The 57,671-nt window shown below is 37.6% G+C and carries 44 protein-coding genes (1 of these 44 only partly in view); 29 read left to right on the top strand and 15 right to left on the bottom strand.

The features are described from left to right. Window positions 1–4 precede the first annotated feature (4 nt). The 3 genes from ACWA1F_RS05040 to mobC are packed head-to-tail and all read left to right on the top strand — an operon-like array spanning window position 5 to window position 3,695. Entirely contained in the window at window positions 5–394 is a 390-nt protein-coding gene (locus ACWA1F_RS05040) for a plasmid mobilization protein (RefSeq protein WP_456892095.1), read from the top strand. After that, complete coding sequence (locus ACWA1F_RS05045) at window positions 382–1,692, top strand: relaxase/mobilization nuclease domain-containing protein (RefSeq protein WP_456892097.1); 1,311 nt, start codon at window positions 382–384, stop codon at window positions 1,690–1,692. The genes ACWA1F_RS05040 and ACWA1F_RS05045 overlap by 13 nt, the downstream gene beginning before the upstream one ends. Before the next feature lie 17 nt (window positions 1,693–1,709). Then, window positions 1,710–3,695, top strand: coding sequence for a conjugal transfer protein MobC (gene mobC, locus ACWA1F_RS05050; protein ID WP_456892099.1), 1,986 nt, complete (start codon window positions 1,710–1,712; stop codon window positions 3,693–3,695). A gap of 2 nt (window positions 3,696–3,697) precedes the next feature. On the opposite strand, the gene ACWA1F_RS05055 is transcribed toward mobC, so the two are convergent. The 4 genes from ACWA1F_RS05055 to ACWA1F_RS05070 all read right to left on the bottom strand — a co-directional run bounded on the left by ACWA1F_RS05055 (window position 3,698) and on the right by ACWA1F_RS05070 (window position 10,850). Then, on the bottom strand, window positions 3,698–4,327 hold the full coding sequence (locus ACWA1F_RS05055; protein ID WP_456892101.1) for a hypothetical protein: 630 nt from the start codon (window positions 4,325–4,327) through the stop codon (window positions 3,698–3,700). A gap of 11 nt (window positions 4,328–4,338) precedes the next feature. Then, window positions 4,339–6,624: a ThiF family adenylyltransferase gene (locus tag ACWA1F_RS05060; RefSeq protein ID WP_456892103.1), complete on the bottom strand. Its 2,286-nt coding sequence runs from the start codon at window positions 6,622–6,624 to the stop codon at window positions 4,339–4,341. Beyond that, window positions 6,605–7,768, bottom strand: a complete 1,164-nt coding sequence (locus ACWA1F_RS05065) for a ComEC/Rec2 family competence protein (RefSeq protein WP_456892105.1) — start codon at window positions 7,766–7,768, stop codon at window positions 6,605–6,607. The genes ACWA1F_RS05060 and ACWA1F_RS05065 overlap by 20 nt, the downstream gene beginning before the upstream one ends. A 322-nt stretch (window positions 7,769–8,090) precedes the next feature. Further along, entirely contained in the window at window positions 8,091–10,850 is a 2,760-nt protein-coding gene (locus tag ACWA1F_RS05070; protein WP_456892107.1) for a hypothetical protein, read from the bottom strand. A gap of 484 nt (window positions 10,851–11,334) precedes the next feature. Here ACWA1F_RS05070 and ACWA1F_RS05075 point away from each other — a divergent pair, with 484 nt between their 5' ends. From ACWA1F_RS05075 to ACWA1F_RS05175, 21 genes are all read left to right on the top strand, one after another. Next, window positions 11,335–11,724 carry a single-stranded DNA-binding protein gene (locus ACWA1F_RS05075; protein ID WP_456892109.1) on the top strand — a complete coding sequence of 130 codons (390 nt, stop codon included), beginning with the start codon at window positions 11,335–11,337 and terminating at the stop codon, window positions 11,722–11,724. 35 nt (window positions 11,725–11,759) lie between these two features. After that, window positions 11,760–12,119 carry a DUF7222 domain-containing protein gene (locus ACWA1F_RS05080; protein WP_456892111.1) on the top strand — a complete coding sequence of 120 codons (360 nt, stop codon included), beginning with the start codon at window positions 11,760–11,762 and terminating at the stop codon, window positions 12,117–12,119. A 30-nt stretch (window positions 12,120–12,149) separates the two neighbouring features. Continuing rightward, window positions 12,150–12,530 carry a Cas9 inhibitor AcrIIA9 family protein gene (locus ACWA1F_RS05085; RefSeq protein ID WP_456892113.1) on the top strand — a complete coding sequence of 127 codons (381 nt, stop codon included), beginning with the start codon at window positions 12,150–12,152 and terminating at the stop codon, window positions 12,528–12,530. Beyond that, window positions 12,527–13,843 (top strand): PcfJ domain-containing protein, encoded by a 1,317-nt coding sequence (locus ACWA1F_RS05090; protein WP_456892115.1) that lies wholly within the window; start codon window positions 12,527–12,529, stop codon window positions 13,841–13,843. The genes ACWA1F_RS05085 and ACWA1F_RS05090 overlap by 4 nt, the downstream gene beginning before the upstream one ends. A gap of 239 nt (window positions 13,844–14,082) precedes the next feature. Then, complete coding sequence (locus tag ACWA1F_RS05095; protein WP_456892117.1) at window positions 14,083–14,871, top strand: DUF5677 domain-containing protein; 789 nt, start codon at window positions 14,083–14,085, stop codon at window positions 14,869–14,871. Window positions 14,872–14,912: 41 nt separating this feature from the next. Further along, on the top strand, window positions 14,913–16,670 hold the full coding sequence (locus ACWA1F_RS05100; protein WP_456892119.1) for an ATP-dependent nuclease: 1,758 nt from the start codon (window positions 14,913–14,915) through the stop codon (window positions 16,668–16,670). Beyond that, complete coding sequence (locus ACWA1F_RS05105) at window positions 16,667–18,319, top strand: UvrD-helicase domain-containing protein (RefSeq protein WP_456892121.1); 1,653 nt, start codon at window positions 16,667–16,669, stop codon at window positions 18,317–18,319. Before ACWA1F_RS05100 ends, ACWA1F_RS05105 begins: the two co-directional genes overlap by 4 nt. Window positions 18,320–18,722: 403 nt before the next feature. Next, complete coding sequence (locus ACWA1F_RS05110) at window positions 18,723–19,058, top strand: JAB domain-containing protein (RefSeq protein ID WP_456892123.1); 336 nt, start codon at window positions 18,723–18,725, stop codon at window positions 19,056–19,058. Window positions 19,059–19,536: 478 nt separating this feature from the next. Further along, complete coding sequence (locus tag ACWA1F_RS05115) at window positions 19,537–20,796, top strand: tyrosine-type recombinase/integrase (RefSeq protein WP_456892125.1); 1,260 nt, start codon at window positions 19,537–19,539, stop codon at window positions 20,794–20,796. A 544-nt stretch (window positions 20,797–21,340) separates the two neighbouring features. Beyond that, window positions 21,341–22,600, top strand: coding sequence for a glycoside hydrolase family 88/105 protein (locus ACWA1F_RS05120; RefSeq protein WP_456892127.1), 1,260 nt, complete (start codon window positions 21,341–21,343; stop codon window positions 22,598–22,600). Between the two features lie 421 nt (window positions 22,601–23,021). After that, window positions 23,022–25,553, top strand: a complete 2,532-nt coding sequence (locus ACWA1F_RS05125; protein ID WP_456892129.1) for a glycoside hydrolase family 95 protein — start codon at window positions 23,022–23,024, stop codon at window positions 25,551–25,553. A 137-nt stretch (window positions 25,554–25,690) separates the two neighbouring features. After that, entirely contained in the window at window positions 25,691–29,023 is a 3,333-nt protein-coding gene (locus ACWA1F_RS05130; RefSeq protein ID WP_456892131.1) for a SusC/RagA family TonB-linked outer membrane protein, read from the top strand. An 11-nt stretch (window positions 29,024–29,034) separates the two neighbouring features. Then, window positions 29,035–31,056 carry a RagB/SusD family nutrient uptake outer membrane protein gene (locus tag ACWA1F_RS05135; protein ID WP_456892133.1) on the top strand — a complete coding sequence of 674 codons (2,022 nt, stop codon included), beginning with the start codon at window positions 29,035–29,037 and terminating at the stop codon, window positions 31,054–31,056. Window positions 31,057–31,085: 29 nt separating this feature from the next. Continuing rightward, complete coding sequence (locus tag ACWA1F_RS05140) at window positions 31,086–32,675, top strand: DUF4957 domain-containing protein (RefSeq protein WP_456892135.1); 1,590 nt, start codon at window positions 31,086–31,088, stop codon at window positions 32,673–32,675. 169 nt (window positions 32,676–32,844) lie between these two features. Next, window positions 32,845–34,314: a pectate lyase family protein gene (locus tag ACWA1F_RS05145; protein ID WP_456892137.1), complete on the top strand. Its 1,470-nt coding sequence runs from the start codon at window positions 32,845–32,847 to the stop codon at window positions 34,312–34,314. Window positions 34,315–34,326: 12 nt separating this feature from the next. After that, entirely contained in the window at window positions 34,327–35,361 is a 1,035-nt protein-coding gene (locus tag ACWA1F_RS05150; protein WP_456892139.1) for a pectinesterase family protein, read from the top strand. Window positions 35,362–35,438: 77 nt separating this feature from the next. Next, on the top strand, window positions 35,439–37,079 hold the full coding sequence (locus ACWA1F_RS05155; protein ID WP_456892141.1) for a glycoside hydrolase family 43 protein: 1,641 nt from the start codon (window positions 35,439–35,441) through the stop codon (window positions 37,077–37,079). Between the two features lie 63 nt (window positions 37,080–37,142). Beyond that, window positions 37,143–39,611, top strand: a complete 2,469-nt coding sequence (locus tag ACWA1F_RS05160; protein ID WP_456892143.1) for a glycoside hydrolase family 95 protein — start codon at window positions 37,143–37,145, stop codon at window positions 39,609–39,611. Window positions 39,612–39,624: 13 nt separating this feature from the next. Next, entirely contained in the window at window positions 39,625–40,626 is a 1,002-nt protein-coding gene (locus ACWA1F_RS05165; RefSeq protein WP_456892145.1) for an alpha/beta hydrolase fold domain-containing protein, read from the top strand. An 18-nt stretch (window positions 40,627–40,644) separates the two neighbouring features. Beyond that, window positions 40,645–41,436, top strand: coding sequence for a rhamnogalacturonan acetylesterase (locus tag ACWA1F_RS05170; protein WP_456892147.1), 792 nt, complete (start codon window positions 40,645–40,647; stop codon window positions 41,434–41,436). Between the two features lie 19 nt (window positions 41,437–41,455). Beyond that, complete coding sequence (locus tag ACWA1F_RS05175; RefSeq protein WP_456892149.1) at window positions 41,456–43,141, top strand: glycoside hydrolase family 28 protein; 1,686 nt, start codon at window positions 41,456–41,458, stop codon at window positions 43,139–43,141. Between the two features lie 25 nt (window positions 43,142–43,166). On the opposite strand, the gene ACWA1F_RS05180 is transcribed toward ACWA1F_RS05175, so the two are convergent. The 11 genes from ACWA1F_RS05180 to ACWA1F_RS05230 all read right to left on the bottom strand — a co-directional run bounded on the left by ACWA1F_RS05180 (window position 43,167) and on the right by ACWA1F_RS05230 (window position 54,237). Continuing rightward, on the bottom strand, window positions 43,167–47,519 hold the full coding sequence (locus tag ACWA1F_RS05180) for a hybrid sensor histidine kinase/response regulator transcription factor (protein WP_456892151.1): 4,353 nt from the start codon (window positions 47,517–47,519) through the stop codon (window positions 43,167–43,169). 126 nt (window positions 47,520–47,645) lie between these two features. Beyond that, the gene (locus tag ACWA1F_RS05185) at window positions 47,646–48,272 is read right to left on the bottom strand and encodes an NAD(P)-dependent oxidoreductase (protein ID WP_456892153.1); all 627 of its coding nucleotides are present in this window, start codon (window positions 48,270–48,272) and stop codon (window positions 47,646–47,648) included. A 1-nt stretch (window position 48,273) separates the two neighbouring features. Continuing rightward, window positions 48,274–49,080, bottom strand: a complete 807-nt coding sequence (locus ACWA1F_RS05190; RefSeq protein ID WP_456892155.1) for an inositol monophosphatase family protein — start codon at window positions 49,078–49,080, stop codon at window positions 48,274–48,276. 79 nt (window positions 49,081–49,159) lie between these two features. Further along, window positions 49,160–50,020 carry an AraC family transcriptional regulator gene (locus ACWA1F_RS05195; protein WP_456892157.1) on the bottom strand — a complete coding sequence of 287 codons (861 nt, stop codon included), beginning with the start codon at window positions 50,018–50,020 and terminating at the stop codon, window positions 49,160–49,162. 120 nt (window positions 50,021–50,140) lie between these two features. Continuing rightward, window positions 50,141–50,341: a hypothetical protein gene (locus tag ACWA1F_RS05200; RefSeq protein WP_456892159.1), complete on the bottom strand. Its 201-nt coding sequence runs from the start codon at window positions 50,339–50,341 to the stop codon at window positions 50,141–50,143. A gap of 30 nt (window positions 50,342–50,371) precedes the next feature. Next, window positions 50,372–50,497 (bottom strand): hypothetical protein, encoded by a 126-nt coding sequence (locus tag ACWA1F_RS05205; RefSeq protein ID WP_456892161.1) that lies wholly within the window; start codon window positions 50,495–50,497, stop codon window positions 50,372–50,374. Beyond that, window positions 50,494–50,913, bottom strand: coding sequence for a cupin domain-containing protein (locus ACWA1F_RS05210; RefSeq protein WP_456892163.1), 420 nt, complete (start codon window positions 50,911–50,913; stop codon window positions 50,494–50,496). Before ACWA1F_RS05210 ends, ACWA1F_RS05205 begins: the two co-directional genes overlap by 4 nt. A 212-nt stretch (window positions 50,914–51,125) precedes the next feature. Then, the gene (locus ACWA1F_RS05215) at window positions 51,126–51,794 is read right to left on the bottom strand and encodes an alpha/beta hydrolase (protein WP_456892165.1); all 669 of its coding nucleotides are present in this window, start codon (window positions 51,792–51,794) and stop codon (window positions 51,126–51,128) included. 68 nt (window positions 51,795–51,862) lie between these two features. Next, a complete protein-coding gene (gene ygiD, locus ACWA1F_RS05220) occupies window positions 51,863–52,696 on the bottom strand; it encodes a 4,5-DOPA-extradiol-dioxygenase (RefSeq protein WP_456892603.1) in 834 nt (277 codons plus the stop codon). Between the two features lie 69 nt (window positions 52,697–52,765). Beyond that, the gene (locus ACWA1F_RS05225) at window positions 52,766–53,326 is read right to left on the bottom strand and encodes an ester cyclase (RefSeq protein WP_456892167.1); all 561 of its coding nucleotides are present in this window, start codon (window positions 53,324–53,326) and stop codon (window positions 52,766–52,768) included. An 80-nt stretch (window positions 53,327–53,406) separates the two neighbouring features. Further along, window positions 53,407–54,237 carry a helix-turn-helix transcriptional regulator gene (locus ACWA1F_RS05230; RefSeq protein WP_456892169.1) on the bottom strand — a complete coding sequence of 277 codons (831 nt, stop codon included), beginning with the start codon at window positions 54,235–54,237 and terminating at the stop codon, window positions 53,407–53,409. Window positions 54,238–54,518: 281 nt separating this feature from the next. Here ACWA1F_RS05230 and pptA point away from each other — a divergent pair, with 281 nt between their 5' ends. From pptA to ACWA1F_RS05255, 5 genes are all read left to right on the top strand, one after another. After that, window positions 54,519–54,740, top strand: a complete 222-nt coding sequence (gene pptA, locus ACWA1F_RS05235) for a tautomerase PptA (protein ID WP_456892171.1) — start codon at window positions 54,519–54,521, stop codon at window positions 54,738–54,740. Between the two features lie 23 nt (window positions 54,741–54,763). Next, window positions 54,764–55,183 (top strand): nuclear transport factor 2 family protein, encoded by a 420-nt coding sequence (locus ACWA1F_RS05240; RefSeq protein ID WP_456892173.1) that lies wholly within the window; start codon window positions 54,764–54,766, stop codon window positions 55,181–55,183. Window positions 55,184–55,193: 10 nt separating this feature from the next. Next, window positions 55,194–56,162, top strand: coding sequence for a zinc-binding alcohol dehydrogenase family protein (locus ACWA1F_RS05245; RefSeq protein ID WP_456892175.1), 969 nt, complete (start codon window positions 55,194–55,196; stop codon window positions 56,160–56,162). A gap of 75 nt (window positions 56,163–56,237) precedes the next feature. After that, window positions 56,238–57,032 (top strand): SDR family NAD(P)-dependent oxidoreductase, encoded by a 795-nt coding sequence (locus tag ACWA1F_RS05250; protein WP_456892177.1) that lies wholly within the window; start codon window positions 56,238–56,240, stop codon window positions 57,030–57,032. 101 nt (window positions 57,033–57,133) lie between these two features. Next, window positions 57,134–57,671 carry the 5' portion of an L-histidine N(alpha)-methyltransferase gene (locus tag ACWA1F_RS05255; protein WP_456892179.1) on the top strand. It continues 455 nt past the right edge of the window, so 538 of the gene's 993 nt are visible here — the first part of the coding sequence; it begins with the start codon at window positions 57,134–57,136; its stop codon lies off the right edge, out of view.

Genomic DNA, 57,671 nt, shown 5'->3' on the forward strand with positions numbered 1-57,671 from the left:
GATGATGGAAAAGGAAACTTCAAACAGAACACGCATTGTAGGGCTTCGTTTTACCCCTGCAGAGTATCAGAAAATAGAACGGAAATGGAAAGCGAGCACCTGCAAAAAACTCAGCGATTACATCCGGATGCATTTATTTAATAAGCCCATTACAGTGAAGTATAGAAGCGAGTCTCTTGATGAATTTATGGCTGAGGTTATAAAGCTGAAAAGCGAACTTAATTCCCTTGGAAATAACTTTAATCAGTCTGTAAAAAAACTGCATACTCTGCGGCAGATTCCGGAGTTTAAATCATGGGTTTTAAACTCTCAATTCGAGCGGAAAATGCTTTTGGAGAAAGTGGAGGAAATTAAAATCCATTTCCAGAAAATTACTGAAAAATGGTTGCAGTAATTAAGACAGGCAATTCTGTGCATAACATTTTTAACTACAATGAAAATAAAGTCAAAGAAGGAATTGCAGAGTGTATCGGGGAAGGAAATTATCCTCTGGAAGCTTCAAAGTTATCCGGTGCAATGAAGCTTAACAGGCTTCTGAAACAGAATGAACTTAATGAAAATGTAAAGAGGAACAGCGTACATATTTCACTGAATTTTGATCCTTCCGAATCTGCATTATCGAATGAAAAGATGCTTGAAATAGCATCGCAGTATATGCAGAAAATAGGTTTTGGAAGTCAGCCGTATCTAATCTACAGGCATTATGATTCAGGACATCCGCATCTGCATCTGGTTTCTATAAAAGTTAGGGAAGACGGCAGCAGGATTGATATGCAGAATATAGGAAGAAACCAGTCTGAAGCAGCGCGAAAGGAGATTGAAAAAATGTTCGGTCTGGTTCAGGCTCAGGAAAAGAAAAACACTAGGCATGAGCTTATCAAACCTGTTGTGCTTTCAAAGATTAAATATGGCAGAACAGAATCAAAAAGCGCTGTACAGTCGGTTCTTGATCATGTGCTTCCGGCATATAAATACAAAAGCCTCTCCGAGCTGAATGCAGTGCTGGGCTTGTATAATGTAAAGGCGGACAGGGGAGAGGAAAATTCAAGAATATTCAAAACAAAAGGTCTGGTGTACAGAACGCTGGACGAGAATGGAAAACCTGTGGGTGTCCCTTTGAAATCAAGCGGATTTTATAGTAAACCGACTTTAAAATTTCTGCAGATGAAGTTTCTGCAGAATACTAAGTCAGCATCTCAGAAGAAGAGAATTGCCAATGCAGTTGACCTTATACTTTTAGACAGAAGCGTTTCGCTTTCTGATTTGGAATTGAAGCTGAGAAAGGAAGGAATAAACATGGTTTTCAGAAAAAGTGCACAGGGACAGCTTTATGGGATTACTTATGTGGACCACACTTCAAAATGCGTATTTAACGGAAGCGATTTAGGAAAGCCCTACAGTGCTAAATTGATAGAGCAGCGATGCCGTTTATCTTTTGAAAAGGAAAAAGAAAAGTCAATTTCAGTTCAGTCTCAGACATCTAAATCTAATAAGACTATTGGTCGAAAAAAAAATAAGGTAGACTTTTTCAAAGACCTTCAGCAGGATTTGAAATCCCTTGATTTCAAATCTGCTGTTGAAAAGATGATAGAAGTAATAACCAAGGTCGAAAATGATGCTTTTTATGTTCCAAATCAGCTTAAGAAAGCAACAAAAAAGAAAAGAGTAAAAAGACGTTCTAATAATTTATAAATCTAAAGAAAATGGCTATGCAGACAGGAGAAAATGAACAGGCGTTGAGAAAAATACTGGATATGACAAGACTGATCAGTGTCATTATACTGGTGTTGCATTTTTATTTTTACTGCTATGAAGCTTTTGTACGCTGGCATCTTGCAGGTGAAATCATGGAGAAGATAGTAGGCAGGATTTTCAGAACTGGACTTTTTGATGATTTCCATAAATCAAAACTTTTTTCACTGCTGTTATTGGCAGTTTCTCTCATAGGAGCGAGAGGGAAAAAAGACCAGAAGATGAATTACAGAACAGCTTTGGTCTATATTTTCAACGGTCTGTTGGTTTACTTTGCCACAGCGGTTGTTTTTTATCTTCCGATTAATGGATTTTACAAAGCAGGAATTTATATTAGCGTAACATCTCTGGGGTTCCTGTTGATGCTTTCAGGAGGAACTTTATTATCCAGAATAATAAGAACAAAATTTCAGAATGGAGATGTTTTTAATAAAGAGAATGAGACTTTTCCTCAGGAAGAAAGGCTTTTGGAAAATGAATATTCCATTAACCTTCCTGCCCGCTATTATTTGAAAAATAAGATCCGAAAAAGCTGGATAAATATTATAAATCCATTTCGGGGACTGCTGGTTTTAGGTAGTCCGGGTTCCGGAAAATCCTATTTTGTCATCAGGCATGTTATAACCCAGCATATACAGAAAGGATTCAGCATGTTTGTGTATGATTTCAAATATGATGATCTATCCAAAATTGTCTACAATACTTTTGAGAAAAATAAAGGAGCTTATAAAATAATTCCCAAATGCTACTTTATAAATTTTGATAAAATTATGCACAGATGCAATCCTTTAGATCCAAAAGGAATGGAAGACATCACTGATGCGTCGGAATCGGCCCGAACTATATTGATGGGGCTTAACAGGGAATGGATTAAAAAGCAGGGCGACTTTTTTGTCGAGTCGCCCATTAATTTTCTTTCCGCTGTTATCTGGTATCTAAGAAAATACAATGATGGGGAATTCTGTACCCTGCCACATGTCATTGAACTTATGCAGGCAGATTACGATAATCTATTTACTTTACTGAGGACAGAAAAGGAAATTGAGGTGCTGATTAATCCTTTTATCAGTGCCTACCTAAATGAGGCAAATGAACAGCTGGAGGGCCAGGTAGGCACCGCTAAAATTGCCATGGCGCGTTTGTCTTCTCCCCAGTTGTATTACGTGCTGTCAGGTAATGATTTTACTTTAGACATCAATAATCCGGAGGAACCGAAGATTGTCTGCATGGGAAACAATCCCCAGAAGATACAGATTTATGGAGCAGTTTTATCCCTGTATGTCAACAGGCTGGTAAAGCTGGTAAATAAAAAAGGCAGACTCAAATCCAGCCTGATTTTCGATGAATTTCCTACCATCTATCTCAACAATATGGACAGCCTTATCGCAACGGCAAGAAGCAATAAAGTGGCCACGTGTTTAGGTATTCAGGATTTCAGCCAGCTTCGAAAGGACTATGGAAGAGAGCAGGCAGATGTCATCATGAATATCACCGGAAATATAATTTCTGGGCAGGTAACAGGTGATACCTCCAAGCAGTTATCGGAGCGTTTTGGCAAAATTCTGCAGGACCGGGAAAGCCTTTCAATCAACAGCGGGGATACTTCAATAAGTAGGTCTAAGCAGCTGGAATCGGCAGTGCCGCCATCTAAAATATCTGCGCTCAGTTCGGGTGAATTTGTTGGTATGGTGGCCGACAATCCGGATTGCAGGATCGAACTTAAATCGTTTCACTGCGAAATCATAAACGATCATGAAGCACTGAAAAAAGAAGAGGAAAACTATAATGAAATCCCACCTGTCCGTAAAATTGATGAAATGATGATTCATCGGAATTATTTACAGATCAAGCAGGATATTCAGGATATAATTAATTCTGAGTTGGACAGGATGTTTAATGATCCCGCTATGGCTTATCTGATACTTAAAAAAGAGAACAGGTGAATTTAATTGTTTGATTCGATAGCCAGAACATTAGCAACAAATCTTCGCCCTCGATTTCTAGCTCCAACACGTACGAGAAGATATTGTGCAATAAGTATTAGAAAGTAAATAAAGCTTAAAGGCCACTTTTCACTCCATAAAATTGGCAGCCCTATAAAGATCAAAAACAGAAAGCTTAATGAAGTCAGATCTCTTGCCAGCAGAAAAGCTCTATGGCTTTCAGATACGATTAAATCAGCACTGTTTTTCTTATATATTTTGTACCAGAGCTTGTTTTGATCTGCAGCTTTTTTGGGAAGAGAGCCGTGAGCAGTTTTTAGCTTTTCGCGATCTATTCTTGTATCAGCTCTGCTGATTTTAGAAAAGGCTTCCGAACCTGGAAGGGGATTGCTCATTTTCCAAAAGACCAATACTGCTTTCTGATGGCTAGATAAAAGTCCGTTCAGGAGAAAAAGAATTAAAGGAGCAATGAACATGCCTAGTGTTTTTATGACAAACATCATATCAAACTCTTTAACTAATTTTTCGAAATGAGCAGGAAAAAACATGCTGCATAAAAAGAATATGTTACCGGATAAGAACACCCACAATTGAGGGGTGTTCTTTGTTTTAAGATTAATTTGAGTTTCCATACAAAAGCTTTTTAAAATATATAGGGAAATAAACCATTAGGTGTCACAAGACAGATAAAAACTGGCAGGGGAGGTATCAGCTGGCTTAGTTCTTGTTTATGCTTTGAAATGCTGCGCATATCCTGATAGCTTAAGCCGTCAGGACCTTCCGGATGGGTATGCCACTCGCCGATATAGCCGATCTGGCCGCCTGATTTTCTTTCAATTTCTGCTATTTCTTCTGCAAGTCCCTCTCGTCCTCTTATAAATTCAGCACGATTTGATTCGCTGTCAGCAGGAGCATTGATTATCCCAGTAACATGAATTGTTTTCGTTTTATAATTACATATGCCTAAAAAGACTCCGCCTGTTTCAAATGTTCCCGCTGCTGTAAATGAATTTCTCATTTGTTCAGTCACATTATCTCTGAAACGCACAGTCCATTTGGGCCTGTTTGTCATGGGATAGATTTCAAATGGATTTACAAACAGTACTGTTGATTCTATTTTATACTCACGGTCATCATATATCTTATTGAGATAAATTTTTCCAATTTCAGACTTATTGCTCATCTCTTTTTTTATGGCTCCTGAAAAATAAGATGCATGAGAGGAAATTTTGTCGTCCGATAAAATGGTGGTTTCTGAATTGCAGCCTATACCGACAGGAACCATGAGGTTGCTGGAATTTTCCGCATCTTTTTCGCCGTTTAGCCATGTTTCAATTTCTGAGTCACTTTCTGAAAGGCTGTAGAGATAAACCTGAAGATCGTCCATTCTTGGATTTCTCAGGTTACCTTCCTTGTAAAGGATGCCTAAATTTCCAAAATCTGATATTGATGCGCTTAAAACCCCGCAGTTTTTAATGCTTTCTAAAGCCGACAGTTTATTGAAAAATGAATTGGATGCCGTAAAATCCATGATCCAGCCAAAGTTTTTGAGGAACTCTTCTTTTTCAAGATAGCCTTCCTTAAAAGAGGGGCCTGCAATGATATTGGTTTTTTCGTAAGGAAAAATGGCCTTGATTTTATCTGCCAGCGCCTTTGATTTGCTTTCGCCGATATCGTCCGCAAATAAGGAATGGCGAACGAGGTTATGAGGTGATAAGTGGTCTGGATCGATAAGGGTCAGGTTTGTGTTTCCTGACCTGGCCAGATGAAGCACCGCCTTTGAACCTAATGCTCCGCATCCAAAAACTGCGCTGTTTTCCGTACTGGGGCTTTCAATTCCCGATATTTTTGAGGCCAGCTGCTGCGTAAGCGGCTGGTTATGATCCAGCATTTTTATAGGCGGATCTGAAATAATCCTGCCTTCTGCCGTGTCTTCTGGTGCCAGTTTAATACGCAGGTTTATGAATTCAACATTGGAAGAATATCCGATCAGCGTGCGTGGCCTTCGGATTCCTATAATCAGCGGAAAAAAATCATTTTCATTTATATGGGCGATTCCTGATGCAAACTTTTCAAATACATCATAATTGATCTTATAAAAACTGCAGAACGATTTAAATTCTTCCCATGAAGAAGGGATGTTTACTTCATAATCCTCATTGATTTCGGATCGATCATTCCATAAGAAAACGGAAAAAAAATACCGTTTTCCTTTATTATTTTCTTTGAATTTTTCTCGCTCCTCGTTAACCATTTTTAAAATAGTATCCGCATTTTCATTGCCGATAAATTTAGAGAAGTGATAAGTGTAATCATCATCTTTATGGCTGCTGGTAAATAAGGCGCATGCTGTTCTTTCTCCAACCTGGATATCCTGATTGGTGCTTAGTTCATTAAGGATACTGTCATAATCATAAATAATGCTTCCGGAATATCCTTCCAGTCGTAGCGGCTCATACTGCTCGCCGTTTGTCGTTAATTCACCGGTGGCGGCATCACGGAGCCAGTTGCTTATGCGAGCTGCAAGATCTTCTATCCTTTTATTGGCGTACCACTCATCAGCATTGCCGCGCACAAAGCAAAATGCAGGCGGGCGATTATTTGATGCAATGTAAAGATGCGCAAGATTGTTTTTTGGAAAATCCAGTCTGTCAGTGAAAACCTTGGGAGCCGTTACAGGATAATTTTTCAGATCAAAAACTATGATGACAGGTTCGGTTTCCCTAATATCTAAATCTTCAAAATTTCCAAGGCTGGGAAGGTCAATTTTAAGTTCCAGTGGAACTGCAATCCTGTCAAAACCCCAATCAAGGATCTTGATTTTTTTGCCGGATAATTTTTTTAATGAAAGTAGAGAATCCTGAAGATCAGGATTCTCAATTTCAAGTGTATATGCAGGAAGGCCAGTGCTAAATCTTTCCATTTCCATATTTTGAAGGATTGCTTATAATTCCTAAGCCCGCACTTCCGGCAGCTTTTGCTGAACCTTCGGTCTGCTTCGGTTTTACCACGCCCTGCGATGTTACTTCAAAAATGATTGGCTGGGGAATCTTATTGACCACGTTGTAGGTTGTGGTGTTAAGAAAATTGTCCTGCGTTACTTTTTTAACGTATTCTCGCTTAGCTTCATAATGAGGAGGATTGTCTTTGTCATTTAGGATTGTTTTGCTTGATGCAATTACCTTGGCATTGTTTCTTTTGTAATCCAGGACTTTTAATGAAGTGTCTTTAGGTTCTGGATTTTCCTCCTGAGGCCTGTCATTGAAAAAAGACCATGAACAGTGGTGGGGCGAAAGAAACAAATCAAACTTCAAAGCATGTTCGTTTTGATACTTTTTTGTTTTCTCCAGAATTATGCACCATGAGGTATGATCAGAATCGCCGCCGAACATTGCAAGTGTCGAGAAATCTGTCTGATATTGGCTGTTTTTAAAGCGGGCCTGAAATACAATGCTGGTCGAATTTTTTTTATCATCTCCCAAAGCTTCCAGATGCTCCTTAAATGGTGCATGGATGAATGTGGAGAATAAAGTCTGGTCTTTATCATTAAAACGCGTAATGATATCGCCTGGAACAGCTCTTAAATGATCCAGATCCGTATAGTCTTCGTTGCCGTCATAACCTATTATTTTGATTCGGTTGCCTGCATTATTCCTTTTAGGGTCTTTGTTTCTGTGAAGTGTCAGACGGCGTTCAGCTTCCTTTTGGTGTGCATCTTCGTCATCGTTTGTGTTCTGCTCCGCAATCATGGGAGAAAACCACATGGTATCGATACGTATCAGTCCTTCTTTTTTATGAGTTTCAGAATAATTTTCAGGAGCACCTAAATAAAAATGCTTTTTAAATCCTCTGCAGTGGTCCTGATCGCCATGCGTCAGTATAAATACATCTACAAAAGGAATTCCGTTAGCTTTCTGTAAGCAGTTTAGTAAATCTTTTTTTACGTCAAAAGTGACATCATCATCGCAGTTTCGGATGTTGCAGTCAACTAGTATTGTAGTGTTGTCCTCTAAAGTTATTAGGGAAGTGTCGCCATTACCCACAGGGTAATATTTTATTCTTGCATTTGCCATTTTAAATCTTTTCTTTAAAAATTAATTTTCGTATTCAAAGCAATAGTCTGGCCCTTAATGTAGGGGTCTGATTCAGCATAAATATTAGTAAAGCTGATAATTGCTGTTAAATATGGACTTCTTAAGAAAAGATTATGACAACAAGGCTTGCACAAAATAAATGTTTTTTTACTTTTGTGAATGTATATTGATTCTGGTTATCATTTGTCAGATCTAAATAAGCTCATAAATTTTGAGAAATATAAAGGCATGGTTTAAGAATTCGAGCTCTTTTACTATGCTTTTTTTATTTCACCTAACATTTTGGTTATGGGTTTTTAGTTTACTTTTTTCTTAAATTTTGCACCTCCTTTTTTAAATCGTTAATTGTTTCGGTTAGCTCTTTTCCGGCTTTCAGATGTTCCATTGGATATTCATTTTTCAGTTCGCCCATTAATAAATAGTAAACTGGTTTTAAAACTGTTTTTAAGTCATATTCATTTGATTCATCGAAAAGTCCCAGCGTAGTTTTAAATTCTTTTTTGGCTATCAATAGCACAAAAAAGTCTATAAGAAGATTGAAAGCTGTATTGCTGTGTTTCATATCCTCATTCTCATCATAATAAATGCTTATAATATTTGGAATTTCTTCGTTTATGATTTCAACAGCATTTCTAAGATTATCGTTCCATAAAAGTATTTTGGCGTATAGCAGATTGAATCTGAGCGAATGGCCGTTTATTTTGATATGGTTTTCCAGTAAATCTAAAGCATACTTCTTTTTATCATTGCGCTTGTCGTCAAAAAGACATTCTATCCAGCAGCCGAGAACCGAGTTGTCTCCCAGATCAATTGCTTTTTGGAACATTTCATCAGATTTTTGAAATTCACCATCTTTGTTTAATAAATGCGCAAGACGGTGCGCACATTCGCTGCTGCCGTTTCTGATGCCCTCTAGGTATGCTTTTACCGCTTTTTCCTTGTTGCCGGTTCTTAAATATAGTCTGGCCAGCATTTCAAAACCTTCTGTGTCACCTTTTTTAATAGCTTCTGAAAATTGGTGCTCCGCTTTTTTAATGCTCGGTTTTTTTGTTACTAGATATGACATGCCGAGAAGTATGTTGCTCTTTTCTTCGTTGGCATTTACTGCTTTTTCCAATTCAAGCACTGCTTCTGCATGTCGATTGGTGTGATGCAGAACCTTGGCAAGTGCTGTATGGGAACCTTCAACATTATGTTTAACGGCATCCCTGAAATAATGCTCTGCCTTCTCCATTTCTCCAAGTTCGTGGTAAATCTTTCCCAGTGAAAGCAGAGGCTGCTTGAAATTTTTCGAAATAGCCTTGTTATGGTATTCAATAGCCGTTTTAAAGTCTTTCCTTTTACTGTATATGTTTCCTAATAGGTTGGCTGCGTAAGGATGTTCCGGAGGAAGGCTTAAACATTTATTGTAATAGTCAATTGCACTATCTTGATCATTAAGATGCAGGTCGTAAATTAGGCCGACCGTTAAATAGGCTAGCGGCTCTTTTTTATCCAGTTCAATTGCGGCCATAGCAGCATCGAGTGCCTCCTGAACGGCGCCTTTATTTAAATAAGCAGAAGTGGCTAAAGAATAATAATAAACGTTTTTGTCTTCAACTTCTTTTAATTTTTCAAGTGCTTCGTCATATTTTTCCTCAAATACCAAATTCTTGATATGCTGAAGCGCTTCTTCAGAAGAAGTGTTGCTTTTCTTAAGAAGCCTGTTAGGAAGGATCGAATTGGTCGTATGTATTAATTCCTCCTTTAAGGCTTCCGGCAGGTTTTCGCACGACAGGAATGTGTTTCCCATGTCGATTGCCGCCGTAGGATCGTATTTTCCATTTTTAATATTTCGGATGTGTTTTTCCAGCCTTTTAGTCAGTTCGCTTTCGTCGCACCAGGCATCAAAGAACCGAACCAGCCAGACAACATTATCTTTGTCATGCTTTCTTCCAAATCTCATTAAATACCATATATTCATGAATCTTTCCTTGATCCGGTAAAGATGATTTTTGGTGGTTGTAGGCACCTTTTCTATAAGCTGGTTTTTTTCCAGATAAGAAAGGATTGAGGATATGTTTTTGCTTTCCAGTCTTGTTTTTTTAGCTATTTCCTTCACTGAAATTGCATCCCATCTTCTGGCGATTACATCAATTACCTTCTGCTGCTGGCTCGACAGCTGATCCAGTTCTGATTTATACAGCATCGATAGATTATCGATTAAGATATATAAATCCTTAATCGCTTTGCCGTTTTCATTGTCCAGAAAGATTTGGAATAGATACGATATGGTTCTTGGAATGCCTCCGGTTAGTCTTCTAAGCGCTTCCACTCTGCCAGGATAATTGCGGATTATATTTTTTATCTGTTCCTCCTCGTTATACTGCTGACCGATTTTTATAAGCAGCTTTTCACACTCTTCCTGATTCAGTCCGTCCAGAGTTACGATGTTCAGAAAATTGTAAAACGGATCTGCAAAATCAGTATGTCCGTCTGCAAATGAACTTGACGACCCCACTATTCTTATTGGTGCCTTGGAAGTAAGTATCGCTTTTAGCCTTTGTTTTTCAGTATTGCTGAGTTTTTTAAAGAGAAAGTTTATGTTTTCAATGAAAAGCAGTGCTGTTTTGTTTTTCGACAGTAAAAAATTTTGAAGAAAGTCAAATGATTTTTTTTCAAAATCTTTTTCCTGTTCGATAATGTGTTCCAGTTTTTTTGATAGATTCTCCAGATATAGATCGCTGTCATCTATATAAATAGCGATAGCTTCCCATAGATTCGTGAGATCGGAAAGGTTGTACTGTTCTTCAGAAAACAATATAGGCAGATATTTTTCTTTGAGATTGTCATCGTCTAAAATGGAGTAGTTTAACCGATGCATCAAGGTCGTTTTTCCAGCGCCTCTCTGTCCTATAATAAGCGTGTTTTTAAACGGTTTTTGAATGCTGGATTCAAGCAGATCATCCTTAATATTTTTAAATTCATTCGTGCGCACTACAAAACCTTCTATAATAGATGATTTTGATTTTCCTCCGGTATTATTTCTTAAAAATAAATCTTGATTTTCTGTTTTAGACATGACGATAAAATTTTCGTCAAAGGTAATGACGATTTTTTATGTGACAAAATATTTGACGATTTTTTTATCGTGTTTATTTGCTTTTTATCGACTAACCTTTTGTAAAGCAGGTCATGCCATGTCTTTTAGGATTATGATCTCCTCTTTTTTAAAGTTCATCCCGTGAAATAATTTAGTCTTTTAAAAATAAGAAAAATTTCTGGATAAGCTAGTATCGGACTAGAATTATGCTATAGTCTTATAGTAAGTTTAATCTTTGAGCTGTTTTCATTCGAAACGGATAAAAAGGCAGCCAAGTTAGCGTGCACCGGATCCTGCAGGCGCATAACGGCACAGCCGCCCTTCGGGACTTATAGCCCTCCGTATCCTTGATGCCCGCTTTATTGCCGCTTTCTTTTTTTCCGTTTTTTCTTTTGAAAACAATTTTTGGGAAGGGCAGGGGAAAAGAATTTTTAAAAGAGTAATCACTTAAAATTTAGAAATCATGGAAATCACAGGACGTTTGACAAGGGATGCGGTTGTTGCCAAAACAGCAAAAGACAGGGAGGTGGTAAACTTCTCCATAGCAGTTAACGACACTTACAAAGCCAAAGGAAGTACGGAAACAACAAAAATAGTCACCTATATCGACTGCTCGTATTGGCTCAGCGCAGGTGTTGCGCAATGGCTTAAAAAAGGCGCTATGGTGGAACTCTACGGAAGAGTAGGAGTGAACGCCTATCTCAATTCGGAAGGCAAGGCTGTGGCAAGCCTCACTTTTCACACAAGCAATATCAAAATACTGGTGTTTGTCTCAGATGCTCAGCCCTTGCAGGAGCAGTCAGCTCCTGCAAAAAAGGACAAAAAGCAACAGCCTGACGACCTGCCTTTTTAATCCGAATCAAATGTACAAGCCTAAAGAAATGAGTTATGAAAGCCTTAGAAAAATCAGTATACGCCGAGTATGGCGTGCACGAAGCATTCCAAAAGATTATTCTTTCGGAAATGCAGTCTTATGACGGAAAAAAGAAAGAACAGCTCAAAGCATTCCTTGAAGATATGCAGAGAAGCGGATGCATCAGCGGTATGATTTCAGAATTTATCTATCATGCCGACTGTAAAAAGTTCTATATCGAATATTTGGACGATTTGGAGGATATCAGAAAAGAAATGGAAGATTCCATTGGGGAAGCGGTTAAAGACCGCTACGGTCTGCCTCACTACACCTTTATGTGCTGGCTCTGCTTTGAGGAATACTGTTATGACATCTACAGAACCTCTTTTGAATAGCACTATTTGTACAATATTAAATCTTCCCTTATGAAAGCTTCTGATAAATTTAAGACCGTTATAGAAGAGTTCCTGAATAATGCGGCGCAGGGCGATACCGTCTTTGCGCAGCATTATGCTAAAGCTTCCAAAAATTTGGAGAGTTGCTTCAATTACATTGGCGCTGAGGTCAAAAAGACAGGTCTGTGCGCCTTTGACGATCAGGAAATATTTGACATGGCGCTCAGATACTACACTGATGACAGCATCAGACAGCCTCAGCCCGTTAACTGCAAAGTTGTTGTGAAAGAGCCTGCTGTGGCTGACTTGTTTACTTCCGCTCCCGAAGTTCCCCAGAATACCGTTGTTGCAAAAACGGCAGTCATTGCTCCCAAAGCCGAATCAAAAACCTTGACACTCTTTGACCTATGATACCGAAGACCACTATCGAAAAGCAGATTACGGCTCTGAGCGAAACACTTGCACCCGTGACCCAAAAGATGCAGGTTTGGGCAGAGAAAAATATTTTTCTTAAATGGGGCGTGCTTTCAAGGGGGAAATTCCACTGCCTTGACTGCGCACACTCCTGGAAGCCTGATGCGCTGAAAGCATCGTGCCAAAAGTACATCAACTGCAATGCGTGTAATGGAAAGCTTAAAATGCACCAGTACAATCAGGTGCATTTTAAGGAAATTGAGTATTTCGCCGTGTTGGATGTATGCGGTGGATTTCAGGTTGTACGCATCATCTGTTCGCACAAGGATATGAAAAAGAACTGCATGCCGGCATACTTCCATAAGGAAGTAATGCAGCATTGGATTGATGGAAAAGGGGAGGTGCGCACGCTCTCGCTCGGCACCAACGTTTTTTCGCAAGCCTATGATTCTTGGAAATATTATACTTCCCTTGAAATCCGCCCGAAAAGTTTTGAGAGTTCCCCAAAATTCCGCATCAATCCTTATAAGGTTTACTCATCCTCAAAAGCGATTTCTATACTGAAAAGAAACGGATTCAAAGGCACTTTCTATGGCATCGCTCCGCAGATTCTCTTTAACGCCCTTTTAAAAGATTCCCATGCGGAAACGCTTCTCAAAACAGGGCAGACCGATTTTCTTTTTCATTATCTGACCTCTTACTCACAGCACATCAGGGAGAACTGGCAGGCAGTCAAAACCTGCGCCAAGAACAATTACAAGGTAAAGGACTTTTCACTTTGGGAAGATTACATTAGCCTTCTCAGATGGTTCAAAAAGGATTTGAATAATGCCGATTTGGTATGCCCTGAGAATTTGGAAGAGGTGCACGACAGGCTTGTGGAGAAAAAGCGCAGAATCCAAAGGCGTCTGCATATAAAGGAACTAAGAGCCCAAATACAGCAGGCGCAGATTGGCTATGAAGAGCAGAAAAAACAGTTTTTCGGATTGGAGTTCACTCGTGAGAATCTTTCCATCTGCGTGATGGAAAGCGTGCATGATTTTCTTGAACAGGGCGATATGCTCCGCCACTGCGTATTTACCAACCAATACTACAAGAAGAAAAATTCCCTTATCCTGTCGGCCAAATTTGAGAACAAACCTGTGGAGACCATAGAGGTGGCGCTTCCCTCGCTTGAAGTCCTGCAGTGCAGGGGAAATAAAAACAGGGTTTCCCCGCATCATAAGCAGATTTTAAAGCTTCTGCATCAGAACCTGTATCAGATTAAAAAGCGTATGAAAAACAATAAAGAAGAAAGAGCCGAAATTTAGTTTTCGGCTTTTTTGTGGAATTTCGCGACGCAGATACTTGAAGGGGATATTGTTTCGGAGGCAAGCACGGATTTCTGCTGCCAGTCCGAAGGTCATTTAATTTAGAAGCGGCATTGATAATTAGGTGTTTTTACTGATGTGTAAAATCGCAGATTACAATAGATTTGCATTGTGCGGCATATCGTTTTTTAAAACAGCCGCTTAGTTTTTTGTAAACGAACCATAAACCAAATCGAATTATGCATTTTAAGAAAGAACATATCATTACGCTGCTCGAAAGGATAATACGTTTTTCAGAGCACAGCCTCAATGGAATCAAGGAAGCAGACATCGATACCGATGACGAGCTCGATAATTTTTTTTCGGGTATGATCGTGCGCCAGTATGCCATTCTGAGTGATATCAAAATTCTTCTTGAATTCAAAAAAGGAGGATACCTGACCTCGGAGTTTGTTTTATTCAGATGCATTGCCGATGATTTTATCCACGTAAGATTTCTTGTCAATCAAGATAATCCGGAAGAGGAAATAACTAAGTTTAATGCCGATGCCATAAACAAGAATGTTAGTAAACTTGCCGATCTGGCAAAATTTAATGAAGAAAAACTTGGAGGGAATTATCCCGAATATCCCACATACGCTTTCATGGAAGATTTAAAGGAAAAAATAAAGCAGTCACCAAAGAGAGGCGAGTATTTTATTGACAGGGATAGTTTCAGATTAAAAACCTTCAAGTCGACAGGAAATCTGATAAGGGACCTGCAGGACAGCGGCTATGAGCATTCTTTAAAAAGAGCGTATTTTATCTGGCGCAAATTATCAGACCATGTGCATGCTTCCAGCTTTTCCCACGAGGAGGTTCAGGCCATTGATCCCGAGAGGGACCATACCTACTCTGAATTTGCAGAAATAATCTATTATGCTTATTCAGTCATTATGCACTGCCTGAAGCATTTTCAGAATAAATATGGCCTGCAAGTAGCCGATGACGATAATCTGGCTGAGTATTATAATGGTGCTGGACATTAATAAAACGCGGCAGCAGCAGCTGTCCAAAAACTATAATTTGTATGGAACTTTCAAAAGTTAAAATAAAGGGTTTCCGCAACTTTAAGGATGCGGTGATAAGGCTCAACCAGAAGTCATTGATTATCGGATCAAATGACATCGGAAAGACTAATTTTTTTCATGCCTTAAGAATTCTTCTGGACAGGGGCTTTTCCGATTACGATCTGGAACCGAAAGATTCCGATTTTTATGTCTATGAGGATGTGAATCAGTACACCATAACGCTCTATTTTAAGAACGTTACCGAAGACTGCGTGGTATCAAAGCTCAAAGGCAGGATTAGTGGCGATGATAAATTTATCCTTCGCTATGAAGCCTTCAGGGATCCCGACACAAAATCCAAACATTATCAGCTCTCGGCAGGACCGTCGCTGGGCAAGCTCGAAGAAATAGAGGACAGGTTTTACAGAAAAGTATTGAATGTAAAGTATATCAGCAGCAGAAGGGATTTTCATACCTACATCAACCGTGAGAAAAATTATCTGCTGGAGACTGCTAAAGCAAACAGGGATGAAGAGCAGACAGCTAAAGATGACCTGCTCTATGAGACCATAAGGGGAGACCTGCAGCAGATTGACCAAAAAATTCCAAACCTTCATTTTATATCCTCAGCAACGGCTACCATTAATGAAGAGCTGCAGAAACTGTCCCTGCATCATGGAAAGCAGCAGGTCAATTTTGACGCCTCTACCTCCAATGTTGACGCTTTTATCAATAATGTTTCGATATCGTCCCAGACAGATGGCAAAAGCCTATTGATCGGCGGAGACGGGAGGCTTAATCAGATTTATCTGGCGCTATGGGCATCCAGAAACCAGCTGACCGAGGAAAACTTAAGGGAAGTGACCATTTTCTGCATTGAAGAACCTGAGGCGCACCTGCATCCGCACCAGCAGCGAAAACTGGCCGATTACCTGAATGTGTCGCTCACCGGACAGGTGCTCATATCATCCCATTCGCCTCAGATAGCCTCCGAGTTCAGTCCCAATTCCATTGTAAGACTGCATAAATCGGATGATTCCACGGAAGCGGCTTCCGATGGATGTTCCGAGGTCATCGGAGAGGCTTTTGAAGATTTTGGATACCGCATGAGCATCATACCCGCCGAGGCATTTTTTGCCGATGTCGTATTTCTGGTGGAAGGGCCCTCTGAACAGCTTTTTTATAAGACACTCGCCAGCCAGCTCGGAATAGACCTGGATCATCATAATATCAGCATCCTAATGGTCGACGGGATCGGCTTTAATGTTTTCGTAAAAATTTTGGATGCGCTGTCCATAGCATGGGTCATGCGTACCGATAATGATATTTTTAAAGTCCCGAAAAAGGAGTGCTTTACTTTTTCCGGAGTTAAAAGGGGCATTAATGCTTACCGAAAATACTGCCAGTCAGATCCTGCCATGGAAAAAATCCTGACGAAGCATGAGAGCAGCATAAGGGAGTTTCCCGATAGAATCCCGGGCGCCGCCAATATAGAATCGGCAGCGAAAATAAGAGAAGCGCTGGAAGGCTTCGATATCTTTTTGTCTGAAATCGATCTGGAAAACGATATCTATGATTCAGTGCTTAAGAAAGATCTTGAAACCTTTTTCGGTTTGGAGGAAAGGGATGAAATTCTCAAGGCAATGACAAAAAACAAGGCGATTTTTATGTATAGGTTTATCAAGAAAACTAAAGCATCCCTTCCAAAACTGAGGGGCAGCGCCCTGGCTCAGCCCCTTGATGCAGCGGTTAATTTAGCAAAGGAAATCAATAAATGAAACCAACCAGACAACAGGAAGCAATTATCAAATATGATGATTCATGCGTAGTGATTGCCGCTCCTGGCAGCGGGAAAACCTTTGTTATTTCCCAGAAAATAAAGAACAATTTAAAAGAGCTTTATGATCATCAGGGGGTAATTGCGATTTCTTATACCAATAAAGCCAGCAACGAGCTCAAAAGAAGAAGTCTCTCAAACGGGGAAAACCCTAAGAGCTCTTTTTTCGGAACCATTGATAAGTTCAATCTTTCAGAAATAATTGTCCCATTTGGGAAACAGCTTTTCGGTCTTCCTTCGGCAGCCATAGCCATTCGGAAAAAAAGTTTCATTGACAACAGTGAGGGAAATCCTCTGGACTGGTTCACCCGCTATACAACTTTGGAAGATCTGGATACTGCAGCGGTGCAGCAGATTGCTGCTTATTTTCTGCAGGGAATAATATTTATCGAGACCATTGGGGTTTTTGCTAATTATATTTTTACCAAAAGTCTGGCCTGCCGCAAATACATCACCGCCAGATATAATTATATTTATATTGACGAGTATCAGGATTCGGGCCTGCAGCAACATGATATTTTTTTGAAAATAAGATCTTTGGGGATAAAAGCAGTTGCGGTGGGAGATTTAAATCAGTCCATATACGGCTTTTCGGGCAAGGACTCTAAATTTCTGGATGAACTCACCCAGAGCAGGGATTTTAAGAATTTCAAGCTGAACAAAAACCACCGCTGTGACCCTTCCATAATCAACTACAGCAATTATATGCTGGACCCGGGCACGGATCTGCTGCCGGTTGAGGAGGGCAAAAATTTTGTTTTTTATAAAAGGGTGGAGGGCAGCGAAACGCAAATTGCGGCATGGATAGATAAGGTCCTGCCCGCGCTGATGAAAAATTTTGATGTCGAATCGGCCAATAAAATTGCCGTGCTCACAAGGGGAAACAGAACTGGGAGTATAGTGTCCTCCGCCCTGAAGGCACCGCACAAGCTCTCAATGAGTACCGATCTGGATACCAATCTTAATATCTGGTCCTCGATTTTTACAGGGCTTTTGTATTTTTTATTTGACCCTTCTCAGACATTTGTGGAAGTAGTGGAAATTTTTACGAGTTATGACCGCCTTAAGAATTCAGATCTGAAAAAATTAAGTGCATTAAAACAGGATCTGAGAACTTTGGCCGCAGATAGAAATAATTTGAGTGCTCCCGCACTGGAAAAGATATTTATACAAATTGCGGGTATTATTGCTCCGGAGTTATACAGCGCAGAGTCTATTCAACTCTTAAGGGAAGTTCTTGGCGATGCTGCATATTTAAAATCCTATGAACCGGCAGTCGATGACGAGATCAATATCCTCACCCTGCATAAATCTAAAGGGCTTGAATACGATGTGGTCATACATCTCGATCTGTACAAATGGGTTTTTCCGGCAATGGGCCCCAAAGACGGAAAAGACTGGGAAAACCCTGAATATCTCAGCTATCAGCAGGATCTGAATCTCCATTATGTGGGGGTCACCCGGGCAAGAAAAGCCTGCGTGCTGATGTCAAGCACCCAGAGGACCAATGACAAGGGACAGATAAAAGGGGGGGAGGATTCCGCTTTTATGTGGCTGAATGATATAAAGGATCTCAGGTATAAATTTTGATTTTCTTTCTTTTATGCAAAGTGTGAAGCAGTACTCTGATGCTGTAAGCTTTAAACATTATGCACCTACCCCGGCTGCTGTAATTTATGGAGGATACAGAAATGATTAAGAAAAAAGCCCAAAAAGCCGGAAATTAGTTTTCGGCCTTTTTTATGTCCTGAAATTTCAACACGAAGATACTTCAAACAGTAATTGTTAGAGAAGTTGAGGCTCAATTCCGCAACAAAGTTCGGGAAGGAAAGACGGTTCGCCGAAAAAAAATCCCCATAAATGCAGGCGGAAAAACCTGCTTTATTGCGTTGCTTTTTTCGCTCGCTTTCTCATTGCTGGTGCAGGTTCCATTATTAATCTTTACACTTAAGAAAAGATGGAAACTTCAAAAACATTTCAGAACTGAAATCAGGTGGCAGAAATACAGTTGGTCTACAAAACAAAAGTGAAAGCATCAGATAGACCTTATATCAGTTCCTCCAAAACAGTTTATCAGCTGGCGCTCCAGTTCTGGAATCCAGATACAATCGAATTTTTTGAGGAGTTTAAGATCCTGCTTTTGAACCAGTCCAATAAGGTATTGGGCATGTATGAAGTATCCTCAGGCGGAATTGCTGGCACTTCAGTTGACCTTAGAATGGTATTTGCAGCAGCAATTAAATCTAATGCAATGTGGCTGATTATGATTCATAACCATCCCTCAGGACAGGTAAGGCCTTCTGAGGCGGATAAGCAGATAACCAATTAATGTAGTTTTGTGAAATAAAATAAGTGTTTTGTTCCATATTTGTACCATTTATGTGTAAGTTATTGATTTTCAGTGTACGTTATTTTTGAAGAAGTTCGCTAGTATTGATTAACATCAATTAATAATAAGTGCTAAACCGCTGTAAACTTAATGTTTACAGCGGTTTTTCTTTTTTCTTTATATTGTTTCTGCTCGTTTTTAATCGTTTCTGATCATATATTTGTACCACATTTGCACCGGCACTTAAAAGGGTATAAAGTGGCACTTATGTACCCTTATGGTACCTTAATGAGGAGACAGAAGCGATGAAAAGATTGAAGAAAGAATGTCTTATCTGCGGGGTATAATTACTGTTTAAAAACGTGGCTTCTGTTTATAGCCATATGAGGAAATATGTAATCCCGACCAGACAGAGCGAAAAGTATATATATGCTCCAAAAATGGAAATTGACAACTTTGTATAGCGGAATGATTTTATATGAAGCAATTAGCGAAAACCAAGGCAACTGTGCGTCTTCGAAAAGCAGAAGACAAAAATGAATGGTATGTTTACATAGAAAGCTATCCTGTTGAGGTTTTCGGAAAGAAAACTCCCCAGAGAATCCGTGAATATATTAACAGGTCCGTAACAACAGTTGAGTGGGACAAAAAAAGAACCGCCCGGACAGATGCAGCGGGAACAAAGACCTATAAACCAAAGCGCAGCGATAAAGGAATAATAATGTGCAGGAGCGAGAGCGACCGTGAAATAATGCTGTATGCTGACGGAATACGTAAAATTCGGCAGAAGGAATATGATAATAGAGATCTATACAGTGACGCTGACAACCTATTGGCTGAACAGAAAGAAAAAAGGCAGGAGAATTTTATTGAATACATTGCTGCTGTAGCGGCTAAAAGACATGCTAGAAGTTCAAAATCTATTCAGATCAATTGGAAGCGGGTCATGGAATTTTTAAAAAGCTATTCAGGAGACAGCCTGATATTTTCTCAGATTGACTACAGAATGGCACAGGATTTTAAACTGTTTTTATTAGCTGCGCCACTAGAAGGAAATAGAAAAGGAACCATTTCCAGCAACAGTGCGGGAACCTATTTTTCCATATTTAAAGCGGCTTTGAAACAGGCCTTTATCGATGGATATTTAACGGTTGATTTATCTTCAAAAATAAAAGGAATCCCGGAGCAGGAATCAAGACGTGAATATCTGACCATTGGAGAATTGAATGTACTGGCATCAACAGCATGCGAAAAGGATGTCCTTAAAAGAGCCGCAATTTTCTCAGCGCTTACAGGACTGAGGCATTCCGACATTCAGAAGCTCCGTTGGAAAGAGATTAGTCTGGAAGATGGTATAGTGAAACTGCATTTTACGCAGAAAAAGACAAAGACAGTGGAATATATGCCTATTTCCCACCAGGCTTTCCAGCTCTGCGGAGAACCGAGGCGCCCCCAGCAGCTTGTTTTTGAGGATTTAACAGACATAACGTGGATTTCGCGCCCCCTGAAAAAATGGGTTGAATTGGCAGGAATTAAAAAAAATATTACCTTCCACTGCTTCCGCCATACATTTGCAACACTGCAGCTAGCGAGCGGTACAGACATTTATACGGTCAGTAAAATGCTGGGGCATACCAACGTAAAAACTACTGAAATCTATGCAAAAGTGATAGATGAGAAGAAAATCAAGGCATCAGAAGCTATACAATTGGAATCTTTAAAGAAAAAAGAATTGTAAAATATATCAAGTCCAAAAGCAACGAGTCGCAATTCTGATATATAACCTAAAATAATATTCTAACTAGTAATAATTAAAGTCCATTCATTTGAAAACTTCGAAGTTAAATATCTTTAAAAACCGCCTTAATTTTTTGTTGTAAAAAAGGTATTACCTCCAGGTCTTAAAAGTTTTGAATCTGCAAAGAGAACTCTATGCGGTATTACGGTTTTGAATATGCTTAGAAAGAATCTGGTGATGAACCAGGGGATATCTATATTTAAATCATTCTGTAAATTGGCGGGCCAACTTATAAATCACTTAAATTCTTATATTTGATTCTGACAGATGCGACAAAACCAATTGTTGAGGCAGATAAAAACATTTAGTAATTCTCGTAATTGTTGTTCCACTTAAATTTAAAACAGGTTTATTCTCTATATTTCCTTTTGAATAGATTGGTAAAAAGAAACCATTTTTTAAATACAAATGACTAAAATTTAAAAGTCATTATCCATTTATTAAAATACTTTTGGAAACACTAACATTTTTAAAAATTATAACTATGAATCTCATTCACCCGAAAATAAAAATACTAGGTTTGACTGTCTTTCTTGTTGGAACTTCTTTGGCTTTTGCCCAAAATGGAACGGTTACTGTTTCAAAATCTCCAAAAGAAAATTATAAATCTTCAAAGCCAATTCCTGATAATTTAAAATGGTCTGAAAGAATGATGCTTTCAGAAATGCAGAGGTTTCCCCAATCATGGATGCTGGATTTTAACAGCAGTCCTAAATGGTCTTACCCTTCGGCGATTGTGCTTGATGGAGCTGAAAAATTATATGCTCAAACAGGAAAGAAAGACTATTACAATTACATCAGCAATTTTGGAGAAAGTCTGATTAATGAAGATGGCAGCATTGTTTCTTACGAATTGGATAAGTACAATATCGATATGCTGAATTGTGGAAATGTCCTTCTTTATCTTTATGAAAAAGAAAAAAAAGAGAAATATTTAAAGGCGCTTCAGACACTTCGCTTACAGATTGACGGACATCCAAGAACCAGCGAAGGCTCTTTTTGGCATAAAAAAGTGTATCCGCACCAAGTTTGGCTCGATGGTTTGTATATGGGAATGCCTTTCTACGCACACTATACCCATGATTTTATAAAGGGTGCTGATGCAAAAAAGGCATATGATGATATTGTTTCTCAGTTTACGCTGGTTCAGAAAAATCTATTAGATAAAAAAACGGGTTTATTGTATCACGCCTGGGATGAAAAAAAAGAACAAGCTTGGGCAGACAAAACCACTGGACACTCGCCAAATTTTTGGGGCAGAGCGATGGGCTGGTACGGAATGGCTATGGTAGATGTTCTAGATTATCTGCCAAAAGATCATCCTGGGAGAGCTACAATGATATCATACATAAAATCGTATGCCGATGCTGTAATTAAATTTCAGGATAAAGATAATGGGCTTTGGTATCAGGTATTGGATAAAGCTGGAGAGAAAGGAAACTATACAGAAGCTACAGCTTCGACGATGTTTGTTTATACCATGATAAGATCTGTTAACGAAGGTTATCTGCCAAAATCTTATAAAAAGGCGGCGAAAAAAGGCTACGATGGCATTATCAAAAATCTTATTACTGTAGATCAAAAAGGTCTCGTTAGTTTAAACAAATGCTGTGCTGTTGCGGGATTAGGCGGTAAACCGTATCGAGATGGTTCTTATGATTATTACATTAACGAACCAATTCGTGCTAACGATCCAAAAGGAACAGGACCATTTATCCTTGCAAGTATGGAATTTGAAAAATAAATCTAAGATACAATTGTCAGCATTGATTTTCTAATTGACATTTAAACCGAAAGCAAAAGAATCACTAAATAGGTTCTTTTGCTTTTTTTTATTTAATGTTTTCGCTTAATCGTTTTTCTGTAAAATAAAAACATTCTCCATTCTTTTATTTCGATCAATATTCTGTTCTCTTATTTAAAATAAAACTCGTAAACCTTTGTAAATTCTCGATTTGACCAAAATTTAAAAGTAAATGACCAAAATTTAAAAGTCGTTATGATGCTAATAAAATACTTTTGAACTGTATCATTTATTGATTGCGTATTTTTTTAATACTAAAAATAAATTATCAATAAAAATTAAGAATAAAAACAAACGATTTGTCTTTTGATCGAGATTGTTGTTTGTACTTCTACAGACTTGTATCAAAATTATTTTACTTATGAAAAAGCTGCTGTTGTCGTTACTATTTATTGTATCATTTTGGAACACCTTTTCGCAGAAAAAGTTAACATTATGGTATAATAAACCTTCAGCTGCGTGGACCGACGCAATGCCTTTGGGAAATGGAAGATTAGGAGCAATGTTTTATGGCATTCCTCAGTCTGATACGATTCAAATAAACGAGGATACGTTTTGGTCAGGCAGTCCGTATCAAAATATAAATCCAAAAGCAAAACAAAATTTAAAAGCAATCCAGAACTTTATTTCTGAAAGAAATTATGTCGATGCACAAAAACTGTCATTAGAAAATATTATTGCTGATAGAAAAACCACTTCACACGGGCAGGTTTATCAGTCTATAGGAAATCTTATTCTGACAATACCAGAACATCAAAACTATTCAGAATATTACAGAGAGTTGGATTTAAATACTGCTATTGCAACGACTAAATATAAAGTTGATGGTGTTACCTACACGAGGGAAGTATTTACGTCTTTTCCAGATCAGCTAATCATTATACGGCTAACTGCCGATAAAAAGCAAAAAGTAAATTTTAAAACTTCTTTTGCAGGGCCTTTAAAAACCAATATGGTTACAGTGTCGTCGGCAGTAGTTGAAGCTCAGAATAATCTGCTTGTAGTTACGGGACGTTGCACAAAAGAAAAAGAAGAAAACATTCCTAATCTCTTAAACTTCAATGCCCAAATAAGAGTAAGCGCAAAAGGAGGAACTCAAAAAGCAAATAAAGATCATATCGAAGTTAAAAAAGCCGATGAAGCTTTCATTTATGTTTCTGTTGCGACAAATTTTATTAATTACAAGGATATTTCAGGAAATGCAGAAGAACGTGCAGCAGATATTCTATCGAAATTTTCAAAGCCATACGAGAAAGCCAAACAAGATCATATTGCCTTTTACCAGAAACAGTTTAATAGAGTGCATCTGGATCTGGGAGAATCATCGCAGATCAATAAACCAACAGATCAGAGAATAGCAGAATTTTCAAAATTTGAAGATCCTGATCTGACAGCATCGTATTTTCAATTTGGCCGCTATTTATTGATTTCTTCCTCTCAGCCGAACACGCAGCCAGCTAATTTGCAAGGAATTTGGAATCCCAATTCAGGGCAGTATCCAGCTTGGGACAGCAAATATACCACCAATATTAATGTGGAAATGAATTACTGGCCAGCTGAAGTCACAAACTTGAGCGAGTGCCACGATCCGTTTATTCAATTGATTAAAGATGTCAGCGTTACAGGTCGACAGACAGCATCTGAAATGTATAACAGCAGAGGCTGGACATTGCATCATAATACAGATTTGTGGCGCATGACAGGAGCGGTTGATAATACGGCGGGAATCTGGCCGACCTGTAATGCTTGGTTCAGCGCACACCTTTGGGAGAAATTTCTTTTTTCTGCCGATAAAAATTACCTGAAAGAAGTTTATCCGATTTTAAAAAGTGCATCCGAATTTTATCAGGATTTCTTGATTAAGGATAAAAAGACGGGATATCTTGTAGTTTCGCCTTCGATTTCACCAGAGCATTCGCCGGGTCTTCATTATTATGATATTGTAAAACCTGATGGGACTCCTGCCAAAGAAAGATGCAATGTTTTTGCTGGTGTCACTATGGACAATCAGATGGTTTTTGATTTACTCTCCAATACAATTGATGGAGCCGAAATTTTAGGAATAGATGCAGCATTTGCTGCCCAATTAAAGAATATTCGCAGCCAGTTGCCCCCTATGCAAATTGGAAAGCACAGTCAGCTGCAAGAATGGATAGAAGACTGGGACCGTAAAAATGATGCTCATCGTCATATTTCGCATCTATGGGGCGCTTTTCCAGGAAGAGAAATTTCACCATTTAAGACTCCAGAACTTTTTGAAGCATCTAGAAATTCGCTTGAAGGAAAAGGCGATGCCAGCCGCGGCTGGTCAATGGGGTGGAAAGTATGTCTGTGGGCGCGATATCTGGATGGAAACCACGCTTATCTTCTGATTAAGAATCAGCTCAACTTGAAGCCCGCATCAGCAACAATAAAAGAACCAGACGGCGGTACTTATGCCAATATGTTTGATGCGCATCCGCCATTTCAAATAGACGGGAATTTTGGGTGTACTGCAGGAATAGCAGAAATGCTTTTGCAAAGTCACGATGGTGCGGTCGCTTTACTTCCAGCATTGCCAGATGCTTGGGCAGAGGGTTCTGTTTCGGGTTTAAGGGCGCGCGGCGGATTTATAATAGAGAATATGAAGTGGAAGAATGGAACGATTGCTTCAATAGAAATCCGATCAGAAGCAGGAGGAAATCTTAGGTTGAGAAGTTATTCTAAACTAAAAGGAAATTTTATAACCGAAGCAAAAGGAGAAAATTCAAATGTTCTTTTTAAACATCAGCCCGTTGCTCAGCCTGTCATATCTGCGGAAGCGGTGCTAAAAGGAATCGAGATTCCGAAGATTTCAGAATATGATATTCATACAGAAAAAGGAAAGCTATATACTTTCAGTTTAGCAGAATAATTTTCAATTCATAAAAATAAAATCAAAAGAAATAATTAAAAATATAAACATGAATAACAATTAAGAAATGATAAAGAAGGCTGTAACTGCACAGCTTGAATATCATAAACACTATCTAACCAAACCAACCAAAATGTATGAGAAAAAAAGTAGCCAAAGAAAAAATTGACTTCTTTAGAAGAGGTAAAAAGAAAGCCAAAATAGCTCTTTTGCTTTACGTAATGCTTTCATTTTCACTTTATGCTAAAGAAACTAAAAAACTGAAAAACACTGAAAAAGATGTTATAGCCACCAGAGGATTTTTTCAGGAAAAAGAAATAATAGTAACCGGACGTGTTACAGATGATTCCGGAATGGGAATTCCAGGGGTTTCCATTGTGGTAAAAGGCCAGAAAATAGGAACTGTAACCGATATGGACGGAAATTACAAAATAGACCGCGTTCCTGAGAAATCCAGTCTGGTATTTTCTTTTGTTGGGATGATAACTCAAGAAATTCCTGTCTCAGGCAAAATCAGCTTGAATGTAGTGCTAAAAGAAGCTTCTACTGATTTGAATGAAGTCGTCGTAATTGGTTATGGAACTGCAAAGCGAAAAGATTTGACTGGTTCTGTAGCTTCTGTAAGCATGGAAGAACTAAAAGATATTCCTGCCACTTCTGTGCTTCAAGCTATTGCTGGACGTATGGCCGGTGTAAACGTAACCGTTGCAGATGGTTCGCCAGATACGCCAATTAAAGTGCGAGTTAGAGGAGGAGGCTCTATCACGCAGGATAACTCGCCATTATTTATAGTAGATGGTTTTCAGGTAGCTAATATAAACGATATTGCACCTGGAGATATTGAAACTATTGACGTTCTTAAAGATGCTTCTTCTACCGCTATTTATGGAGCACAAGGAGCGAACGGGGTAGTGCTGGTTACCACCAAATCAGGAAAAGCTGGAAAGACAGAAATTAATATGAATGCCTATACAGGTATTAAGAACACGTACAACCTTACAGAAGTTCTTTCTCCATACGATTTTGTCTATTTTCAGAAAGAGCTTGATCCAGGCGTGAATACATCAAACACCTCGTTCTACAGCATGTATGGAACTTGGGATGATATTGATATTTACAAGTCGAGACAAGGTACCGACTGGCAGGAAAAGCTGTATGGAAATACTGGAATACAAAAGCATTTTGATATCGGTTTAACAGGAGGAGAATCCAGCGTAAGATACAAAGTCAATTATACGCATGATGATGAAGATTATATCATGCTGAACTCTGCATACAAAAGAGATTATCTAAGTTTCAGTCTGAACAAAAAAATCAGTCCTAAACTGACTTTTGATTTTAATACCCGATTTTCGAACGCTGTCATCACAGGACCAAGCGTTTCCAGCGGCAGTAAACTGAGAGATGGAATTAAATATGCTCCCGTTTATAGCTTAAATAGTACGGGCGGCGGATTAGGCGGAGCTGATGATGTAACTTCAGCAGAAGCTTTAAGTTCACTTAATGATCCTGTTTATAATATTACAAATGAATATAAGGACCAGAACAGACTTAATGCCACAATTAATGCAGGCATCACATGGAAAGCGGCAAAAGGCCTTACCGTATCTTCAAAAGGGAGCTATGCGGCCAATAGAGACTATAGTGATAATATATGGCTTAATAAAACGGGTGAAGCCAGTGCAAACGGCGGGCAGCCTGTAGCGAGACGCATAGATTTTAAAGGTTATTTGTGGACTATCCAAAATACGATTTCTTATAATCTTGAGCTGGACAACAATAAACACAAAATAGATTTGATGGCCGGACAGGAAATGTATAATTCTGAAGGGAAAGAAATGAGAAGTGATAGCAAGTTTTTCCCAGTAGATTTTACGGCTAAAGATGTTTTGGCTATGTGGAATTACGGGACGCCTCAGCCTACATATACAACAATATTAGAGCCTTCGAGAACTTCATCGTTTTTCGGGCGTATTAATTACACTTTCCATGAAAGATACATTCTAACGCTGACAGCTAGATCAGATTCTAAAAATGTATTTTCAAAAGAGAACCGCGAAGGGTTTTTCCCAGGTGCTGCATTTGCATGGAGATTATCGGATGAGTCTTTTATGAAATTGACTAAAAACTGGCTTTCAAATGCTAAAGTTCGTTTGAGTTATGGTGAAGTTGGAAATGCAAGAGTTGGTTCTTACTGGAGACAAGAATACGGATTTCAGTCTACGAGCAGAAATTTATATTACATAAACGAACAGCCGCAAAGTGCTCTGGTAACATCAAATGTGCTTAAAAACGAAAATCTAACTTGGGAAACTACGGTATCTGCAGATTTAGGTCTAGATCTGGGTTTTTTTGACCAGCGTTTGAGATTAACTGTAGATGCTTATAAAAATGATACTAAAAATCTGATTCTTGGCGTGGCACTGCCTTCGAATTCAGGATATCAGACACAATATCAAAATATAGGAAGAACTTCAAATAAAGGGCTTGAAATTACAGCTTCGGGAGATATTATTAAAAATGATAAATTCTTACTATCGGCTAGTTTTAATATTGCATTCAACGATAATAGAGTAAAGGAATTAGATGGATCTAATGAAATGATAGCTGCCTCAAACTGGGCGCCTGCCGTGGGAAGAGACGATTACAGAGCAATTGTAGGCCAGCCAGTAGGTTTAATGTATGGTTATGTTTCTGATGGGATGTACACTTTTGACGATTTTACTTATGATAATGTGCAAAAGAAATGGATACTTAATCAAGGCGTGGCAGATGCTTCTAAAGTGATCACCACTTCGGGAAATTATTTTGGACCAGGACACATCAAACTTAAAAAATTAAGTGGAGATGGAAATGTAATTTCTCCAGATCAGGATCGAAAAGTAATAGGCAGAGCACAGCCAAAACACGTAGGAGGATTTTCTATAAGCACAGTCTATAAAAATTTCGATTTATCGGCAATGTTTAACTGGTCGTATGGCAATGATATTTATAACGCCAACAAAATAGATAATACGACTTTCAGCGGTTCTAAAAGATACCAGAACATGAGCAGCGAAATGAGCATACAAAACCGATTTACAACTATTGATCCAGCAACGGGATACAATATTATGTTTGGAGACAATGCAAATCCGCAGCTGCTGCAGGAAATCAATCAGGGAAAAAGCTTGTGGCATCCGCTTTCTAACTCGACTATTTTAACTGATTGGGCAATTGAAGACGGATCATTTTTAAGATTAGGCACATTAACGCTTGGCTATACGCTGCCTGACACCATTACCAAAAATGGATTTGTAAAAAATGTACGCTGTTATTTTACAGGATACAATTTACATATCTGGACAAAGTATACAGGACAAGATCCAGAAGTTGATGGTATACGGTCTACACCTTTAACGCCAGGAGTAGACTGGTCAGCATATCCAAAGGCAAAAACATTCCTTTTTGGAGTTAATGTAACATTTTAATTAGAAAGAACATGAAAAAAATAATATACTATTTCAGTTTGATTTTTATCATTACCTGCATCTCATGCGATGATGATTTTTTAGATACCACTTCGCCTTCAAAACTAAGTTCTGAAACTGTTTTCCAAACCCAATCAATGGCGAAAGCAGCCGTAATGGGAATTTACGGAAGAATGACAGACACTTACATTTACGGACAAAAATTATCGGTTAACTGGCAGGGATTTTCAGATATTGAGAGTAATCAGGGATTTACAGCTACGGCTTACAACTCAACGACGAGCGATCAAGGAGCAGGAAATTTTTATGATGATTCGTATAACCAGACAACAAAATGGGAGGGATTGTTTCAGCTGGCAGAACTGGCTTCTTCTGCAGTAGACGGTATAAGAAATTCACCAATTCTAGAAACCAATGCCGCTCAGATGAAACCGCTTTTAGGCGAAGCGCTTGTTATGAGATCTTTGGCTTATTTTGAATTAGTAAGAAATTGGGGAGATGTGCCGTATAAAGAAGGAACATCAAAATCTGATTTGTCTAATGTTTACATTGGAAAAGTAGATAGAGATGTTATCTACGAAAGTTTGATAAAAGATTTAAATGAAGCACAAGGTTATCTGCCTTGGCTAAAATCGGCAGCCGATTACAGCACAGCAGAACGTATTACTAAAGGTTTTGCAAAAGGACTTTTGGCAAGAGTGGCACTTTTTGCAGGAGGATGGTCGCTTCGTGACGGAAATCTTTTCACGGGAAAAGATTTAGAACATCATCCTACGATACCAGAAGCTGGAGGTTATTTTGTAGGAAGGGTAAAAAATTGGAAAGACTATTATCAGATTGCGGCTCAACATACTGCTGAAATTATTGGAAGTCCCGAAAATCCGCATCACTTGGATCCTGATTATGAAAACATCTGGAAAACAGTTTGTGGTCTGCAGCAGAATTCTAGTAATGAAAACATGTTTGAAGTGGCTTTTGGCCTTGGAAATAATGGAGACATCGGCTCACTGATGGGATATGAAGTAGCTGGCGCCAGCAAATACGGCAGCAGAGGTTTTGGGGGAACTTATGTTGCTTCGCAGGCTTACTACTTCTATTCCTTCACGCCTGAAGATAAACGTAGAGACGTGACACTAAGCTGGACCAATTACACCAAAGATAATATTGAAGGAGTTAAAAACGATCCTTTGAGCGTGAATTTTGCAAAATGGAGAATGCAGTGGATGCCAGCTTCTTATCAGGCAATGCATAAAACAGCTACATCTCGTATAGCAACTGGTGTAAACTGGATTGTAATGCGTTATTCTGATATTTATTTAATGTTTGCCGAAGCAGAAAGTGCTTTAACGGGTTCAGATGCCGTTAATACTTCGGCTGGAATGTCAGCCAGACAGGCATTAGAAAAAGTCCGTGAAAGAGCATTTGGCATGGGTTCAGCCCAAATTCAGTCTTATGACGCTAATTTTCTTGAAGCGGTTATTAATGAAAGAGCATGGGAATTTGGCTGTGAATCGATACGCAAACATGATTTGGTGCGCTGGGGATTATTGTATGAAAAAATTGAAACCATGAAAAAAACACTTTGTTTAATGTTTGACAATAAACAAGCTGTTAAAATTTTTGATAAGAATTACCAGCCTTCAGATTTTCCAAGAACGGTTTACTATAAATATAAAGACGCAGAATATATTGATAAAAGTTCTTTAAATTATTATCGCAATCTACCAGCAAGTCCAGGACCTGAGTATAAAAGCGTAAGCTGGTTTCCTGCAATGGCAGAAAAACCGCTTACAGGAACCAACAAAAATTATATAGACTGGCCGGTTAAAACACTGTTAGCCGCAACGGGTCTTGCGAGAGAATATGATTATTCAGGCTTTTTAGGATCTATGACAAACGGAACAGAAATTCAATCTAGTTTGGCTCAGTACACAAAAGGAAATGGAACCTGTTATTACAGACACTTTTTTGCCATTTACTATGAAGACATTTTCGAGTCTAAAGGTAAGATTGCCAATTCGTACGGATTCTAGAAAATGACATTAATCTAATTTTAATTAAAATGAAAAATATATTAGGAATTTTAAGTGTTATGGTCCTCATTTTATTCATGACAGCCTGTGAGAAAGATTACAATCAATGGGATGTAGATTCCAGTTATGACAGGCTTTTTAAATCAATTATTTTTGAAAGTTCGGCTATAAACCCAACTTCTGTTGAAATAAAATTTACCAAATCCATTTCGGCAACAAGATACATTTTCGAATTCAGTAAAGACAGTCTGCTTTTTAATGAAATCGTCAGTAAAGTAGAACTTATTGCCGATACGCTCACTCCGTATTCTAATTCTTCAGATCAGTCCAAAGTGGAATACAGACAGATTTTTGACGAACTTGATGGAACAACGGGATACTCTGTCAGAATGAAAAGCATCGATGAAAACACAGGAAAAGAATCCAAGTACAGTCAGCTGTATTTTGTTACTTCGGCAGAACAGCTTTTTAAAGGGTATAATTCATCATCATCTGATATTACCTTAAACTGGACGGTCAATCCGAGAGTAACCAATATAACGTTATACGACGAAGCTGCGGTTGCGGTTCAGAATATTGTTTTAACCGAACAGCAGAAAACAGAAGGCACTCTTACAATTGGAAATTTGAAAGGCGGAACTGTTTATACAGCCAAAATGTTTAACGGAACCAGTTTACGAGGAAGTTTACCAGTAAAAACAACGGGTATTTTTAACAGTACAACCTATAAAGTGCTGCTTACAGATACAGCGGCAAGCATTGGAACGGCACTTCAGGGACTTGTTGCTGGCGGCAGCAAAGACATTACGGTAGAATTTGCAGCAGGTGCAGCTTACGTAATGGGCGGTGATCTTACGATTCCGACTGGAGTAAATAACATCGCTTTTGTTGGTTCTAAAAATAGTGAAGGCGTATTAAGCAGAGCTGCTAATATCAGATTCAGAGTTCAGGATAAAGTGAATGATGTTTTAATCCAAAACTTAGCGACAAGTTCTTCAGACAGTTTCTTTATTGATTTAGGAAATAAAGTGGTAAATGACATTTTGGTAGAAGGATGTAACATTTCAAAATTAAACTCTATTGTCAGAGTAAGTGGAGCGAGTGTTATCGGTAATATCACGGTAAACAACTGTCTCGTGTCGCAAACTGGAGGATACGGTGTTATGAACGTAGGAGCGGGAGGAACGGTTAAATCTATCAATGTAACCAACAGTACACTTACCGAAATCAGTACTCGTTTTGCAGACGTGAGGGTAAAAACCAGTATTAATTTCAGCAATATCACCTGTGTGAATGTCACTGCAGCTATGGGACATCTTTGGAATTTTGATAATAATTTTCCAGTTCTGCTTTCCATTCAAAACTGCATTATTGCTGGACCAAACGGTGCAGCGGCGCTTAACAGTACTGCTGGTACGTACAACAGTATCAGTATTTCCTACGGAGGTAATTATAAAACAAAAGATCTGGTAAACGGCACCAGACCGATGACTGGCATTACAGAGATACCTTTAAATAGTACCGATTTCTTTGTTAATGCATCGATTGGAGATTATCATATCAAACCGGGTATTGGATTCGCAGGAACGGGTGTTGCAGGCGACCCTCGATGGTTTTAGAAAATTTAGAATTGTTTTGTTTAAGTTTAAGTTTAAGTTAATCGTGGTTGATTGGATTGGGGGATTTTATCTGAATTTCCCCCTTTTTCCAAAATCAATTGCTATATGATTTAGTTCAGTTAAACTTCAAACTATATATCATTTTCAACTACTATAATTTTATAAACGGATGAATTATAAACACACTTACGCATCTCTTTCTTTAATTGTACTGAGCTTAATAGCCGTTGTTTTACAAGTTAAGGCAGAAAATAAGAAAGAACATCAATTAAATCAGAAATCAATAAAACCTATTAATGAAACAAAAGATGAAGCATTAGCATTTCCAACAGCAGAAGGATTTGGCAAATATACCACAGGCGGGCGGGGCGGAAAAGTTCTTTTTGTTACAAATTTAAATGATTCGGGGCCAGGCAGTTTTCGAGAAGCCGTAACAGCCAAAGGAAAACGTTATGTTCTCTTTAAAGTTTCGGGAAATATAGCTTTAAAATCCAGATTAAGCATTGAAGAAAATGACCTCACAATTGCTGGGCAGACCGCTCCGGGAGATGGAATCTGTATCAAAGATTATCCAGTAGTGCTCAATGCAGATAATATAATTGTGCGATATATGAGATTTAGAATGGGAGATGCGGCAAAACAGCAGGCAGATGCATTAGAATCCAGATTTCACAAAAATATAATTGTAGATCACTGTTCATTAAGCTGGTCATCTGATGAAACGGCGTCGCTATATGCAAATGAAAACACTACTTTTCAATGGTGTTTTGTCACAGAAAGCCTTAGAAAGTCGGTGCATGAAAAAGGTTCTCATGGTTACGGAGCAATATGGGGAGGAAAAAAAGCTTCATTCCACCACAATTTACTCGCACATCATGACAGCAGAAATCCAAGATTAGGAGAATCTGCAGGGACGGCATTTGCGCTTACAGATTTGGTAGACATGCGCAATAATGTCATTTATAATTGGGGAGCCAACAGCTGTTATGGCGGAGAAGGAATGAATGTAAACATTGTAAATAACTATTATAAACCTGGACCCGCAACAGGAAAATCTTCCAAGATTGTTGCCATTGATAAGAATAAAATTCCAGGAAAAGAGGTTTTTAATATTTGGGGAAAATTTTTTATCGACGGAAATGTAGTGGAAGGTAGTGCAGAAGCCACAAAAGACAATTGGACTTATGGCGTGTACAATCAATTTCATTCAGGTTATGGTGTGATTCCAGAGACCGAAAAACTAGCCATGAAAAAGAAAGTTCCTCATGATATACAGAACAATGTTTATACCGATACCGCGCTGAAAGCTTACGAAAGAGTTTTAAAATCTGGCGGAGCATCATTAGTAAGAGATGCGGTTGATTTAAGAATTGTTGCTGAGGTAAAAAACGGGACTTATACTTTTGAAGGTTCCAAAGGAAGCACCAAAGGTATTATCGATTCTCAGCAAGATGTTGGCGGATGGCCCAATTTAATTAGCAAAGAAGCTCCGATAGACAGTTCGGGAGATGGAATTCCAGATGACTGGAAAAAGAAAATGAAATTAGACATAACAAAAAATAATCCAAACGGACATGATTTAAATGCGGGTTACGAAAATATCGAAGTATACATGAATAGTTTGGCAGTAAATAATTAAGAAAATAAAGAGATGAGATTTAGAATAATTTTTGCATTGACTGTAATTCTGTTTTTGTGTTCTAAAGGACAGGCGGAAAACAATATTCATTTAAAAGAGAAAAAAAAGATAAAATATGATATCGTCGTCGCTCAAGATGGCAGCGGTAATTTCAAAACCATTCAAGAAGCCTTTGATGCAGTTCCAAAATTAAAATCAGAACGAACGGTTATTTTTGTAAAAAATGGTATTTATAAGCAAGTTGTAACCTTAGATTCAGATCGAAATAATGTCAGTTTGATTGGAGAAGACAGCAAAAAAGTTATCCTGACTTATGATAATTACGCGAACAGAATTAATCCGGCAACAAATGCAAAATATGGAACAAGCGGTTCTTCGAGCTGTTTTATAAAAGGTTCTGGATTTTATGCAGAAAACATAACTTTCGAAAATGCTTCGGGACCTGTTGGACAAGCGCTGGCTATTCACATTCAGGGAGATAAAGCTGTATTTTACAACTGCAGATTCTTAGGTTTTCAAGATACGGTTTACGGTGGTGATGTGCGCCAGTATTTTAAAGATTGCTACATTGAGGGAAGCACCGATTTCATTTTTGGAGGCTCAACCGCTTTCTTTGACAGCTGTGAACTCCATACCAAAGGCGGAAGTGCTATTACAGCAGCTTCTACCAAAGATTTTGTGAAGTATGGCTACGTATTCAGCAATTGTAAAATTACAGGAACAGGTGCGAACATAACCGATTTAGGCAGACCGTGGCGACCAAATGCTGCCGTTGTATTTTTAAATACCGAAATGTCAGATGCAATAAAACCTGCGGGATGGAACAATTGGGGAAAAGTTGAAAACGAATCAACTGCACGTTATGAAGAATATAATTCCACTGGAACTGGAGCGCATCCGCAAGAAAGAGTAAAATGGATCACTCAGCTTACAAAACAGCAGGCGGCATTGTATACGGTAGAAAATGTTTTAAAAACTACGTACGCAAATCCAGCAGTTGTGGATAATTGGAATCCAAAGAAAGTTATTGATTTATATAGAAAATAATACTTTCAATTGAAAGACAAAAGTTCCGCCTTCTGTCGAATATTTAAAAAAACTAATGATTATAAAATAAAAAATAAATGAAGTTCTATTTCTGTTTATTAGCCGCTTTTTCTTTTACGGCCTTATCAGCACAAGATCAAAATAAAACGCCTTACGTGTCTAAAGTCTGGTCTCCAGATTTAGGAAACGGGAGCTATCAAAATCCTATCATTCATGCTGATTACTCAGACCCCGATGTAGTTCGTGTGGGAGATGATTATTTTATGACTTCTTCGAGTTTTAATTGCACTCCAGGATTGCCTATTCTGCATTCTAAAGATATGGTAAATTGGAAGATTGTCAATTACGCGCTTCCAAAAGTGGCTCCTATTGACCATTATAATACAGTGCAGCACGGAAATGGCGTTTGGGCACCAAGCATAAGATATCATAACAATGAAATGTATATTTATTGGGGAGATCCAGATTTCGGAATTTTTATGGTCAAAACCAAAGATCCATTCGGAAAATGGGATGCGCCAATTTTAGTAATGGAAGCAAAAGGCGCTATCGACGCTTGTCCACTCTGGGATGAAGACGGACGTGTTTATATAGCTCATGGTTGGGCAGGAAGCCGTGCCGGTGTAAAAAGTATTCTAACAGTAAGAGAACTGAATAAAGAAGGGACAGCAATTATAGATGAGGGAACTCATGTCTATGACGGACATGAAAAAGATCCTACAGTTGAAGGGGCAAAATTTTACAAAAGAAACGGCTATTACTACATTTTTGCTCCTGCAGGAGGAGTTGCAACAGGCTGGCAGCTGGCTTTACGATCAAAAAATGTGTATGGTCCTTACGAAAGAAAAGTCGTTTTAGAACAAGGTAAATCTATAATAAACGGTCCGCATCAAGGTGCGTGGGTAGACACGCCAAATGGTGAATCTTGGTTTTATCACTTTCAGGATATAGAAGCTTACGGAAGAATTGTGCATCTTCAGCCTATGTCGTGGAAAAATGACTGGCCGCTGATAGGTGAAGATTTGGATAAAAATGGTATCGGCGAACCTGTTATGAAATACAAAAAGCCAAATGTTGGTAGAACCTATCCAATTGAAACGCCTCAAGAATCAGACGATTTTAAAGGTGATAAAATAGGCTTGCAATGGGAGTGGCAGGCAAATCCGAATATTGTTTGGTATGCGAAAATGCGAGATTCAGACCATTTGAGATTATTTTCTATGAACATGCCAGATGACGCTGCTAATTTATGGATGGTTCCTAATCTGCTGCTGCAAAAGTTTCCAGCAAAAAACTTCAGCGCATCTGCCAAAATTAAATTGACTGTAGAAGAAGCAAAATCTGGCAAGAAAGCAGGTCTTATTATTATGGGAATGGATTATGCTGCATTACAAATAACTCATGACGAAAAAGGATTTTCTCTACAGCAGACAGAGGTTAAAAGCGCAGCAAAAAACACCCCCGAAATTGTAAATGAAACGCAGAAATTAGCTGGAAATGAAGCCTATTTCAAAGTAAATGTTACAGGAAAAGGAATAGACGCCATTTGTCAGTTTAGTTATTCTGAAGATGGTAAAAATTACAAGAAAATAGGAAAACTATTTACAGCGGTTCCAGGAAAATGGATAGGAGCTAAAGTAGGATTGTTTAGTGTCAGTGAAAAGGATTCGAAAAGAGGTGGTTATGCTGATGTTGATTGGTTTGATATTAATAGATAGCAATAAGATCTTGAACCTTTAAAAAAAAGTCACACTTCCCTTTTTTGGATAAATACATTTAAAATGAATAGGATTAAAATTACGTTGCTTTTTATAGTATTGGGTACTAGCATAAAAATAGAAGCACAGCAAAAACTTAAACTTCAGTATGACAAACCTGCCACAAATTGGAATGAAGCTTTGCCGCTTGGAAACGGACGTTTGGGAGCAATGGTTTTTGGAACGCCTCAAAAAGAAGAATTGCAGTTAAATGAAGAAACTGTCTGGGCTGGAGAACCCGGAAATAATGTTCCCAAAAATGTATTTCCAGATATAGAAGCGATCAGAAAATTGCTGTTTCAAGGCAAAAATAAAGAAGCACAGGATTTGGCCAATGCTGCATTTCCGAGGCACGCACCAAAAGATTTAAACTATGGAATGCCGTATCAAACGATTGGAAGTCTTTTTATTGAATTTCCAAACCATGAGAATTACACAGAATACCGCAGAGATTTAGATATCGAAAAGGCTGTTTCTTCAGTACAATACAAAACGAATGGCATTACTTATAAAAGAGAATTTCTAACTTCTTTTTCGGATGATATTATCTTAATCAGATTAGCAGCTGATAAGAAAAAAAGTATCAGTTTTTCTTTGTCAGGCACGAGTCCGCAGCTTTTGCATAATTTTGAAACAGGGAAAAATAAATTGATTTTTGAAGGCACATCGGGAAGTGTAGATAATAAAAGCGGAAAAGTAAAATTTGTTGGTGAAGCGGTTTGTACTTTAGTTGGAGGAAGTCTTAAAAGTGAAGGAAACAAACTCGTAATTAAAGATGCCGATGAAGTTGTTATTCGCATTGCTGCGGCTACAAATTTTAGAAATTATAAAGACTTGAGCATAAATGCAGCAGAAAAAGCAGCTTCAGTTTTGGCTAAAGCTTCTCAAAAAAGTTATGCTTTATCTTTAAAAAATCACATAGAGGCTTATCAGAAATACTTTAAACGCGTATCGCTTTATTTAGGAGATTCTCCACAATCTGATAAAACTACTGATATGAGGATAAAGGAATTTGCAAAATCGTATGATCCTCAGCTCGTTACCCTATATTTTCAGTTTGGAAGGTATCTGCTTATTTCCAGTTCGCAGCCAGGAAATCAGCCTGCTAATCTTCAAGGAATTTGGAATCATAAATTGAGTCCGCCTTGGGATAGCAAGTACACCGTAAACATTAACACCGAAATGAATTACTGGCCTGCCGAAATAACCAATTTGGGAGAGATGCACCAGCCTTTATTCAGTATGCTGAAAGATTTAGCAGAAACAGGAAAAGAAAGCGCTTCTGAAATGTATCACGCCAAAGGCTGGAACATGCACCACAACACCGATTTATGGCGAATGACCGGAGTAGTAGACGGCGGATTCTACGGACTCTGGCCAATGGGCGGAGCGTGGCTTACACAGCATCTTTGGCAGCATTATGTGTATACGGGAGATCAAAGTTTTTTAAAAGAATATTATCCAGTTTTAAAAGGTGCAGCGCAGTTTTATCTGGATGTATTGCAGCAGGAGCCAGAACACAATTGGCTCGTTGTCGCCCCATCAATGTCGCCAGAGAATACATATGAGAAAAATGTTGGAGTTACAGCAGGAACTACAATGGACAATCAGCTTGTTTTTGATGTCTTTAATAACATCATAAAATCGTCGGAAGTTTTAGGAATAGATAAACCTTTTGCAGACTCTGTAAACGTGGCTTTAAAAAGACTGCCGCCAATGCAGGTCGGACAATATTCGCAGCTGCAAGAATGGCTTGGTGACTGGGACAAACCAGGCGATCATCACCGACATATTTCTCATTTATACGGACTTTTTCCAGCAGGACAAATTTCACCTTTTAGAACACCGCAGCTTACGGAAGCTGCAAGAAATACCCTTATTTCCAGAGGCGATGTTTCGACAGGATGGTCTATGGGATGGAAGGTAAACTGGTGGGCAAGATTATTAGATGGTAACAGGGCTTTTAAATTAATTAAAGACCAGTTAAGTCCAGCTCCAACAGAAAGCAAAGGAGAATCGGGTGGAACATATCCAAATCTTTTTGATGCACATCCGCCGTTTCAAATTGATGGTAATTTTGGTTGCACTGCTGGAATTACCGAAATGTTGCTGCAAAGCTATGATGGATCTATTTATTTGCTTCCAGCTCTTCCAGATGATTTTAAAAAGGGAAAAGTAACTGGTTTAAAAGCTCGGGGAGGTTTTGAAGTGGCTTTAGAATGGGAAAATGGAAAAATAAAACAGCTGACCATAAAATCTGAATTAGGAGGAAACTGCAGAATCCGTACAGCTTCTGAAGTGACATTTAACGGTAAAACCAAATTAACTGAAGCAAAAGGAGAAAATGTAAATGCTTTTTATAAGGTGGAATCCATTAAAGAACCACTGATTTCTAATAAAGCAGTTTTAAAAGGTTTTGATGTTCCAGACACAAAATTGTATGATTTCAGTACCGAAAAAGGCAAAACCTATATCTTTAATGCAATTAATTGATTTCAATCTAATTATGAGGAGTAAAGCAAAGCCATTCAAAAACAGAACGCTGTACATATTGTTTCTGATCATTTCTTTTCAGAGTATAAATGCTCAGTATTTAGAAGGAATTACACCTGTTAGAGATACTTCGTTTACAACTGCGAGTGCTTTCAAAAAAACAGTAAAATATTTTCCAGATGCGAGATTGGTTCCTGAAAAACGTTATGAAAATGTAAAACAGAAAAAAGATATTATTTACTGCACCTACGGAAAACGCAAAATGAGACTTGATGTTTATTTCGATTCAAAGAAAAAGAAAAAACAGATTGGCATTATACTTATTCATGGCGGCGGGTGGCGTTCTGGCAATAGGGAACAGCACAGACAGATGGCAGAAAAACTGGCAAGTTTAGGATATGTCTGTTTTTCGCCAGAATATCGTCTTTCGACGGAAGCACTTTTTCCTGCTGCAGTTTATGATATAAAAGCCGCAATACGCTGGGTTCGTGAGAATGCCAACCAGTACAATATCGATCCCAGCCAAATAGTCTCTCTTGGATTTTCGGCAGGCGGAGAACTGGCTGCTTTTATGGGTGTTACAGGTAATATGCCTCTTTTTGAAGGTATTGTAACCAATACTGATGCAAAATCACAGGTCAATGCCGTTGTAGACATCGATGGGACTTTGTCTTTTGTTCATCCAGAATCGAGTGAAGGAAATGACAGCACTAAAATATCTGCTGGAAAGTATTGGTTTGGTTATTCGAAAAGTGAAAATCCGAAATTATGGGAAACTGCTTCACCATTAAGTTATGTTAATGCACAAACACCGCCGACCTTATTTATTAATAGCTCTGTTGCGAGAATGCATGCCGGTCGTGATGATTTTATTAAAATTTTGAATCAGCATAACATTTATTCAGAAGTGCATGAATTTGAAAATTCACCACATACTTTCTGTCTTTTTAATCCGTGGTTTGAACCCACCATTCAGTACATAGATACCTATTTGACTAAAATATTTACCAAATAAATAATTAAAAATTATTGTATGAAAATAAGAATAGCAATGTTCACTTTGGCAGTTTTATTTGTTCTGACGGCTTTTTATCCAGCAAAAAAAGTAACGACAATCTATTTGATTGGCGATTCTACTATGGCAGATTACAGCAATAATTATGAGCCTGGCAAGGATTACATGAAAGTAAGATATCCTGTAACAGGCTGGGGACAGGTTTTTCAGCAATTTGTAAGTTCTGATAGTCTATTTAAAATTAAAAATATCATTAAAACCGACAGTTCTTTTGTAGACGATCGTGCTATGGGAGGCAGAAGCACAAGAACATTTTTTCAAGAAGGGCGCTGGCGTGCCGTGTTTGAAAAACTTAAAAAAGGCGATGTTGTGATTATGCAGTTTGGTCATAACGACGGAGCAAAAGACAAAACAGAAAGATATGTTGATGTGCAAGGCTATAAGGAATTTTTGAGATTGTTTGTTTCTCAGACTCGAGAGAAAAATGCTTATCCAATCATACTAACTCCTGTGGCAAGAAATTTTCCGTGGAAAGATGGTGTTTTAAATGACATTCATGGAGAATATGACCAAGCGCCAAAAGATGTTGCTTCAGAGATGAAAGTTCCATTAATAGACCTGAACAAAGCTTCAAGAGACTTTTTTACGAAGAAAGGAAAAGACTTTGTTTCTGAAAAATACTTTATGAATCTGCCAGCTGGAGTTTATGAAGCTTATCCTGAAGGGCAAAAAGATAATACGCACTTTCAGCCAGCTGGCGCAACAGAAGTGGCAAGATTAGTATATGAAGGCTTACAAAAAATTAAATAAGAATATTAAAATTTCATCCATGCATCATCCAATCAAAATTATATTTTCCGTTTTAAGTTTTTCCTTGTTTTCATTACAGGCAAATGCTCAATTGTCTGAAGAATTAACACTAAAAGATATTTATAGCAATATAGAATTTTCCATGCCAAAAGTGAAAGAAACAAAGTTTCCAGACTATAAAGTAAACATTACAGATTTTGGAGCAATTGGAGACGGAATCTTTAAAAATACAACTGCCATTATTTCGGCAATTGATAAGGTTTCAAGAAAAGGAGGCGGAAAAGTAATAATTCCTGCAGGCATCTGGCTCACTGGGCCAATTACCCTTAAAAGCAATATCAATTTAGAATTAGAAAGTGGCGCACTATTGCTATTCAGCCGAGATTTTAACGATTATCCATTACAGCAGATAAGTTTTGAAGGCTTAAATTCTTACCGATGCGTTTCGCCAATAAATGCGCGTGGTGCAAAGAATATTGCCATAACAGGAAAAGGTATTATTGATGGAAACGGGGATGCGTGGAGGCCAGTTAAAAAAATGAAAATGACCGACAGCCAATGGAAAAACATTAAAGCATCTGGAGGAGTCCTTTCTGATGACGGAAGTATCTGGTTTCCTTCTGCGGGAGCAAAAAAAGGGTATGACTCGAGCTCAAACTTTAATTTTCAGGTCGATATAAATAATCCGAGTTTAAAGGAAATTAAGGATTTTCTGCGTCCTGTTATGATCAGTCTGGTAGAATGCAAAGAGATTTTACTGGATGGACCTACTTTTCAAAATTCACCAGCGTGGAATCTGCATCCGTTAATGTGTGAAGATGTTATTATTAGAAATTTATCTATTCGCAATCCGTGGTATTCTCAAAACGGTGATGGTTTAGATTTAGAATCCTGCAAAAATGTTTTGGTTTATAACAATACCTTTGACGTTGGCGATGATGCAATCTGCTTGAAATCGGGTAAAGACAAAGACGGAAGAGACCGCAATTTTGCAACAGAAAATGTAATTGTAAAAAATAATATTGTCTATCACGCGCACGGCGGATTTGTGGTAGGAAGCGAAATGTCCAGCGGAGTTCGTAATATCCATGTGTCAAACTGCTCTTTCATTGGAACCGATATCGGACTTCGATTTAAAAGCACAAGAGGACGAGGCGGCGTGGTTGAAAATATTTATATTTCGAATATCAACATGACCAATATTGTGACAGAAGCAATTGGTTTTAATCTTTTTTATGGCGAAAATGTGCCAGATTTTGATGATGAAGATAAGAATCTATCGCAGCCTCAATATCAGGTTACAGAAGAAACGCCTTCTTTCAGAAACATCTTTATGGAAAATATTCAGGTTGCCGGAGCAGGAAAAGCTGCTTTCTTTATGGGACTTCCCGAAATGAATCTAAAGAATATCCATTTAAAAAATTCATTGCTTAAAGCAGATCAAGGCATTGAAATTATTGATTCAGAGGGAATGCAGTTCTCTAACGTAAAAATCATATCAGCAAATAATACTGATCTTCAGATTTATAACGGAAAAAACTTGCAGTTCAACGCGATTTCTTTTGATAAAAAAGCAGAGGCAAAAGTCAAGATTTTAGGAAATAAAACTCAGAATATTTCCTTTAGTAAAAAAGACTTTAAAGCATCTGGTAAAGAGATTGTTTTAAGTAAAAAAGTAACAGCATCTGAAATTACTTTCGAGTAAAGCAGATAATAAAATTCTTTAAATGTTACTTCGTTTTCTGATTATCTGATTTTTGCTTTAGATAATCAGAAGGTGACATTTGAAAAACTTCTTTAAAACAAGTGCTGAAATAGCCAGAACTATTAAATCCGACTCTGTACCCAATATCAGCAATATCTGTTTCTCCCGCGTCGAGAAATTGTTTTGCCCGTTTAACTCTCATTTCTTTTACAAATTCAACAGGCGTCATACCTGTAAGACTTTTAAATTTTCGGTTAAAGGTAACTCTCGACATATTCATCGAATTGGCAATTACCTCAATATTGAAAGCAGTGTCAGTTAGTCCTTTTTCAACAACCGCTATTACATCTTTTAGAAACTGTTCGTCTTTTGTAGTAATCACGATTTCTCCAGGTTCTAGAGCGATTGTTTTCAAATCGCTCTGCAGCTGTTTGAAAAATTTTTTTCTGAATTTGATCAGATTTTCAATAGAAGCCAGTAAAAAGTCGTTGTTAAATGGTTTCGTTATATAATAATCTGCACCGTAATTTAAACCTTCAATCTGGTTTTCTACCGATGATTTTGCAGTCAGAAGAATAACAGGAATATGACTGGTTTCGGTTGTGTTTTTAAGAGCGTCCAGAAGTTCAATTCCGTTCATTTCTGGCATCATTACATCACTGAGTATCAAATCAGGCAATTTGCTTACAGCCATTTTTAGACCTTCTTTTCCATTAGGAGCCTCCAATATGCGGTAATATTTTTGAAGCTGGACCTTCAAGAAAGATCGCAGTTCAGCATTGTCTTCCACAATTAAAACAACGGGCATATCCGAATTTGGGTCTGCATTGGAGCGACTATATTCTACAGTTTCAATCTCGACACCTTGTTCTTTTATTTTTACGCTGCGTAAATGAAGGCTATCAGAATTTTGAAGAATCTTAGTATTCAAATTAATTTTTATAAAAACAGTCAATCCTCCATCACCGTTATTTTCTGCATAGATATTACCTTGATGTAATTTTACGTATTCTCTGCAAAGAGCCAGTCCAATTCCAGTTCCAACATTTTTGGCTTTTCCAGTATTGGTTTCGTAGTAAAGCTTGAAGATTTCCTCCAGTTTGCTTTCTTCCACGCCAGTGCCCTGATCGGCTATGCTTATTTCAAGAATCTCATTCTCTACTTTAACTGCAATGGTAATGGTGCTGTTATCGGGCGAGAATTTAAAGGCATTGGATAATAAATTGTAGAGCACAATATCCATTTTTTCTCTGTCCAGATTGACAATAAGGTTTTCAGAGCCGTAATCTGTTTTAATTCTGATATTTTTTTCATGAGACGTTTGAACAAATAGAGAGTTTATTTCATTAATAAAAGTAACCAGTTCTACAGGCTCTGCATGAAGCTCTTCGTTGCCGCTCTGCACTTTTCTAAAATCAAGAAGCTGATTTACAAATCGTACCAATCGGTTAGTGTTTTTTCGGACTGTTGCAATGTAATCATGCCCTTGAGGAGTCAGATCTTCGGTTTTTGCGATTTCTTCCAACGGATTGACAATAAGAGTCAAAGGTGTTCGGAGTTCATGTGAGATATTAGTAAAAAAACTCAATTTGAGTTCTGTCATTTCCTGTTCTACAATTACTTTATTTCGAAGCTGAATCATAGAAGAGGCTATTCTTCTTGACGTTTCTAATAAAGCAGCACAAATAATAAAATACAGCAGAAAAGCCCAATTTGTTTTCCAAAATGGCGGAGTTATGGTAAATTTTAAACTCTTGTGCGGTACGCTGGAATACAATTCTGGATTTAAACTTTTGACTTCAAATTCATAATCACCCGGAGGAAGATTAGTAAAAGTGGCTTTTTTCTGGTTTTTTACTTCATGCCAAGTATCATCGAGCCCTTTCAATCGATATGCATACAACTGTTTGTTATTGGATCTGTAATCTAAGACCGTATAATAAATGCTGACTGTATTGTGCTGATAATCTAATTCTATCTCTTTATTGTAATTTATATCTGCTTTTAAAGGATATTCTTCTGACTTGACATTCGAACTTTTATTATTGATTTCAAAACTGGTAAAAACCAGCTGGGCTGTGATTTTTTGATTTTCAATTTTCTTAGGATTAAAATCAAGATAACCGTTTCTGCATCCAAAAATCAGATTGCCATTGGGTAATTTCAAACTAGACGATTCAGAAAATCCAGTTTTAAGCAAACCATCATACGAATCATAATTTCTAAACGTATGATTGGTAAGATTGAATTTTGAAATTCCATTTTCGGTGGCAAGCCATAAATTTTTGTCATTGTCTTCGGCCATACTTAAAATAAAGTCGCTTGGGAGGCCGTCCTGTTTAGAAAAATTTTGAAACGCCAATCGATTATCTTTTTCAAAAGCACGATTTAGTCCGCCTCCTGCGCTCGAAACCCATATTTTACCTTGAGAATCTTTGTAAAGATGTATAACATCATTGCTGGCAAGACTCGATTTATCGCCCGAAATTTTTACATGTCTTGAAAATTTTATGATTGCAGGATTATAATTTCTGGGACTGAAAGTAATCAAGCCGTTTGTGGTTGCCGCCCAGATTTCGCCTTTATAACCCTTAATTAAAAATCGCACTCTGCTGGATTCTGTAATAGGATAATTTTTAAAATTCTTAATAAAGCTTATTTTTCCATTCTCCTCTTTCATCAGGTTTAAACCGCCACCGTAAGTTCCTATCCAAATACGTGCATTTTGGTCTTCTAAAACAGAGTAAATTGCATTGCTTCCAATACTGTTCGGGTCTTTCTTGTCAGTTTTAAATTGAGTTAATCGGTATTGTGAACTTTCTTTATTTACGGATTCTGCTTTGTATAAACCATTTCCTTTTGTGCCAAGCCAAATATTTCCTTTTTTATCCTGCACAATTGAATATACAAGTCCTATATCCCCATTTGTATAATTGACAAAAAAGTTTTTAATTTCCTGAGAGTTCTTATAAACTTTTACTTTTCCCGCTTTTGATGCAATCCAGAGCCTATTTTTATGGTCTGTAAAGACAGATCTAATTTCATTTTCAGATTTATTTTTGGTATTAGTTACTAAAAGCTGCTGCTGGAAAACATCTTTTTGAAAAATTACTTTGTTTATTCCCCTGTCGTTGGTGCTCATCCAGAGAATTCCAGACGGGTCAAAGTACATGCTGGCCACAATATTAGAAAACTTCTGATTTTCACTGCCAGGCCTATTATAAAAGAAATCGAGGGTATTCTCTTTCTTGTTATAAAATCCAAAACCGCCGCCTTTTAGTTTTACCCAAACTCTATCAAAATTATCTTCAAAAACACCAAAACTATGTTCCAATTGCAAAAAAGTGGCATCAGTCTGCTGTGAAAAAAACTTTATGTTTTTCGATTTTGGATCTACTAAGAAAACACCGTGTTTTTCAGGTTCTATCCACAGAAGTCCGCTCTTATCAGGATAGACAGAGAAAATAGGTCCTTGGGAAATCTGAATGGTAGAGTTTATTTTGAATGTTTTTAGATCAAAGGTAAGCAGTTGTCCTGTAGCTGTTGTAATGAAGAGAACACCACCATTTTTTGATTTGATTATTGAGTTTATAGTTTTTATCGAGATTTTATAGCTGCTGATTTTTTTTGAAATTTTGTTGTAACAAATCAGCTCTCCATCTTTAGTTCCCGTCCAAATGTTGTTATTCTCAGAAATTATACAGTTTATATTTCTATTTTGAAGAATTCTGTTCCTTCTGTACGACTGCTGCAAAAATTTAGATATTACATCAAGACCATCTTCAGAGCCAACCCATAAATCATTATCAGTATCTATGTTAAAAGCGTTAAGCTTATTTGAAGCAGGGGGATAAGAACCTTTTAAATCATTAGAAAAATGCGAAAGCTTAATCTGATTATTGGCTGTTTTTTGGGCTAGAAAGATGCCTTTTTTTACGGTGGTCAGCCAGACATTTCCATTTTTTGCAGTGATAATATCTTCAAATTCAATTTTGTTTGTAGCTAAAATATCGGCTACAGAAACAAACTTCTCAGTGCTTTTTTCGAATCTGTATATCTGTCGGTCATAAGCTTTCACCCAGATATACCCGTAAGCATCTTCCTTCATCAGATCGATGCGGTTATTGCCCAACGTGCTGTTATCTCCTGCAGTGGCTTTGTATGTAATGAAGTTTTTCCCGTCAAACCTGTTAATTCCGTCCCAAGTTGCCAGCCATATAAAACCCTCTTTGTCTTTTATAATATCTCTAATATTATCATGTGAGAGCCCGTCTTCGGTGGTGTAGCTTTCTATTTTGCATTTTATTTGGGCATGTGCTTTAATAAAGAGCGTACCAGTCAAGAAAATAATAAGAGTAACAAAAAACTGAATTTTCATTTATACAGTGTAAGAAGTAATTAGTTCTTAAAGATAAAAAGAATTTGATTTTTATTGAGCTCTCTCTACTAATTATTTAAACTATTAATGTGTAAATTGTTAATGTTGTTGCTGGTTTTTTATCGATTAATTAGTTAGTGCTACATAGTGATAATGCAGTTGAGGACTTTCGGCTTCCGTAATTAAAAAATGCGCAACATCGGCTCTTGAAATTTTTCCAACTTTCATTCCTTTTTCTAGTTTGAATAATACTTTATAAGATGAACTTTGATCTCCATCCGTGAGCATTCCCGGTCTAATGATTTCCCATTTAATATTACTTTTAGTAATTAATTCTTCCATTATCGTTTTATTGATGTATTGGTCTTTCAGGAATAATGAAATTACCGTTCGCATAAAAAAACTCAAATAATTTTTACTTTCTCCAGCTCCAAAACCGGTAATTACCAGAACTGGCGCTGTAAAATTTAATTGATCAGCAACGTTTATAAGCGTTTTTGCAATATCAGAAAATAGGGTAGTTGCTTTTTTATTTTTTGTTCCAACGGTTATAAGCACAGCATCAGAACCTTTTATGGCATTTTTTAAATCTACTGGTGATGTAGCACTGCCGCTTATTTTAATTAAATTAGGATGATTTGGAATCTGATCTGTATTTGTTGACAATGCTGTTACTGTATGTCCTTTTTTGAGTGCCTGTGTTACCGATTGCAATCCAATACCGGCTCCGGCTCCTACAATTGCTATATTCATTTTAATTTGTTGATTTAATTTGTAGATATTTTTCTGTAATGCTTTTTGGTGCAACAAGTAAACTTTCGCTTCCCCATTGCCACGGAGATCCTGCTGTTGTCATGATTTGAGCTCCGGCTTCTTTGGCAATCAGCAATCCCGCAATCCAGTTATAAGTATCAAGATCTTCCTGAACAAACAAATCAATTCTTCCGGAACCAACATAAGCTAATTGCAGGCCATGTGGCCCGTAGTTTCTAACTATTCCAAAATTATCAAGCAGTTTAGTAACCGTTGAGCCAATTTTTTCATTTAAATGATTAGCTGATTTATCCTGATGACCATATTCAAAAACAGCTAGCATAACTGCCAAATCTGTTTTGCTGCTAATTTCCAGTAATTTCCCATTCATAAAAGCTCCTTCGTCTTGTTTTGCCCAAAACATTTCATTGGCCAGAGGATCAAAAATTACAGAAAAGAAAGGTTTTTCATTACGGATAAGCGCCAAGTTTATAGTCCATCCAGCAATATGCTGCAGATATTGAATAGCGCCGTCCATGGCATCGCAAAGCCAGTATTCTTCTTGCTCTGCCGGATTCCTTTGTGAATCTGTATCAAACTCGTCGCCAATATGCCAGGGAATATTTGGAAATTCTAAAGACAAATCTTGCTTTAAAGAACTCAGGCACAAAGTGTCGATATCTTCTAATTGTTTTAAAAGCTCATCTATATTTTGTGGAATCGCATTTTGCTTATAGTCTTTTAAAAAGACATCGCCCACTTTTCTTACTGCGTCGAGTACAATCTGAATATTGAATTCGTTTTGCATTTTGTTATTGTGTTAATTACAATGCAAAGCTAGTTATAGTAGGATTTTGAATGTAGTTTCAATAAAGGGAAGGATAGTCCTAATCACGGAATTTTTTTCTAAATTCAAGAGGCGAGAGTTTGGTTACTTTTTTAAAAAGCTTTCCAAAATAAACCGGTTCGTCATAGCCAACTTCGTAGGCTATTTCCTTGACGTTTTTATCTGTAAAATAAAGTAGTCTTTTGGCTTCCATAATCGATGCTTCCTGAATATGAATCGATACAGGACTTCCGGTTAACGATTTTACAGTATCATTTAAATGAGACGGAGAAATAGAAAGTGCAGAAGCGTATTGTGCAGGCTGTTTCCAAGTTTTAAAATGTTCTTTTGTTAGTTTTATAAAAGTTTCCTTAATGATAATACTGCGATTTTCTTTCTCTTTATAAACAGATATAGTAGAAACAAGTTCTCCGGAAATTAAACTTAAAAGTGCATTAAATAAAAAATGAATACTTTTTTGAGTATAGTTATTTGTATTTTCTAGCTGTACTTTTTCTATTAAATTCATTAGAATAGCAAGCTGCTGGCAAAAATTAGATTCGTGTTGAAGTAAAAATGGATTGTCGATTTTAGTTTCTAAAAGCTGCAATATTTCTGTACTAACCAATGACGGATCAAAACTAATCATCCATCCTTTAGGATCTTTTACATCTATAATATGATGTACTTGTTCAGGAAATACACAAAGTAAGGCCGGAGCAGAAAATTCTACATTTTCAAAATCAAGATTTAATTTGAATGTTCCATTTAGAGCCAACATCAATTGACAGTGATTATCCCGGTGCGGTATCGAAATATCGTGGTTCTCCACTTCCTTATCCTCCATATTAACGATACTAATCCCTGCTTTTGCAGAAGGAGGAAGTTCGAATTGTCTAATAGTTTGGTTTTGGTTTTTCAAGATTTTAGTAACATCATTTATACTAATTGTAAAAGTAGAGATTAAAATGGCAAATGTTTCATTTCAATCTTAAATGAAATAAAATAGAGGGACTGAAAGTCCCGCGTAAAAATAGAATTTTTATTTCTTCATCATGTTAAGGCCTTGGGAAATGTTTACTAAAGGTTTATAGCCAAGTTGCTGACTGGCTTTATTATCAGTAGTTACAAATTCCAATCCCAATGCATTTACAAGTCCCCTATAAAGCGGCGGATGTCCCTTTAGTCTGAAAATCTTCCTGATAAATTCCATTACTGAAGCCGCTCTTTTTGCTGTTGCCAAAGAAACTGCTTTATCAGGAAAAATAATTCCTTAAGTCGTTACATAGTTTTCGTTAAATTCCTTAAAAACAGGTTTTTCGCCATCGGTAATAAAATAGGCTGGACTACCGCTTCGCTGTGACTGATCTGCTAAAATTAAAGTATGGCAGACATTCAATCCCTCTTTTTTACCGATAACTCTTTTGCATCGCCTCCGAGATAGATTGCCAAAACGACAAGGTCAGTTTTTCCATTGTTGGTGCCCTTATGATAAATGTTATAGGATTCGGCAAAGCTTGTGTTTTCTTTATATTCAGTGATCTTATTATCTTCGGTTTGAACTGTCAGCGTTCCTTTTATAATAAATGAGAATACAGGAATGTTATGTTTATGCCAGCCTGTAGTTTCACCTGGAGGAAACGTAATTTTCATCATGGTTACCTTAGCATCCTTAACTTCTGGATATGATATTTTCTGCCCCATACTGTTAAGATCTGACTGCATCAATTTTTCGATAATCAATTTGCTGCTGTATTGCGCTTTAGCGCCAATACAAATCATTATGAATAGGATTGTGATTATTTTTTTCTTCATGATTTTAATTATTAGTTTAATGTATTTACATTTTATGAAGCGAAGTTCAGCAATTTGGCAGCTATGTACCCATAATCTAATTTCATATTTAGTCTTAAACTATCTTAAGATTAATGCTTTGGGATTACCTCTTGTTAGTGGTATTCTATCGGATAAAAAAATGCCTGTTTTCTACGCAGGCATTTTTTTAATCAGTTATGATATTTAATATATTAATTGGCTAGATTGGCTTTGAGCCAGAGATTTACATCATCAAACATTTGTTTATTAATGGTATGTCCTTCATCATATTGATGGAAATCAGGTTTAATTCCTTTGGATTGAAGATAAGCAGCGGCATCTGCAGCGAAAGGAAAATGTAGCACAGCATCCTGTCTGCCATGAGAGATGAATACTTTTAGTTTTTCAAGACGACTTTCATCTGCAATAAGAGGTTTTACTTCTGGCAGGAGCCTGCCGCTCATCACAGCAATTCCTTTGATTTTTTCAGGTTCGGTAAGTGCCGCACTGTAACTCATGATTCCTCCCTGGCTGAAACCCATTAAATAAACTTGTTTGTCATCAAAATCATGTTCCTCTTTCAGGTCTTCAATAAAATCTAAAATAGTTACCCTTGCAGCTTCAGCCTGCTGTTCGTTAATCTGTGGATGGCCGCCGGTAAAGTTTACCTGAAACCATGCAAAACTGTCCGGTCCAAGTGTAAGGGGTCCGCGTGCAGAAATCACTAAAAAATTGTCGGGAAGATCGCTGGCGAAAGAAAATAAGTTTTTCTCGTTTCCTCCAACACCGTGAAGCATTAAGAGAAGAGGCGGTTTTTCTGTTTTTGTTTTTGGCTGTCTTACCAGATAATGCAGCGCAGTTTTTTCTTTACTTGAGTTCATAATGGTAAAGCTAAAGGTTGAAATTATAATTAGTATGCCAAAGCATATCCATAAATGTTTTTTTAAAATCATGCTTTGTCAATTTTTATGGACAGCATGTTGAGCGATCCGGCTACTAAAGCATCATTAAATACAGTAGCTTTTTCGTCTTTTTCCTTAAGTGCCAGAGTATACAGCATCGGAATGTAGTGTTCAGGAGTTGGCACGGCAAGCTCGAATTCCCGACCCTGTTTGTCAAAATTAATAAGGGACTGATGGTCATCTTCCAAAATCATCTTTTTCATTTTTTCATTGGCCGTATGAGCCCAGTCAAAAGCGTATCCGGGAACCATCATTTTGTCCCATGCCGCAAGCCTAAGATTATGCACGGTGTTTCCGCTTCCCACAATAAGTACTCCCTTACGTCGTAAGGCTGCAAGTTGCTTTCCTAATTCGTAATGATAGGAAGCGGGCTTAGTATAATCTATACTCATTTCTACTATTGGTATATCTGCATTGGGATAAAGAAATTTTATCACTGACCAGCATCCATGATCAAGTCCCCAGTCATTACTAAGTCCAACGGGTATCGAAGTAATAAGTTTCTGGGTTTCAAGTGCAAGCTCCGGACTTCCCGGTGCAGGATATTGAAGGTCAAAAAGAGCCTGCGGAAAGCCTCCGAAATCATGGATAGTTTCGGGTTTTTGCATTGCAGTAACAAATGTACCTTTAGTTTCCCAATGGGCAGAGATACAAAGTATGGCTCTGGGTTTTGGAAGTGTTTTGGCCATCTGCTGGAAACCTTGTGTGAAATTATTATCTGCCAAGGCATTCATCGGATTGCCATGTCCAAGAAACAGAACAGGCATACGTTCTGTTGCAGCAAAAGCATCAGTTGCAGTTTTAAGGGAGCTGAGCTGCATGGCTGCAGCTCCCAATGGTAAAATGGCCATAGTTTTAAGAAAATCTTTTCTATCCATCTTTTTGTTTTTTTATTTACCTAATATTTGGTTCATGTAAGACTGGTTGTCCCAGAATAAATATTCTTCCTGCATTGTTCCATTCTCCCAAACTCCTATAGTTGCCATTGGCAGTTTGAATTTTTTACCGGTCGGCTGTATAAAAGTACCATCTCCTGCGGGCATTGGCTGCGTAAAAGTACCTTCCATATAACCCATTACGGCAGTAAGATTACCGGAACCAATTTTAAAAGGGTGCTCTTTAATACGGGTGTCGGGAGCATATACAAACATAGCATCAAGAGTTTTGATATGCTGCTCCAGACCAACCTCAGTATGACCGTCAGGAAAATGTACTTTAATTTTCTTTGCATGGCTTTCATGCAGACGTGACCAGTCGCGATTACTAAAAACGGTATAATCTAAAGTGTCAAAAGTTTCCAGATTTTTAGCTATCTGTGCATTGGCAGCAGCAAGTTCTTTAATCTGTTTTATCATATCTGCTTTATCTTCTTTTTTCTGAGCAGTTACTGTAGTGCTTAAGGCAAAAACAAGAACCGCCGCGGTTACTTGTCCTAAAATTGAATTTTTCATATGTATCATTTTTTATTGATACAAAGTTGCGGTTAAATGCCAGGGCAGGGGTAACGCTTTTCGGAAGAATGGTTGTGTTTTTAGGAAAGCAGTTTTTGCATTTCTTCTCTAAACTCAGTAGGAGTAAGGCCTGCTTTGCGTTTAAAGGCATGGGTAAAATAGGTTTTTTCATTAAATCCCAGCTCATAGCCGATTTCTGCAATATTTAAATCTGTAGTCATCAGCAGGTTTTTTGCCTCTGTCAATTTTCTTACTTCGATAATTTCAGAGACACTTTGCTGCAGTACATTCTGGCAGATCAAATTTAAATTTCGCGTGGTCATGAAAAGTTTGTCAGCATAAAAATTTACATCTTTGGATTCTTTATAATGCTCTTCCAAAAGTCTTAGGAAATTTTTAAAAGTGGTGCCTTGTATTTTTTTTGACTCGTCATTGTTGAGATTAAGTTTGCGGCGTTCAGACTCAATTATGGTAAAAAGCGCACTAAGTAACTGCCGTATCACAGCCAGATCAGAAGCCTCCTGATTATATTCCTCATAAATCAATCTGCACATCATGTCTAATCTTTCAAAACAGGCATTACTCTGCATATTAATGTTGGCTTTTTCATGAAAGGAAGCATACAGGCTGAAGATTGTTTCTGCTATAAATTCACTTTTAAACCTTAGTACCCACATGTCGTTTTGACCTTTCTTAATAAGGGGTTTTACGCGATGTATTTTTCCCCTTGTTACAAAACTGATAAATGGAGCATCAATTAATTGGGATTTGAAATCAATAAAATGGTCAAGCTTTCCTTCTCCGCCTATAATCAATTCTTCAAAATCATGGGCGTGCGGTTCGTTTAAGGTCTGCATAATCTTTTCAGATTCTGCTGCTGTAATTCGAAATATTTTAAAGATTTCTGTCATTCAAAGAATTTTTAAAGGTAAGGTTAAAGGTAATTATTTTAAATAAAAAGAATCCGCAGATCAACTAAAGATTATACGCTTTGTAATGCAGGGCAAAATATTTTGTAAATTTAGATAATGTCACTTTCCATACTCTTAATCTAGTTTAAGAACCAGTGTTAAACTAGATTAAGGGTATTTCTTAAACATGTTTATAAGCTTGAACAGTATATATATTGCAATTTTGTACAGCAAATCTGCATGTTGAAAATCAACAGAAAATAATCTTAAATAAAAATAATATGCCACACGTAAATGTAAAAATGTATCCTGGGACTTCTGAGGAACAAAAAGAAAAAATCGCACAAGAAATTACAGATGTAATTATTAAGCACACAGGCAAACCTGAAGCGGCAGTTTCTATCGCCATAGCTGAAGTTGCTGAAGATGTTTGGATGGAGCAAGTTTATGATAAAGAAATAAAGCCAAATATGGAAAAGCTTTATAAAAAACCTGGGTACTAATCCCCAAATTAAATGCTGAAGTAATGAAAAATAATGATTTAAGTTACACAAAAGAAAAAGAAGCAATTGGTACATTACTGGGCAATTTTGCCCAGGTACTAAATAATAGAGAAACAGCAGCTATAGCTGACTTTTTTGATCAGGATGCTGTTTTTATCCCTGATGGTATGAGGAAGAGTATTGCTGGTAATCAATTAGGAAAAACCAGCAGCGGTTATCTTAAACGAGCTGATTTTAAAATTGGATATTCAATAAAGGATATCACAATAGAGAATCAGTTTGCTTTTGTAGAAGCTGCTGCCGCTACTACAGAGAATCGCATTTCAGATTTAAAGCCTGTACCGAAAAAAAGTATTGATTTTTTTGTTCTTAAAAAGAATGAAGAAAACTGGAAAATCTACCGTTATATGTTTAATAATGTAAGGGAGCTGGAACTAATTTAATACCTGAAAAATGAAGGCAGCTGTACTAAGAATCGCGGGAGGAGCAGAAAACTTTGCAATTGAAGAGATTGCTATGCCAGTTGCTTTAAAAGATCAGGTGCTCATTGAGATTAAAGCCTTTGGACTTAACCGTTCTGAGCTTATGACCCGAAAAGGACTATCGCCCGATGTGCATTTTCCCAGAGTATTGGGAATTGAGTGTGTTGGTCAAGTTATAAATGATCCTTCAGGGAAATTAACAAGGGGCCAAAAAGTAGCTGCTTTTATGGGTGGGATGGGACGTGATTTCGATGGAAGTTATGCCCAATATACCGTAGTTCCAAATGATATTGTCATGCCTTTTGAAAGCGGGCTTTCTTGGGAAATTCTAGGAGCCCTGCCCGAAATGTTCCAGACTGCATACGGATCGCTTGACAGGGCTCTAAAAATAAAAGAAGGAGAGACATTATTAATCCGCGGGGGTACATCATCAGTAGGTCTTCTGGCTTTGCAGCTGGCAAAGCAGACGGGACTTTTTGTAATTTCAACCACGCGAAGTGAAAATAAAAGAGATTTATTGCTGGATAACGGAGCTGATGCAGTTTTGATTGACGACGGAAATCTGGCGGAAAGAATCAAAAATCAAAAACAATTTAAGATTGATAAAGTACTGGAACTTGTAGGTACTGCTACATTACAGGATTCTCTTAAAACTGTTGTAATTGGTGGCAGGGTCTGTATGACCGGTATGCTCGCCGAAGAATGGTCCATTACTGAATTTACTCCTATGGATTATATTCCAGCTGCTGTTAATCTTACAGTTTATGACAGTGGACAGATTCGAATCGAAGCAAAATATTTTCAGGAATTTGTTAAGGATATTGAAAAAGGATTTATAAAACCGGCGATAAAACGTATCTTTAATTTGAATGATATCGTTGTGGCACACCAGTTTATGGAAAGCAGTTCAGGAGGAGGAAAGATTGTAGTTCTTCCATAACGAGCCAAAATAACCAGGTTTAACCCATTTCTTTAGAAATGCTCTGATTCTCGACCTATAAAAAATAAAATAAAAATGGATTTACAATTAAAAGGAAAAACGGCTTTTGTAAGCGGTTCTACGGGAGGTATCGGTTATGCGATAGCGTTAGGACTGCTTCGTGAAGGAACAAAAGTTTATATCAACGGAAGAACTGAAGAAAGAGTAAAGGCTGCAATAGATAAAATAAAAAAAGAAATCCCTGATGCCTTGGTTGATGGTGCAGCCGCTGATTTTGCGAATGTAGAAGAAGTTAATAATCTTTTTAGTGTTCTACCTGAGATTGATATTTTAATAAACAATGTTGGTGTATATGGTGACCAGCCTTTTGAAACAACAGGAGATGATGTCTGGCTTCATGATTTTGAAGTAAATGTATTAAGCGGCGTTCGATTGTCCCGTCATTATGCACCGCTGATGAAGGCTAAAAATTGGGGACGTATCATATTTATATCGAGTGAATCGGCTGTCAATATTCCGGATGATATGATTTTGTACGGTGTTACAAAAACCGCTTATCTTGCTTTAAGCCGTGGATTGGCAAAGCATTTAAAAGGAACAAATGTAACAGTGAATGCTGTTCTTCCAGGTCCAACTTTAGCGGAAGGAACAGATAAAATGTTTGAAGATATTTCTAAAGAAAAAGGAATCAGTATTGCAGAGGCACAAATAGAGTTTATTAAAGAAAAACGTCCCTCATCTATTATCCAGAGATGGGCAGAGACCGAAGAAGTGGCCAACATGGTAGTTTATATGGCAAGTCCATTGTCGTCGGCAACTTCTGGCGCAGCACTTCGGGTTGACGGGGGGGTGGTGGACAGCGCTTTTTAATAAAAGTAAAAACAAACAAACAAGCGTGTATTTAATTATTTAATTAAAACAATAATTAGTGATAATTGATAATTGATAAGCAGTGTAAAAATAGGATTAGCATGATAAAAACCGAAAAAAAAATAACCAAAGATATTACAAAGCAGGATAGTGCAGTTGAACAGTTTCGTTTTGATGTGCTTCAGGGACTGCAAAGCACACCAAAAAAACTTGATTCAAAATATTTTTACGACAAAATTGGAGACACACTTTTTCAACAGATAATGGCAATGCCCGAATATTACCTCACGAATTGTGAAATGGATATATTCCAAAATAAAACTTCAGAACTAGCAGAGATTATTTTAGAAACTGATGAAGCTTTTGATTTAATCGAACTGGGTGCTGGTGATGGAACCAAGTCGGCTTTTTTACTTCAATATCTTTTAGAGCAAAAAGCCGATTTTAATTATATGCCAATCGATATATCGGCCAATATTTTAACTGTTTTAAATAATAAGCTGCAAGCGGATCTCCCTGAACTTAATATTATTTCACTCGAGGGTGAATATTTTAGGATGCTTGAAAAAGCGGCTGAATTATCTGAAAGAAGAAAAGTGGTTCTTTTTTTAGGAAGTAATATTGGAAATATGGAGAAGA

The organism is Flavobacterium erigeronis, from assembly GCF_054075165.1.

Bases quoted from the DNA above. Each gene is read 5' to 3' on its own strand.
- ACWA1F_RS05160 (WP_456892143.1), top strand. From the start codon at position 37,143: ATGAATAGGATTAAAATTACGTTGCTTTTTATAGTATTGGGTACTAGC.
- ACWA1F_RS05045 (WP_456892097.1), top strand. From the start codon at position 382: ATGGTTGCAGTAATTAAGACAGGCAATTCTGTGCATAACATTTTTAAC.
- ACWA1F_RS05175 (WP_456892149.1), top strand. From the start codon at position 41,456: ATGCATCATCCAATCAAAATTATATTTTCCGTTTTAAGTTTTTCCTTG.
- ACWA1F_RS05135 (WP_456892133.1), top strand. From the start codon at position 29,035: ATGAAAAAAATAATATACTATTTCAGTTTGATTTTTATCATTACCTGC.
- ACWA1F_RS05070 (WP_456892107.1), bottom strand. From the start codon at position 10,850: ATGTCTAAAACAGAAAATCAAGATTTATTTTTAAGAAATAATACCGGA.
- ACWA1F_RS05180 (WP_456892151.1), bottom strand. From the start codon at position 47,519: ATGAAAATTCAGTTTTTTGTTACTCTTATTATTTTCTTGACTGGTACG.
- ACWA1F_RS05210 (WP_456892163.1), bottom strand. From the start codon at position 50,913: ATGAAGAAAAAAATAATCACAATCCTATTCATAATGATTTGTATTGGC.
- ACWA1F_RS05240 (WP_456892173.1), top strand. From the start codon at position 54,764: ATGAAAAATAATGATTTAAGTTACACAAAAGAAAAAGAAGCAATTGGT.
- ACWA1F_RS05120 (WP_456892127.1), top strand. From the start codon at position 21,341: ATGAATCTCATTCACCCGAAAATAAAAATACTAGGTTTGACTGTCTTT.
- ACWA1F_RS05245 (WP_456892175.1), top strand. From the start codon at position 55,194: ATGAAGGCAGCTGTACTAAGAATCGCGGGAGGAGCAGAAAACTTTGCA.
- ACWA1F_RS05075 (WP_456892109.1), top strand. From the start codon at position 11,335: ATGGAAATCACAGGACGTTTGACAAGGGATGCGGTTGTTGCCAAAACA.
- ACWA1F_RS05125 (WP_456892129.1), top strand. From the start codon at position 23,022: ATGAAAAAGCTGCTGTTGTCGTTACTATTTATTGTATCATTTTGGAAC.
- ACWA1F_RS05115 (WP_456892125.1), top strand. From the start codon at position 19,537: ATGAAGCAATTAGCGAAAACCAAGGCAACTGTGCGTCTTCGAAAAGCA.
- ACWA1F_RS05140 (WP_456892135.1), top strand. From the start codon at position 31,086: ATGAAAAATATATTAGGAATTTTAAGTGTTATGGTCCTCATTTTATTC.
- ACWA1F_RS05155 (WP_456892141.1), top strand. From the start codon at position 35,439: ATGAAGTTCTATTTCTGTTTATTAGCCGCTTTTTCTTTTACGGCCTTA.
- ygiD (WP_456892603.1), bottom strand. From the start codon at position 52,696: ATGCAGCTCAGCTCCCTTAAAACTGCAACTGATGCTTTTGCTGCAACA.
- ACWA1F_RS05105 (WP_456892121.1), top strand. From the start codon at position 16,667: ATGAAACCAACCAGACAACAGGAAGCAATTATCAAATATGATGATTCA.
- ACWA1F_RS05055 (WP_456892101.1), bottom strand. From the start codon at position 4,327: ATGGAAACTCAAATTAATCTTAAAACAAAGAACACCCCTCAATTGTGG.
- ACWA1F_RS05185 (WP_456892153.1), bottom strand. From the start codon at position 48,272: ATGAATATAGCAATTGTAGGAGCCGGAGCCGGTATTGGATTGCAATCG.
- ACWA1F_RS05225 (WP_456892167.1), bottom strand. From the start codon at position 53,326: ATGAAAAATTCAATTTTAGGACAAGTAACCGCGGCGGTTCTTGTTTTT.
- ACWA1F_RS05080 (WP_456892111.1), top strand. From the start codon at position 11,760: ATGAAAGCCTTAGAAAAATCAGTATACGCCGAGTATGGCGTGCACGAA.
- ACWA1F_RS05150 (WP_456892139.1), top strand. From the start codon at position 34,327: ATGAGATTTAGAATAATTTTTGCATTGACTGTAATTCTGTTTTTGTGT.
- ACWA1F_RS05165 (WP_456892145.1), top strand. From the start codon at position 39,625: ATGAGGAGTAAAGCAAAGCCATTCAAAAACAGAACGCTGTACATATTG.
- ACWA1F_RS05190 (WP_456892155.1), bottom strand. From the start codon at position 49,080: ATGCAAAACGAATTCAATATTCAGATTGTACTCGACGCAGTAAGAAAA.
- ACWA1F_RS05060 (WP_456892103.1), bottom strand. From the start codon at position 6,624: ATGGAAATGGAAAGATTTAGCACTGGCCTTCCTGCATATACACTTGAA.
- ACWA1F_RS05230 (WP_456892169.1), bottom strand. From the start codon at position 54,237: ATGACAGAAATCTTTAAAATATTTCGAATTACAGCAGCAGAATCTGAA.
- ACWA1F_RS05130 (WP_456892131.1), top strand. From the start codon at position 25,691: ATGAGAAAAAAAGTAGCCAAAGAAAAAATTGACTTCTTTAGAAGAGGT.
- ACWA1F_RS05100 (WP_456892119.1), top strand. From the start codon at position 14,913: ATGGAACTTTCAAAAGTTAAAATAAAGGGTTTCCGCAACTTTAAGGAT.
- mobC (WP_456892099.1), top strand. From the start codon at position 1,710: ATGCAGACAGGAGAAAATGAACAGGCGTTGAGAAAAATACTGGATATG.
- ACWA1F_RS05090 (WP_456892115.1), top strand. From the start codon at position 12,527: ATGATACCGAAGACCACTATCGAAAAGCAGATTACGGCTCTGAGCGAA.
- ACWA1F_RS05095 (WP_456892117.1), top strand. From the start codon at position 14,083: ATGCATTTTAAGAAAGAACATATCATTACGCTGCTCGAAAGGATAATA.
- ACWA1F_RS05250 (WP_456892177.1), top strand. From the start codon at position 56,238: ATGGATTTACAATTAAAAGGAAAAACGGCTTTTGTAAGCGGTTCTACG.
- ACWA1F_RS05215 (WP_456892165.1), bottom strand. From the start codon at position 51,794: ATGAACTCAAGTAAAGAAAAAACTGCGCTGCATTATCTGGTAAGACAG.
- ACWA1F_RS05145 (WP_456892137.1), top strand. From the start codon at position 32,845: ATGAATTATAAACACACTTACGCATCTCTTTCTTTAATTGTACTGAGC.
- ACWA1F_RS05085 (WP_456892113.1), top strand. From the start codon at position 12,150: ATGAAAGCTTCTGATAAATTTAAGACCGTTATAGAAGAGTTCCTGAAT.
- ACWA1F_RS05065 (WP_456892105.1), bottom strand. From the start codon at position 7,768: ATGGCAAATGCAAGAATAAAATATTACCCTGTGGGTAATGGCGACACT.
- pptA (WP_456892171.1), top strand. From the start codon at position 54,519: ATGCCACACGTAAATGTAAAAATGTATCCTGGGACTTCTGAGGAACAA.
- ACWA1F_RS05170 (WP_456892147.1), top strand. From the start codon at position 40,645: ATGAAAATAAGAATAGCAATGTTCACTTTGGCAGTTTTATTTGTTCTG.
- ACWA1F_RS05040 (WP_456892095.1), top strand. From the start codon at position 5: ATGGAAAAGGAAACTTCAAACAGAACACGCATTGTAGGGCTTCGTTTT.